The 56,819-nt window shown below is 71.2% G+C and carries 52 protein-coding genes and 1 other RNA gene (2 of these 53 cut by a window edge); 37 read left to right on the top strand and 16 right to left on the bottom strand.

Annotated features, from left to right (window positions below):
- The 13 genes from ACLJT4_RS01290 to ACLJT4_RS01230 all read left to right on the top strand — a co-directional run.
- Positions 1 to 275 carry the final stretch of a DNA cytosine methyltransferase gene (locus ACLJT4_RS01290; protein WP_411120580.1) on the top strand. It extends 1,009 nt beyond the left edge of the window, so only the last 275 of its 1,284 coding nucleotides appear in the window; the start codon falls outside the window, past its left edge; the stop codon is at positions 273 to 275.
- Between the two features lie 26 nt (positions 276 to 301).
- Positions 302 to 871, top strand: coding sequence for a hypothetical protein (locus ACLJT4_RS01285; RefSeq protein WP_411120579.1), 570 nt, complete (start codon positions 302 to 304; stop codon positions 869 to 871).
- Between the two features lie 25 nt (positions 872 to 896).
- Positions 897 to 962, top strand: an RNA gene (locus tag ACLJT4_RS01280) — hammerhead ribozyme type II.
- 14 nt (positions 963 to 976) lie between these two features.
- Positions 977 to 1,864, top strand: coding sequence for a hypothetical protein (locus tag ACLJT4_RS01275; protein ID WP_411120578.1), 888 nt, complete (start codon positions 977 to 979; stop codon positions 1,862 to 1,864).
- A gap of 116 nt (positions 1,865 to 1,980) precedes the next feature.
- A complete protein-coding gene (locus tag ACLJT4_RS01270; RefSeq protein ID WP_411120577.1) occupies positions 1,981 to 2,217 on the top strand; it encodes a hypothetical protein in 237 nt (78 codons plus the stop codon).
- Positions 2,218 to 2,228: 11 nt separating this feature from the next.
- On the top strand, positions 2,229 to 2,792 hold the full coding sequence (locus tag ACLJT4_RS01265; RefSeq protein WP_411120576.1) for a hypothetical protein: 564 nt from the start codon (positions 2,229 to 2,231) through the stop codon (positions 2,790 to 2,792).
- A gap of 57 nt (positions 2,793 to 2,849) precedes the next feature.
- Entirely contained in the window at positions 2,850 to 3,317 is a 468-nt protein-coding gene (locus tag ACLJT4_RS01260) for a hypothetical protein (protein ID WP_411120575.1), read from the top strand.
- Positions 3,314 to 3,742, top strand: a complete 429-nt coding sequence (locus tag ACLJT4_RS01255; RefSeq protein ID WP_411120574.1) for a hypothetical protein — start codon at positions 3,314 to 3,316, stop codon at positions 3,740 to 3,742. Before ACLJT4_RS01260 ends, ACLJT4_RS01255 begins: the two co-directional genes overlap by 4 nt.
- A gap of 14 nt (positions 3,743 to 3,756) precedes the next feature.
- Positions 3,757 to 3,993 carry a hypothetical protein gene (locus tag ACLJT4_RS01250; RefSeq protein WP_411120573.1) on the top strand — a complete coding sequence of 79 codons (237 nt, stop codon included), beginning with the start codon at positions 3,757 to 3,759 and terminating at the stop codon, positions 3,991 to 3,993.
- Positions 3,993 to 4,283 carry a hypothetical protein gene (locus ACLJT4_RS01245; RefSeq protein ID WP_411120572.1) on the top strand — a complete coding sequence of 97 codons (291 nt, stop codon included), beginning with the start codon at positions 3,993 to 3,995 and terminating at the stop codon, positions 4,281 to 4,283. The genes ACLJT4_RS01250 and ACLJT4_RS01245 overlap by 1 nt, the downstream gene beginning before the upstream one ends.
- Entirely contained in the window at positions 4,280 to 4,462 is a 183-nt protein-coding gene (locus tag ACLJT4_RS01240) for a helix-turn-helix domain-containing protein (protein ID WP_411120571.1), read from the top strand. Before ACLJT4_RS01245 ends, ACLJT4_RS01240 begins: the two co-directional genes overlap by 4 nt.
- A 34-nt stretch (positions 4,463 to 4,496) precedes the next feature.
- Positions 4,497 to 5,777, top strand: a complete 1,281-nt coding sequence (locus ACLJT4_RS01235) for a tyrosine-type recombinase/integrase (RefSeq protein ID WP_411120570.1) — start codon at positions 4,497 to 4,499, stop codon at positions 5,775 to 5,777.
- Between the two features lie 472 nt (positions 5,778 to 6,249).
- The gene (locus ACLJT4_RS01230) at positions 6,250 to 7,926 is read left to right on the top strand and encodes an SWIM zinc finger domain-containing protein (RefSeq protein WP_411121056.1); all 1,677 of its coding nucleotides are present in this window, start codon (positions 6,250 to 6,252) and stop codon (positions 7,924 to 7,926) included.
- A gap of 117 nt (positions 7,927 to 8,043) precedes the next feature.
- Here ACLJT4_RS01230 and ACLJT4_RS01225 read toward each other — a convergent pair whose 3' ends face one another.
- Positions 8,044 to 8,937 carry a hypothetical protein gene (locus ACLJT4_RS01225; protein WP_411120569.1) on the bottom strand — a complete coding sequence of 298 codons (894 nt, stop codon included), beginning with the start codon at positions 8,935 to 8,937 and terminating at the stop codon, positions 8,044 to 8,046.
- 272 nt (positions 8,938 to 9,209) lie between these two features.
- A complete protein-coding gene (locus ACLJT4_RS01220; protein WP_411120568.1) occupies positions 9,210 to 9,971 on the bottom strand; it encodes a PIG-L deacetylase family protein in 762 nt (253 codons plus the stop codon).
- Between the two features lie 203 nt (positions 9,972 to 10,174).
- Between ACLJT4_RS01220 and ACLJT4_RS01215 the strand changes: the two genes are divergently transcribed.
- The 6 genes from ACLJT4_RS01215 to ACLJT4_RS01190 all read left to right on the top strand — a co-directional run bounded on the left by ACLJT4_RS01215 (position 10,175) and on the right by ACLJT4_RS01190 (position 17,322).
- Entirely contained in the window at positions 10,175 to 10,924 is a 750-nt protein-coding gene (locus ACLJT4_RS01215) for a GntR family transcriptional regulator (RefSeq protein WP_411120567.1), read from the top strand.
- Between the two features lie 271 nt (positions 10,925 to 11,195).
- The gene (locus ACLJT4_RS01210; protein ID WP_411120566.1) at positions 11,196 to 12,875 is read left to right on the top strand and encodes an APC family permease; all 1,680 of its coding nucleotides are present in this window, start codon (positions 11,196 to 11,198) and stop codon (positions 12,873 to 12,875) included.
- Between the two features lie 243 nt (positions 12,876 to 13,118).
- Positions 13,119 to 13,298 carry an SPOR domain-containing protein gene (locus ACLJT4_RS01205; RefSeq protein ID WP_016572758.1) on the top strand — a complete coding sequence of 60 codons (180 nt, stop codon included), beginning with the start codon at positions 13,119 to 13,121 and terminating at the stop codon, positions 13,296 to 13,298.
- Positions 13,299 to 13,361: 63 nt separating this feature from the next.
- Positions 13,362 to 13,790 carry a (deoxy)nucleoside triphosphate pyrophosphohydrolase gene (locus tag ACLJT4_RS01200; protein ID WP_037810643.1) on the top strand — a complete coding sequence of 143 codons (429 nt, stop codon included), beginning with the start codon at positions 13,362 to 13,364 and terminating at the stop codon, positions 13,788 to 13,790.
- 241 nt (positions 13,791 to 14,031) lie between these two features.
- On the top strand, positions 14,032 to 14,493 hold the full coding sequence (locus tag ACLJT4_RS01195; protein ID WP_016572756.1) for an ATP-binding protein: 462 nt from the start codon (positions 14,032 to 14,034) through the stop codon (positions 14,491 to 14,493).
- A gap of 279 nt (positions 14,494 to 14,772) precedes the next feature.
- Entirely contained in the window at positions 14,773 to 17,322 is a 2,550-nt protein-coding gene (locus tag ACLJT4_RS01190; protein ID WP_016572755.1) for a SpoIIE family protein phosphatase, read from the top strand.
- Positions 17,323 to 17,394: 72 nt separating this feature from the next.
- Here the strand turns inward: ACLJT4_RS01190 and ACLJT4_RS01185 are convergent, their stop codons facing one another.
- The 5 genes from ACLJT4_RS01185 to ACLJT4_RS01165 form a co-directional block, all read right to left on the bottom strand.
- Positions 17,395 to 18,792: an amidohydrolase family protein gene (locus tag ACLJT4_RS01185; protein WP_411120565.1), complete on the bottom strand. Its 1,398-nt coding sequence runs from the start codon at positions 18,790 to 18,792 to the stop codon at positions 17,395 to 17,397.
- A gap of 120 nt (positions 18,793 to 18,912) precedes the next feature.
- Positions 18,913 to 19,710, bottom strand: a complete 798-nt coding sequence (locus ACLJT4_RS01180) for a succinate dehydrogenase/fumarate reductase iron-sulfur subunit (protein ID WP_411120564.1) — start codon at positions 19,708 to 19,710, stop codon at positions 18,913 to 18,915.
- A complete protein-coding gene (locus tag ACLJT4_RS01175; protein ID WP_411120563.1) occupies positions 19,707 to 21,629 on the bottom strand; it encodes a fumarate reductase/succinate dehydrogenase flavoprotein subunit in 1,923 nt (640 codons plus the stop codon). Before ACLJT4_RS01175 ends, ACLJT4_RS01180 begins: the two co-directional genes overlap by 4 nt.
- An 87-nt stretch (positions 21,630 to 21,716) precedes the next feature.
- Positions 21,717 to 22,544: a hypothetical protein gene (locus ACLJT4_RS01170; protein WP_411120562.1), complete on the bottom strand. Its 828-nt coding sequence runs from the start codon at positions 22,542 to 22,544 to the stop codon at positions 21,717 to 21,719.
- A gap of 16 nt (positions 22,545 to 22,560) precedes the next feature.
- Positions 22,561 to 22,860, bottom strand: coding sequence for a hypothetical protein (locus ACLJT4_RS01165; RefSeq protein WP_411120561.1), 300 nt, complete (start codon positions 22,858 to 22,860; stop codon positions 22,561 to 22,563).
- Between the two features lie 388 nt (positions 22,861 to 23,248).
- On the opposite strand from ACLJT4_RS01165, the gene ACLJT4_RS01160 reads away from it, so the two are divergent.
- From ACLJT4_RS01160 to ACLJT4_RS01130, 7 genes are all read left to right on the top strand, one after another.
- Entirely contained in the window at positions 23,249 to 25,603 is a 2,355-nt protein-coding gene (locus tag ACLJT4_RS01160) for an ABC transporter family substrate-binding protein (protein ID WP_411120560.1), read from the top strand.
- A gap of 184 nt (positions 25,604 to 25,787) precedes the next feature.
- Positions 25,788 to 27,698 (top strand): translational GTPase TypA, encoded by a 1,911-nt coding sequence (gene typA, locus ACLJT4_RS01155; RefSeq protein ID WP_411120559.1) that lies wholly within the window; start codon positions 25,788 to 25,790, stop codon positions 27,696 to 27,698.
- Positions 27,699 to 27,933: 235 nt separating this feature from the next.
- Positions 27,934 to 29,556 (top strand): ABC transporter substrate-binding protein, encoded by a 1,623-nt coding sequence (locus ACLJT4_RS01150; protein ID WP_411120558.1) that lies wholly within the window; start codon positions 27,934 to 27,936, stop codon positions 29,554 to 29,556.
- 18 nt (positions 29,557 to 29,574) lie between these two features.
- The gene (locus tag ACLJT4_RS01145; RefSeq protein ID WP_411120557.1) at positions 29,575 to 30,498 is read left to right on the top strand and encodes an ABC transporter permease; all 924 of its coding nucleotides are present in this window, start codon (positions 29,575 to 29,577) and stop codon (positions 30,496 to 30,498) included.
- The gene (locus ACLJT4_RS01140; protein ID WP_411120556.1) at positions 30,491 to 31,474 is read left to right on the top strand and encodes an ABC transporter permease; all 984 of its coding nucleotides are present in this window, start codon (positions 30,491 to 30,493) and stop codon (positions 31,472 to 31,474) included. The genes ACLJT4_RS01145 and ACLJT4_RS01140 overlap by 8 nt, the downstream gene beginning before the upstream one ends.
- A gap of 11 nt (positions 31,475 to 31,485) precedes the next feature.
- Positions 31,486 to 32,496, top strand: coding sequence for an ABC transporter ATP-binding protein (locus tag ACLJT4_RS01135; protein ID WP_016572743.1), 1,011 nt, complete (start codon positions 31,486 to 31,488; stop codon positions 32,494 to 32,496).
- Positions 32,483 to 33,517: an ABC transporter ATP-binding protein gene (locus ACLJT4_RS01130; protein ID WP_411120555.1), complete on the top strand. Its 1,035-nt coding sequence runs from the start codon at positions 32,483 to 32,485 to the stop codon at positions 33,515 to 33,517. The genes ACLJT4_RS01135 and ACLJT4_RS01130 overlap by 14 nt, the downstream gene beginning before the upstream one ends.
- Before the next feature lie 71 nt (positions 33,518 to 33,588).
- Here the strand turns inward: ACLJT4_RS01130 and ACLJT4_RS01125 are convergent, their stop codons facing one another.
- The 6 genes from ACLJT4_RS01125 to ACLJT4_RS01100 form a co-directional block, all read right to left on the bottom strand.
- Positions 33,589 to 34,719, bottom strand: a complete 1,131-nt coding sequence (locus ACLJT4_RS01125; RefSeq protein ID WP_411120554.1) for an ABC transporter ATP-binding protein — start codon at positions 34,717 to 34,719, stop codon at positions 33,589 to 33,591.
- A 12-nt stretch (positions 34,720 to 34,731) separates the two neighbouring features.
- The gene (locus ACLJT4_RS01120) at positions 34,732 to 35,799 is read right to left on the bottom strand and encodes an ABC transporter ATP-binding protein (protein WP_411120553.1); all 1,068 of its coding nucleotides are present in this window, start codon (positions 35,797 to 35,799) and stop codon (positions 34,732 to 34,734) included.
- A gap of 11 nt (positions 35,800 to 35,810) precedes the next feature.
- Positions 35,811 to 36,782 (bottom strand): ABC transporter permease, encoded by a 972-nt coding sequence (locus ACLJT4_RS01115; protein WP_016572739.1) that lies wholly within the window; start codon positions 36,780 to 36,782, stop codon positions 35,811 to 35,813.
- Between the two features lie 110 nt (positions 36,783 to 36,892).
- On the bottom strand, positions 36,893 to 38,692 hold the full coding sequence (locus ACLJT4_RS01110) for an ABC transporter substrate-binding protein (protein WP_411120552.1): 1,800 nt from the start codon (positions 38,690 to 38,692) through the stop codon (positions 36,893 to 36,895).
- A gap of 105 nt (positions 38,693 to 38,797) precedes the next feature.
- Complete coding sequence (locus tag ACLJT4_RS01105; protein WP_411120551.1) at positions 38,798 to 39,832, bottom strand: ABC transporter permease; 1,035 nt, start codon at positions 39,830 to 39,832, stop codon at positions 38,798 to 38,800.
- Positions 39,833 to 40,658: 826 nt separating this feature from the next.
- A complete protein-coding gene (locus ACLJT4_RS01100) occupies positions 40,659 to 42,812 on the bottom strand; it encodes a prolyl oligopeptidase family serine peptidase (RefSeq protein ID WP_411120550.1) in 2,154 nt (717 codons plus the stop codon).
- A gap of 233 nt (positions 42,813 to 43,045) precedes the next feature.
- Between ACLJT4_RS01100 and ACLJT4_RS01095 the strand changes: the two genes are divergently transcribed.
- The 9 genes from ACLJT4_RS01095 (at position 43,046) to ACLJT4_RS01055 (ending at position 52,548) form a co-directional block, all read left to right on the top strand.
- Entirely contained in the window at positions 43,046 to 43,240 is a 195-nt protein-coding gene (locus ACLJT4_RS01095) for a hypothetical protein (protein ID WP_039633087.1), read from the top strand.
- 119 nt (positions 43,241 to 43,359) lie between these two features.
- Positions 43,360 to 44,352 (top strand): N-acetyl-1-D-myo-inositol-2-amino-2-deoxy-alpha-D-glucopyranoside deacetylase, encoded by a 993-nt coding sequence (mshB, locus tag ACLJT4_RS01090; protein WP_411120549.1) that lies wholly within the window; start codon positions 43,360 to 43,362, stop codon positions 44,350 to 44,352.
- The gene (locus tag ACLJT4_RS01085) at positions 44,349 to 44,885 is read left to right on the top strand and encodes a DUF6113 family protein (RefSeq protein WP_016572733.1); all 537 of its coding nucleotides are present in this window, start codon (positions 44,349 to 44,351) and stop codon (positions 44,883 to 44,885) included. Before mshB ends, ACLJT4_RS01085 begins: the two co-directional genes overlap by 4 nt.
- Positions 44,886 to 45,349: 464 nt before the next feature.
- Positions 45,350 to 47,449: a hypothetical protein gene (locus ACLJT4_RS01080; protein WP_411120548.1), complete on the top strand. Its 2,100-nt coding sequence runs from the start codon at positions 45,350 to 45,352 to the stop codon at positions 47,447 to 47,449.
- Positions 47,450 to 47,624: 175 nt separating this feature from the next.
- Complete coding sequence (locus tag ACLJT4_RS01075; RefSeq protein WP_411120547.1) at positions 47,625 to 48,584, top strand: ABC transporter ATP-binding protein; 960 nt, start codon at positions 47,625 to 47,627, stop codon at positions 48,582 to 48,584.
- Positions 48,581 to 49,318, top strand: a complete 738-nt coding sequence (locus ACLJT4_RS01070; protein WP_016572730.1) for an ABC transporter permease — start codon at positions 48,581 to 48,583, stop codon at positions 49,316 to 49,318. Before ACLJT4_RS01075 ends, ACLJT4_RS01070 begins: the two co-directional genes overlap by 4 nt.
- Positions 49,315 to 50,580, top strand: coding sequence for a sensor histidine kinase (locus tag ACLJT4_RS01065; protein ID WP_411120546.1), 1,266 nt, complete (start codon positions 49,315 to 49,317; stop codon positions 50,578 to 50,580). The genes ACLJT4_RS01070 and ACLJT4_RS01065 overlap by 4 nt, the downstream gene beginning before the upstream one ends.
- A 98-nt stretch (positions 50,581 to 50,678) precedes the next feature.
- Complete coding sequence (locus ACLJT4_RS01060; protein WP_233656900.1) at positions 50,679 to 51,284, top strand: response regulator transcription factor; 606 nt, start codon at positions 50,679 to 50,681, stop codon at positions 51,282 to 51,284.
- A gap of 142 nt (positions 51,285 to 51,426) precedes the next feature.
- Positions 51,427 to 52,548 carry a PP2C family protein-serine/threonine phosphatase gene (locus ACLJT4_RS01055; protein ID WP_411120545.1) on the top strand — a complete coding sequence of 374 codons (1,122 nt, stop codon included), beginning with the start codon at positions 51,427 to 51,429 and terminating at the stop codon, positions 52,546 to 52,548.
- Positions 52,549 to 52,570: 22 nt separating this feature from the next.
- Here ACLJT4_RS01055 and ACLJT4_RS01050 read toward each other — a convergent pair whose 3' ends face one another.
- A complete protein-coding gene (locus tag ACLJT4_RS01050) occupies positions 52,571 to 53,467 on the bottom strand; it encodes a transglutaminase family protein (protein WP_411120544.1) in 897 nt (298 codons plus the stop codon).
- Between the two features lie 17 nt (positions 53,468 to 53,484).
- Positions 53,485 to 54,540: a GNAT family N-acetyltransferase gene (locus ACLJT4_RS01045; RefSeq protein WP_411120543.1), complete on the bottom strand. Its 1,056-nt coding sequence runs from the start codon at positions 54,538 to 54,540 to the stop codon at positions 53,485 to 53,487.
- A gap of 142 nt (positions 54,541 to 54,682) precedes the next feature.
- Between ACLJT4_RS01045 and fdxA the strand changes: the two genes are divergently transcribed.
- Positions 54,683 to 55,009: a ferredoxin gene (gene fdxA / locus ACLJT4_RS01040; protein ID WP_233656896.1), complete on the top strand. Its 327-nt coding sequence runs from the start codon at positions 54,683 to 54,685 to the stop codon at positions 55,007 to 55,009.
- A 193-nt stretch (positions 55,010 to 55,202) separates the two neighbouring features.
- Complete coding sequence (gene dapC, locus ACLJT4_RS01035) at positions 55,203 to 56,330, top strand: succinyldiaminopimelate transaminase (RefSeq protein ID WP_411120542.1); 1,128 nt, start codon at positions 55,203 to 55,205, stop codon at positions 56,328 to 56,330.
- A gap of 84 nt (positions 56,331 to 56,414) precedes the next feature.
- Here dapC and ACLJT4_RS01030 read toward each other — a convergent pair whose 3' ends face one another.
- Positions 56,415 to 56,819: the 3' portion of a hypothetical protein gene (locus ACLJT4_RS01030; RefSeq protein WP_016573352.1), read on the bottom strand. It continues 54 nt past the right edge of the window; 405 of the gene's 459 nt are visible here — the last part of the coding sequence; its start codon lies beyond the right edge, outside the window; it ends in the stop codon at positions 56,415 to 56,417.

Raw genomic sequence — 56,819 nt, 5'->3', positions numbered from 1 at the left:
CCTCGAAGATCCGGGGTTGGTACTGGGAGCACGACAAGGACCGCAGGTTCAGCCTCGACGAGGCCGCGCTCCTGGTCGGCTTCCGCCCTGGATACCCGTGGACCGGTTCTCGGTCGAGCTGCACCCAGCAGATCGGCGATGTGGTCGCCCCACCGATGGGCGGGGTCGTGATCGGCAGTCTGCTCGGCCTCGACTGGGAGCCCCGGCTCCGCGCCTACCTCGCTGAGATCTACTCCACCACCGCAGGACGGCCAGCTCACGCGCTGGCCGCCTGACCCCAACTCACCTGCAAGGAGACACCATGCACGACATCATCGACACCACCGAGGACGGCCGTTTCCGGGTGCGCCTGATCCAGGACGAAGACGCGCCCAACCCGCGCGACGACCGCGACACCCTGGCGCACGTGATCACCATCGACACACACCTCGGCTGCTACCTCCCCGTGGACAAAGACGGCGGCCCCCTGACCGAAGCATGGTCGCGGGTGAGCTGGAACCGCTGGAAGGGCGTCGACACCTTCACCCGCTACGCCGCCATCTACCACGGCGCGATCGTCATCGAATCCCGCCCGGAGCGCGGCCCCGTCTCGCTTTGGTACCTCATGCGCGACGAGGCCGAAGACCTCGGCATGCTCCCCGAGGCATACCTCGACGCCGAGCGGACGGAGTACGAGGCGTGGGCCCAGGGCGAGGCGTACGGCTGGGTGATCGAAGAGGCCGTCGACCGCCAGCGCACCGACGACCCCACGGACATCCGAACCGAGTGGGAGGAAGTCGACTCCTGCTTCGGCCACTACGGATACGACTGGGCCGTTTCTGCTGCCCGCGACGCCCTCCGCTTCTACGTCGCGAAGGCGTTGGTCGCTTGAGCACCTACACCCCATTGTAAGAGTGTGGCGAAACCTCCTGGGAGGAGGTCGTCGCGGGGTGGTTCCCGCGGCCTGATGAAGCCAGCCAGCAACGAGGAGAGCACCATGACGACGAACCCGCCGGCCACTCCGGTCGAGACCGAGTACGGCACTATGCACGTCCGCCGCGTCACCGACGCTGAGGTGGACCGCGACAAGAAGGACTGGACTGCCTCCTACGAGATCACCGGTCGCCGCGTCACCGGCCTCGTCCACGTCCGGCCGCAGTTCCGCCGCGAAGTCGAGCTGTTGCCTTCCTTCTTCGAGGTGGTGGTGACGGGCGACGGAGGCGGGAAGACCCCGGCCCATTTCACCGTCAACGGCGTCGAGATCGACAAGGGTACGAGGATGCTCAGCATCGGCGAGCCTGAAGATGCGACTCGGTTCCGGTTCCGTCGAGTCCTGGCGGACTTCAAGACCGAGGTCATCTCCGACGCCGCGAACGACCGGATGCGCGCCGCACTGCGCTCCGTACTCGAAGTCCACATCGCCGACACCCAGCTCGTCTGGGAGCACGCCACCGCGCACGCCCGCTATCGCTTGCCGGGGCGGCGCCACGACACCACCGTGATCATGAAGGCCACGGAGAAGGAGGTCGTCAAGCTGGAGGGCCAGATCGAGGGGTACCGTCAGCAGCTCGCCCTCTTGGCGAACTTCGAGGAGCTGGCCAACGCACTTCGGCCGGCCGCACCCGAGCCCGAGCGGACCCCCATCGCCACTCTCGCGGCCGGGGACCGTGTGACGGCCACGGGCAACGACACCAGGGGGCACACCGTGACCCGCGTCGGCCGGCTGCTCGCGGACCCGGAGGTCGTGACGGTCCAGGACTGGGGCAAGCGCGTCAAGAAGTGGCGCCTGCACATCTCCGACGAGCCCGATGCCACCCCGACCCGCTCCAACTCGGTCACCCTGCACGCGGACGGCGACTTCGCACGCCTCTCCGCCGTCGCGTGAAACACCGCCTGCGGAAGCGGCCCGAGCAGCGTCTACAGTGCCTTCGCTGCCGGGCCGCCTTCACCGACCACGACTCGGCCCGCGCGTCGACCTTCGCGTGTCCCGGCGAGCCCCTGGTGCACGGACTTCTCGGTCGCCGTGAGCACATCCGCTACCCCACCTGGTCCAAGGACCGGAGCTGTGAAAGCTGGGGTTGTCCGGACCCCGACCCGACCCACCAGTGGCACGGGCCCGACCCGTACTGCGACGAACTCGGCTGCTCGATCTGCCTGCACGACTGCGACTGTGACGTGTGCGGAGGCTTCGTGCACGCGCCCGGACTGCATCGGCTCGTCGACAGCCTCGAAGGATAGGAACTCAAGCAATGAAGACCCCACTGCTCGGACTTGCGGGCGCCGCCCGCTCCGGCAAGGACACCGCGGCCTCCTCGCTTGCGGACTGCGGCTGGCAGCGCAAGGCGTTCGCAGACCCTGTTCGAGAGGTGCTGTACCGCGTCAACCCGGTGCTGATCGACCCCCTGAGCGAGGCCGGGACGACCACCGTCGCCTGGGAGGTCGACAGCCACGGCTGGGACTACGTGAAGAGCGAGTTCCCCGAGGTGCGCGGATACCTCCAGCGGCTCGGCACCGAGGCCGGGCGCCAGGTGATCGACGAGCGGATCTGGATCGACACCCTCTTCAAGGACTACGGGGGCTGGGAGAGTCCGACCGTTATCACCGACGTGCGGTTCCGCAACGAGGCCGAGGAGATCAAGGCCCGTGGCGGCCTGGTGGTCAAGATCGTCAGGCCGAGCCAAGTCCTGATCGACGGAGCCGAGCACATCAGCGAGAACGCCCTCGGCGGGTGGGAGTTCGACGCCACGGTGCTCAACGTCGGCACCGTGGACCAGCTCGGCGCCAGCATCCGTTCGATCGCGGCTTCAATGTAAGAGTTGTTCAGTCGGCATCATTGAGATAGTGTGGCATTCAGAAGGAGGGGACACCCCATGAACGCAACCACCACCCTTATCGGAAGCCCCGCTGTGCTCGATGAACTCCCGGCCGGCACGGAGGTCAAGGACGCGGACGGCGACAGCGGAACCAAGACCCGAGACGGCGGCTGGAAGGTCGTCGGCTTCGGCTGGGCCCTGGACCCGGACTGGTTCCGCTTCCCCGTCCACGTCGTCAATCCAACCGCCGCGACCGCCGAACTCGTCGCCGACCTCGCAGGCCCGCAGACGCCCCACGTTCTCAAGTCGGAAATCCGCGGCATCCTCGGCGACATCCACAAGCTGTGGGAAAAGCAGGAGGCCGAACTCGACGAACTCCGCGACGAGGACGGGGACGTACCCAGCGACAACTTCCGCGAATGGGACGGGCTTCGATACGACGCTCACCCCGAGCAAGACTCGGGGATGCTCGGCACCGTCGTGAGCCGATTGGAGAAGCTCCTCGACCCCTCCGGTGGCGCGTGAGGATCACCCCCCGCAAAGAGGAGGTCGAGGCCGTCAAGGCGCTGCTCGAAGACCCGGACTTCGACAGCGCCGACCAGATGGCGAAGGCCCTGATCAAGGAAGTCGGCGAGATCCTCCAGATGCGCGACTGGGTGGCCCTCGTTCACACCTGGAGCGACGGAAGCCGGGGCCTCAACTGGGCACCGTTCGGCAACGAATCCGAGGCCCGCGCCTTTGCATCGAAGCTCTCCATCGGCGGCACCGGCCGCCTGGTCAAGCTCTACGCCCCCGGCGTGATGCTCGCCAACGTGGACGGCAAGAAGGGCTGGAAGGGCTACTGCCAGCACCCCGACTGCGGCCATGCACCCTTCACCCACTCCGCCGCCAGCGCCGCCCGAGGCGCCTGCCAGATACCCACCTGCCCATGCGGCAAATTCGAGAAGTAAGCGAGGAACAGCACATGACCATCACCGCAGTCGGGTTCAAAACCTGCGCGTGCGGAGCGAAGCGCGGCTACGACGACGAGCGGGTGGCGGAGAAGGCGTTGGGCAAGGCCCAGGCCAAGCGTCACCGAGCCGGAGACCGCAAGGGAACGCGTCGGGGACTGCACCGCGAGAACCGCTTCTACGAGTGCTCCTTCGGCCTGTACCACCTGACCTCCCAGTCCCGCGCCGCCTACTACGGAGCCGCCGCTTGATGCCGCACAGCGAGAAGGCGCTCAGGAACGGGTGGGGCTGGGTGCTCGGAGTCTCGGGCCAGGAATGCCGGGTGTACTCGCGCCCCGTCCAGCAGCCTCCGGCGGAAGATCCGGCGGAGCTGCTCGGTCGAGTCGCGAAGCTCCTCGGCGTCGAGGACCCCGCACTCGTGCCGGCCGCCATCCGAACCCTTCAGGCGGACCGGAAGAAGGCGCTCGACTCGGCTGCCCTGGCGTGGAGGGCAGTCCATGACCTCACCGCGGCCGAGCGCAACCAACGGACCACCGGTTGACGCAAGGCGGAAGCAACCGGCTGCTGACGCCGGAAGAAGTCGCCGACTGGCTCAAGGTCAGCGAGATCACCGTGAAGAACAAGTACCGGGCGTGGGGGCTGAAGCCACAGAAGGTCGGCCGCCTCCTGCGATTCCGCGAGCGCGACATCGTCGCCTACCTCGAAGCCCACTACGGGTAGGGCACAGCCCTGACCTGCAAGGAAAGGGGGCCACATGGCAACCGTATTTCAGAAGTGCAAGGAAGACCCGCAGGACCGCTTCTACCTCTGCGAGAAGCTCCGATGCGGCCACAAGTGGACTGTCCGGTATCGAGAGCCCGGCGGCCGGACCGCCCGGCAGAGAGAAAGGACGTTCGCGAAGAAGACGGGCCCGGACGGTGCCGATGCGTTCGCCTCGAAGGTCGAGCACGACAAGGGCATGGGCGTCTACCTCGACCCGCAGCGGGGCGCCATCACCCTCAGAGCATGGGCGAAGGAGTGGCTCGAACGGCAGATCCTCGCCGAGGGGACCGTGCGGAACTACGAGGGGTTCACGAAGAATCACCTCGTCCCGCACCTCGGCCGCAAGACCCTGGCTGGACTCGCGAAGTCCGACTTCGAGAAGTTCATCGCCACCCTCCACCGATCGGGCGAGGGCATGGCCGCCTCGACGATCAACGACCGCATGAAGTTCGTGACGGCGATGATCGAGGCCGCCGTCACCGAGAAGCGCATATCCGAGAATCCGGCGGTCGGTGTCAAGATCGCCCGGACCAGCAGCCTCGCCGTAGACGAGGACGAGATCCCCACCCTCGAAGAGGTCGACCTCCTCGGCAAGCACATCTCCCAGCAGTACCGGCTCACCATCTACTTGCAGTCAGGCGCTGGGCTTCGGATCAGCGAGACCCTGGCCTACGCGAGCGAGTGCCGACGCCCCGAATTCATTCGAGTCCGCTGGCAGGTCAGCTCGAAGGCGAACCGTGGCGACTGCCGCACGGCGTTCGTACCGTTGAAGCATCGGGCCGAGGGGGAGTACCGGGATATCCCCACTGCCCCCTTCCTTGAGGAAGAGATCGACGCGCACGCCGAGCAGTGGGAAGCCGTTCCAGTGCCCTTCAAGGACAAGGCAGGCAAGGACAGGCAGCTCGACGTTTTCTTCGCTCCACGCGAGCGCGGAAAGGGCACAATGCCCACTGCTACGACGTACGCCTACCATTTCCGAAAGGCTTGCAAGGCGGCTGGGCTGGTCGACGTGAACGGCAAGCCGAAGTACACACCGCACAGCCTTCGACACTTCTTCGCCTCAACTGCTCTCGCGAACGGCATCCCGATCCACGAGGTGTCTCGCTGGCTGGGGCACAAGTCGATCAAGACGACGGTCGACATCTACGGCCACCTCGTTCCGGGGGCCTGGCACCGCTGCCGCGAGGTCATGCAGAGCGCCATGCGGCCCGAGCCGGTCGACGTGCCGACCGAGGCGCCCGAGGTGGCGGCCGGCTACGAGGAAGCCGCGTAGGTGCTGAGCTTGTTTTCCCGTGCTGATACTGTGCTGACTTGGCCCCCTCAGAACCACGTTTCCGCAGGTGGGAGCGTTGTAGTCAACATTCCGCTTCAACGTGTGACGGCCGCTGCCGCATCGGCGTAGCGATCCGGCGCATATGCAGGTCAATCGGGGTCGGTCTCTTATGGGGCCGGCCCCGTTGTCGTGCCGGGGCTGGATCGGTGCGGGATGTGCTGACGGTTTGTTCGTCACCTGTCGTCATCCTGGGCGACCGGACTGGCTTCCGGATTCTGGATTGCTTGGGCAGAGGCGGGTGACGTCGTTGCCCGCAGTGCGTGCAGGGCCGTGCCACATCCTTGCCCGGCGCGCAGCGCGCGGTACGGATCGCCGCGAGGGGGGATTCTCTCGGACCGACTGATCGGTCTGTCCGGCGGTCATAAGCTGGTGGCCGTAGTGGAGTCCGGGCAGGGGCAGGGTGAAGAAGACCATGCGCGACCTCACCGAGGCGGACCTCAAGGCGTTGGCCGGTGACCGTTCCTTCGAGCGTGGGCGCGGGTACGTGGATGCGGTGTCCGGGGTCGAGGTCGGTGACGGCTGGATCGGCGCGAGCGTCCACGGCACGGAGCGGTACGAGGTGGAGTTGGTCCTGGACGGGACCGGCGGGCTGTCCGGCGAGTGCGACTGCCCGTACGGCCTTGAAGGCAACTTCTGCAAGCACCTGGTCGCCCTCGGCCTGACGGTGCTCGCCCGGCAGGAGAGCCTGCCGCGGCAGCGGAAGGCGGCGCGGAACCGGGCGCAGGACCTCGACGGGTGGCTGTCGGCCCGTTCCAAAGGCGAGTTGCTCGCTCTGGTGCAGGAACTGCTCGGCGAGGACCGGCAGTTGCGCCGCCGCCTGGAACTGCGGGCCGCGAGCGCCCGCGGGGACCTGTCCGTGGTCCGGGCCCGTATCCGTGACCTGCTCGACATCGGCCCGTTCGCACAGTACGGGTACGTCGAGTACGCCGATGCCCGCGCGTACGCGGATCAGGCCGGGCAGGCGGTGTCGGCCATCGGCGCGCTCACCGGCTCCGGACGGGCGGCGGATGCGATCGTCCTGGCGCGGGAGGCGATGGAACTGCTGGCACAGGCGGTGGAGTGCATCGACGACTCCGACGGATGGCTCGGCCAGGTGGGAGCCGGTCTCGTCGACGCCCACCTCGACGCGTGTCGTGCGGCGCGCCCGGACCCGGGAGAGCTCGCGAGCTGGCTCGTCGGCCATGCGCTCGGCGAGTTGGGCGACGGCCTCACCGACGTCGATCCGCTCGACTACGAGGACGTTCTCGGTGCAGAGGGGACGGCTCTCCTGCGGAAGCTGGCGGTCGAGGCGTGGCAGGGCAACCGCCGTGGCTGGGCGGAGAAGTACCTGATGGAGCGCCTGGCCAAGGCGGGCGGCGACGTCGACGCCGTGATCGCCGTGCATGCGGCCGACCTCGCGCCAGACGGCCACACGCACCTGGTCATCGCCCGCGAGCTGGACACCGCCCGGCGCCCCGACGAGGCTCTGGGCTGGGCGGAACGCGGTATTCGGGAGGCTCGGGACCTCGCTGACGTCGACACCGCTCTGGTCGACTACCTCTGTGACCGCTACGCGCGAGCGGATCGGCTCGTCGACGCCGTCGCCCTGCGCCGCGACCACTTCGGTGCCCACCGCACCCTGCTCACGTACCAACAGTTGCGTGCCGCCGCCCGGGCAGCGGCACGCTGGCCGGCCGAGCGCGAGGGCGCGTTGGCCCTGCTGAGGGCCGACGCGGGACAGCGGAAACGGGGCGGATACGGCAGCCCGGTCCTGGTCGACGTCCTGCTCGACGACAAGGACGTCGACGCCGCCTGGCAGGCCGCCACCGAGACCGGCGCCCATGACCGGCAGTGGCTCTCCCTGGCGGACCGGGCCCGTGCCACCCGCCCCGCCGACGCGCTCGGCGTCTACCTGCGCCTGGCGGAGCCGTTGACCAAGCGGACCGGCAACAACGTCTACGAGGAGCTCGTCAGCCTGTTGCTGAGTATCCGGGACTGCCACCGCCGCCTGGGATCGCCGGAGGAGTTCACCGGGTACGTGACCGCCTTGCGCACCGCCCAGAGGCGCAAGCGGAACCTGCTGCGCTTGATGGACGAGCACGGTCTGTGAGTCGGGCGACGCCGCGCGGGGCTGGCTGTCCCGCGCGCCCTGCCACCGGGCAGCCCTCCGTTACCGGTGTGCGTTTTCGTGCGTGGCCGCAGACGGCGGACGAAGCGCGTCGCCAGCTCAACACCCCAACCGCCCGCCGCCGAGAATCCTGCATTCGTGGACGAAGGGGCCGTAGGAGCGGACCTCGAAGGCTTGTTGGGGGTGGGCGGAGAGGCCGTGGACGGTGAAGTCCTTGCCGTTGTTGGTGATGTCCTGGGTGTGTTCGCCGTTCGCGTCGGCGTCGACGTAGTGGGTCTCGAACGCCTTCCAGGAGCAGTCCTGGGTGCCGGAGGTGACCTGGACGCGGAGTCCTTCGGGGGCCGCGCCGTTGCCGAGGTCGATCTTCTTGTACTTGAAGAACGGCTCTCCGTAGTGCTGTTCCTCGTCCCCGGTGATGAGCGGGGTGGAGGGGGAGCGGGCCAGGTCGAAGAGCATGCCCTCGTAGCTGCCGCCCGCCTGTCCGCGTACCGAGATGACCGTGGTGGCCTTGGCGGGTGTGCAGGTGAGGCCCTTGATGCGCAGGTCCGTGACGACCAGGCTCGCCTTCCGGTCGCTGAGGAGGTCCACGAGCCACTCCTCCGAGTACCCGGGCGAGGCGACTTTCATGGCCGGGTGGTGGACGTCGGTGAACGAGACGCCCCGGGCGTGGTGTGCCGCGTAGAAGGGGGTGAGCGGGTCGCCCTTGGGCTGCATCGCGAGGAGGGTCTTCTTGTCCTGGGGGGAGAACGGCGCGTCGAAGATCCGGGCCTCGGGGTATTGGGCGTTCAGGCGCACGGATGCCGAGAACGCCGGGCCGGCGCGGTCGGCCTTGTCGTCGGCCTCGCTGGTGACCCGTGCGTCGTGCTCCGAGGTCAGCCAGTCGGTGCCCTTCGTCGCGACGAGCGCGACGAGCGCCGCCAGGACCGTCCAGGAAAGCCTGATGAGGACCTTGCGGTTCCGGCGACGGCGGTCGGGGTCCGCGGCTTCCGGCATCACGCCGTCGACCAGGTCGTCGAGGAGCGAGGGGGCGGGCGGACGGTGCTGGTCCCGTCTGGCCGGCGCGGGGTCGTGGCCCGAGGGGCCGGCCTGTCCGCCGTCCCCCGACGGGGGCGTGGGCGGCGGGGACGCAGGGGGTGTCCCGCTTCCTGTAATGGGAACCGCCTTACGGTGATAAGTGACCGTCGGAGACGGGGTGTTGATGGTACGACATGGTTGCCTGGCAGGCTGGGTGAGCTGAGGGGGCGGGATCGGTGCGGGTGGCCCGCCTACTGCGGGAACACCTCGAACAGCGTGGCCGGGCGGCCGCGGTGGCGGGTGGCGCCGGTGCGCAGCGAGCGGTCGATGAAGGCGCGGGCGTAGGCGTGGGGGTCCTGGTCGGGGGTGGTGAGGGCCCGGATGTAGGTGGCGTGGGCGGCGAGTGAGGCGACGGCGCGGGTGATGCCGGGGCCCACCTCGACGGCGTGGGTGGGGCGGGGCGAGCCGGCCACGGCGGTCCAGCGGACGCCGGACCAGGGGGCCAGGCCCTCGGCGTCGGCGAGTTCGGGGAAGATCCAGCGGTTGGCGGCGTCGCCCGCGGCGTCGAGGACGGCGCGGCCGACCACCCGGTGGTCGGGGGTGTTCCACTGGGTGCCGAACCAGGTGTCGCGGTGGTTGAGGGTGATCAGGAGTTCGGGGCGGTGCCGGCGGACCGCCGCGGCCAGGTCGCGGCGGAGCGGCAGGCCGGCCTCGATGACGCCGTCCTGATGGCCTGTCAGGAACTCGACGGTGTGGACGCCGACGTGGGCCGCGGAGGCGCGCTGTTCGGCCTCGCGGACCGCGGCGCACGCGGGCGGCGCGAGGCCGTCGATGCCGGCCTCACCGCGGGTGACCAGCAGGTAGCGGACGTCGCGGCCGGCCTCGGTCCATTCGGCGATGGCCGCCGCGGCGCCGTATTCGAGGTCGTCGGGGTGGGCCACGACGGCCAGCGCCCGCTGCCAGTCGTCGGGCATCGGGCGGAGGGAGCTGACGGCGGCGTTCTCGGTCGGCATCGCGGCCCCTTTCTGCTCGGTGACGATCGTGACACGGACGGACACGGAACGTGGTGGAACGCTTGTTTCAGTACGGCCACTGCGTGGCGCGAGTGGTGGCTGAACTGCGTTCATTACTTTGGGTGAAACTCAGGTCTTGGGTTGCGGTCGGCAACACGCGGTTGTCACGCTGTTGCTGACTGTCAAGCTGTTGGGAGGGGCACGTGCCTTTCGGTGAGCAGCCCGCGTACCTCCGCGTCGCCGGCGACCTGCGCCAGAAGATCGTCGACGGGGTGCTGGCCCCGCACACCCGCCTCCCTTCCCAGGCCCGCATCCGCGAGGAGTACGGCGTCTCGGACACCGTCGCCCTGGAGGCGCGCAAGGTCCTGATGGCCGAGGGCCTGGTGGAGGGCCGGTCCGGGTCGGGGACGTACGTGCGGGAGCAGCCGGTGCCGCGCCGGATCGCCCGCGGCGGCTTCCAGACCCGCGGCTGCACGCCGTTCCGTCAGGAGCAGACGGACGAGCGCGTGCGGGGCACCTGGGAGTCCAACAGCGAGCAGGAGCCGGCCGGTTCGGTGGTGGCGGCGCGGCTGCGCGTCCCGGTGGGCGCCCGCGTGATGCGCACGCGCTACGTCTTCCGCGCCGAGGGTGAGCCGTCGATGCTCTCGACCTCCTGGGAGCCGCTGGAGATCACCGGGCGGACGCCGGTGATGCTGCCGGAGGAGGGTCCGCTGGCCGGGCGCGGGGTGGTCGAGCGGATGGCCGCCATCGACGTGGTGGTGGACAACGTCGTCGAGGAGGTCGGGGCGCGCCCCGGACTGGCGGAAGAGGCGATGGCGCTGGGCGGGGTGCCGGGGCACGCCGTGCTGGTCATCTCGCGGACGTACTTCGCGGGCGGCCGGCCGGTCGAGACGGCGGACGTGATCGCGCTCGCGGCGCGGCACCGCATCGCCTACCACCTTCCGGTGAAGTAGGCGTGTCGCGAACTCCCCGTGCTCGTCAAGTCGACGCCGCGTAGGGGAATCCTGCGGGATTCGTAGGGTCCGGTGGTGCGAAATTCGGCCGAGATGCGCGTCCCGTTTAGGCCGGTTTCGTTACCTATGTCGTCCGAATATCGGTGTTGGAAACCTCACAGAGGCTCAACTGGGCGGGATTTTTTGGCCGGTGTGGGAACCGGATCTTCGGATTCGCTCATACGATGGCGAAGTTTGTGCACGGCACGGGGGAAGACCAGGAGACCAGCACGTGAGCACGACGAAGACAACGAGTGCGGAGCAGGGTTCGCATTCGAATTACCGTCGGTCCCTCGGGACCATCGCCCTGACCGCCACTGGTCTCGGGTCGATCATCGGTTCCGGCTGGCTGTTCGGGGCCGAGCGGGCCGCCGCCATCGCCGGTCCGGCCGCGATCCTCGCCTGGGTCATCGGCGCGGTCGTCGCGCTGACCATCGCGCTGACCTACACCGAGCTCGGCTCGATGTTCCCCAAGGCCGGCGGCATGGTCCGCTACGGCCAGTACTCGCACGGCTCGCTCGCCGGCTACCTGGCGGCCTGGGCCAACTGGATCGCCATCGTCTCGGTGATCCCGGGTGAGGCCACCGCCTCCGTCCAGTACATGAGCAGCTGGGACTTCGGCTGGGCCAAGGCGCTCTTCGACGGCAAGGAGCTCACCGGCTCCGGCGTCGCGATCGCCAGCGTCCTGCTGGTCTTCTACTTCTTCATGAACTGGTTCGCGGTCTCGTTGTTCGCCAAGACCAACACCGCGATCACGGTCTTCAAGGTCGTCGTGCCGATCCTCACCGCGGGCGCGCTGATCCTGTCCCACTTCGACACCGGCAACATCGAGCGCGCGGGCGGCTTCGCCCCGAACGGCTGGAGCGCGGTCCTCAGCTGCGTGGCGCTCTCCGGCATCGTGTGGGCCTACAACGGCTTCCAGTCGCCGCTGAACCTCGCCGGCGAGGCGCGCAACCCGGGCCGTTCGCTGCCCAAGGCCGTCGCCTTCTCGATCGTCATCGCGCTGGTCATCTACCTCGCGCTGCAGGTCGCCTTCCTCTTCGCGGTGCCCGGCGGGGACCTGAGCAAGGGCTGGGGCGGCCTCTCCTACCACTCCCCGCTCGCCGAGCTGGGGCTCGCCTGGGGCCTGAACTGGCTGGCGCTGCTGCTGTACGCGGACGCGTTCGTCTCGCCGTCCGGCACCGGCATGATCTACGCCGCCACCACCTCGCGCATGATCCAGGGCGTCCAGGAGAACGGCCACCTGCCGGGCATCTTCGGCAAGGTGGACGCGAAGACCGGCATCCCGCGTCCGGCGCTGGTGCTCAACCTCGGCGTCGCGTTCCTGTTCCTCGCGGTCTTCCGCGGCTGGGGCTCGCTCGCCGAGGTCGTCTCGGTCGCGACCGTCATCTCGTACATCACCGGTCCGGTCGCCGTGATGGGCCTGCGCCGGCTGTCGCCGCAGATGAAGCGGCCGGTGAAGCTGCGTGCCATGCCGGTGATCGCCCCGATCGCGATGATCTTCGGCTCGCTGGTCCTGTACTGGGGCAAGTGGCCGCTGACCGGCAAGGTCATCTTGATCATGGCCGTCGGGCTGCCGGTCTGGGCGTGGTACGAGATCGGCCGGCCGTGGAAGCAGGGCCGCAGCCCGCTGCGGGAGCTGCTGCCGCACCTGAAGGCCGGTGCCTGGATGGTGATCTACCTGCTCGTCATGGCGACCGTCTCCTACCTCGGCGGCAAGGAGTTCGGCGGCAAGGGCTACCTGCCGCCGGGCCTCGACCTCGTGGTGGTCGCGGTGATCGCCCTGGCCTTCTACTTCTGGGGCGTGCGCAGCGCCTGGCGCAACCCCTCGCTGGTCGCGGTCGAGGCCGAGATGGCGGCGGCCGAGGCCGGCGGCGAGGCGACCGGCGAGAAGGCTCCCACCGGCGCCTGAGCGACCGTTCGCGGCCCCTGCCGCCCCGTACGACCGCCCGAGTTCCTCGGGCCGAACCGGCCACCCGCGGGCCGAACCTGGTCTTCCAGGTCCCCGCGGGTGGCCGGTTCGGTGTCTCTTTGTGTAAATCCATATCCGGTGCGTAAAGGTCGGGCGTAGGCTCGGGCATATGCGGATTGCGATTTCGGCATCAGCACAGGAGGGGCGCGCCGCGGCGCGCTGCACGGCGGACGGAGGGGCGCAATGACGGAGAACGAGACCGCCTTGCCCTGGCTCGTCATCCGCCAGGACGAAGGCGGCAACCGCTATCGCGTCGGTCGCTATGCCACCCGAGCGGAGGCGGAGCGGGTCGCCGACCGCCTCGACACCCGCGGCAATCAGCGGCTCTACGCGGTGGAGCGGGTCGGCCAGGGCGCGGTGTGAGGAAGTCGGTGACGGGAGCGGAGCGGGGAGCGGGAGGCGAGCGGGGGACGTAGGCTGCCGCGCATGACGACGGTGCGCGTAGTGGTGGGCGGTGCGGTGTGCGAGCGGGGCCGGTTGCTGGCCGCCCGGCGGAGCGCGCCGCCCGCGCTGGCCGGCCGCTGGGAACTGCCCGGCGGCAAGGTGGAGGACGGCGAGACGCCGGAGCAGGCGTTGGTCCGGGAGCTGCACGAGGAGCTGGGGGTCGACGCCGCACCCGTGGAGCGGATCCCGGGCGAGTGGGTGCTGCGCCCCGGCTACGTGCTCCAGGTGTGGACCGCCCGGCTGGTCTCCGGCCGGCCGGAGCCGCTCCAGGACCACGACGAGCTGCGGTGGCTGCGCCCGGGCGAGGAGCGCGAGGTCGACTGGCTCGACCAGGACCGCCCGGCGGTCGCCGAGGTGATGCGGCGGTTGGGCTCCAGGCCGGCGGTCGGGATCCCGGGCGCGCGGCTGTGAGGGCGGGGCCCGGCGGTCGGTGTGCGCCCCCGGTGGGCGCGGGTGGCGCTTTCGCGCCCACCGGTCGCTCATGTCCGCCCGCTCGCCGGGTGTGCCCACCCTTCCTGGGTATTGCTCCGAGATGCGCCATTTATTCCACAGTGCACGGTTGAAGGCGGTACTTGCCGCTCGATATCGGGTATGTCCTGATTGGCCCCATTCGACGGGGCCGGGTACGACGGGGGACCCCTCGGCCTGGGAAGTGATCGGCGTGAGCGACAGCGCAGCGGCAGAGGTCCCGGAGCCCGGTCCCCCCGATGTCCGCAGGCGCGGCAAGACGTCCGGTGCACCGAGCGCCGAATGGAGCTTCCCGGCGGACCCCGGCGCGGTGCGCACCGCCCGCACCATGGTCCGTCAGGTGCTCGCCGACTGGGGGTTGAACGGCGCCGCGGACGTCGCCGTGTTGCTGGTCAGCGAGCTCGTCACCAACTCCCTGCGGTACGCCAGCGGTCCCATCGGCGTGCGCATGGTGCTGTTGGGGGCCGGGGCGCTGCTCGTCGAGGTCTCCGATCCGCTGCCCGATCCGCCGCGGACACGCACCGCCACCCCCGATGACGAGGGCGGACGCGGACTCCAACTCGTCGCGCACACCTCGCGGCGCTGGGGGACCCGGCAGGGAAAGAGCGGCAAGACAGTGTGGTTCGAGCTGTCGGTGGCTGGTTAAGAGTCATGAGGGGTCCTGATCGTTGCCATTTCATCGACATTTTGTAGATGGCCTGCGATCGAGACTGTGCTGTGATCGTGAAGACCGTGTTCCGGATAGCCGAGGTGCTGGAATACTCGGCAGGTCCGGTCCGGGCACGATGAGCTGGAGGGGACGGGGCTCGTGAGCGAGAAGTCATCTGGCGGGGTGGTACCTGCGCAGAACGGTGGCCGGGGCGGCACGTACGGTCCGGCGGAGCGGAGCGGCCATCGCCATGCCCGCGAGCCGGAAGGCACGCCCGTGTGGCAGAGCAGTCGGCCCGGATCGATCTACGACTACATCAAGGTCGCCTCCTTCTCGCTCGGCCCCGACGGGCGCATCGACCAGTGGAGCGAGCGCGCCGAGCAGATGCTCGGCATCCCCGCCCGCCACGCCCTCGGCAAGGACCCCGTCGAGGCGTTCGTCCCCCGGGAGTTCCGCGAGACCGGCCGCCGCAAGGTGTCCGAGATCCTCGACGGGCGGGAGTGGACGGGGCTGGTGCCCTACCGCCGGGAGACGGACGGCGCGGTGGACGGGCTCGCCGAGATCTACGTGATGCCGGCCGAGAACGAGGACGGCGAACGCGGCGCGGTCTGCCTGGTCGTCGACGTCCGGGCGCTGCGCGGGATCGAGACCGACCTCGCCGCCGCGCAGGCCGTTTTCGGTCAATCCCCCATGGGCTTCACCCTGTTCGGCACCGACCTGAAGCTGCTGCGGGTCAACGAGCGCTTCGCCACCGTCTTCGGCGGCCCGCCCAGCAAGTACCGGGGCGGCACCCCGCACGACTTCCTGCCCCGCCCCGAGGCCGAGCGGATGACCGCCGCGCTGCGTCGTGTCCTGGAGACCGGCGAACCGGTCAGCGAACTGCAACTCGTCGGCCACGTCCCCGGCGAGGAGGACCGCCGCCGCTGGTCGATCTCGCTCTACCGGCTGCACGGCGCCAGCGGCCGCCCGATCGGCGTCGCCGCGCTCGCCTCCGACGTCACCGGCCGCCGCCGCGCCGAACGCGAGGCCGCCAACGCCCGCCGCAACCTCGCGCTGCTCAACGAGGCCGGTGCCCGGATAGGCAACTCCCTGGACCTGGAGACCACCGCCCGCACCCTGCTCGACGTGGCCGTCCCGCAGTTCTGCGACCTGGCGTCGGTCGACCTCTACCAGGGACTGCTGGCCGGCGACGAGGAGCAGCCGGGGATGAGCGACGGCAGCGCGGAGCTGCGGCGGGTCGCCTTCGCCAGCGCGGTCTCCGACGTGCCGCTGCCCGGCGGCGCTCCCGAGGAGGACCCGGTCACCGTCGGCGCGGTCCACCGCTACCCCTTCAACTCCCCGTGCGCGGCCGCCCTGCGGACCGCCCAGGCGCAGATCGTCCCCGGCCGGGAGGGCGACGAGGGCCCGGAGCTGGGCGCGGTGGTGCACTCCACCCTCGCGGTGCCGATGGTCGCCCGGGACACCGTCGTCGGCCTGGTGCGGTTCTCCCGCACGAAGGGCAGCGAACCGTTCGGCGAGCGGGACACCGCGCTGGCGGTGGAGCTGGCCGCCCGGGCCGCGGTCTGCATCGACAACGCCCGCCTGTACCGCCGGGAGCACGAGCGCGCGCTGATACTGCAGCGCAGCCTGCTGCCGCCCGGCGACCCGGAGGCGGCCGGCCTCGACATCGCCTGTCGCTACCTGCCCGGCACCACCGCGACCGAGGTCGGCGGCGACTGGTTCGACGTGATCGAACTCCCCGGACACCGCACCGCGTTGGTGGTCGGCGACGTCATGGGCCGGGGCCTGCGCGCCGCGGTGGCGATGGGTGAACTGCGCACCGCGGTGCGCACGTTGGCGCTGCTGGACCTGGAGCCGGCCGAGGTCCTGGGCGCACTGGACGAGATCGCCCGGGGGCTGGGCGGCAGCGGCGACCGGGGGGCCATGGCGCGCACCGCCCGCAGCCGCTCGGGTGCCCCGGCCGGCGGGCCCCAGAACCGTTCGGCCCGCACCGCCGACCTCTCCGAGGTCTACCTCGCCACCTGCGTCTACGCCGTCTACGACCCGATCACCCGGGTGTGCACGTTCGCCAACGCGGGCCACCTGCCGCCGGTGCTGGTCGAGGAGGGTGAGGAGGCGCTGCTGCTGGACGTCCCGCCGGGGATGCCGCTGGGCGTCGGCGGCGAGCCGTTCGAGGAGATCGAGGTCGAGGTGCCGGACGGCGCGCTGCTCGCGCTGTACACCGACGGCCTGGTGGAGTCCCGGCACCATCCGCTGGACGAGGGGCTGCAGGCGTTCCGCCGTGCGCTCTCGGACGCCGACCGGCCGCTGGAGGACGTCTGCGACCACGTCCTGTCCGCCCTGGACACCTCGCACGGCGAGGACGACATCGCGCTGCTGATGGCCCGGGTGCACGGGCTGCCCAAGGACGCGGTGGGCGACTGGAGCCTGGCGCCGGAGCCGCGTTCGGTGGCCCGGGCCCGGGAGCTGGCCCGTGACCAGCTGACCGACTGGGGACTGCAGGCCCTGGTCGACACCACCGAGCTGCTGGTCAGCGAGTTGGTGACGAACGCCCTGCGGCACGGGCACGGGGAGATCCGGCTGCGGCTGCTGCTGGACCGGACGCTGGTCTGCGAGGTCTGGGACGCCGATCTGGCCCAGCCGCGGCGGCGGCGGGCCCGGGACACCGACGAGGGCGGCCGCGGTCTGCAACTCGTCGGCCTGCTGAGCGAACGCTGGGGGAGCCGGCGCACCCCGCGCGGCAAGACCGTCTGGTACGAACTCGCGCTGCCGGACGGCGATGCGGCGCCGGTGGACCCGGCGGAGGCTCTGCTGAGCCTGTTCTGAGGGGCGTGGCCCGGGGTGCGCGGCGGGCGGCCCCGGGGACCCGGGTGGACGGACCCGGGTGTGGTGGTGCGGTCAGGCGTCGCGGAGGTGCGCGGCGGCCAGTTCGGCCTCGCGGACGACGCGTTCGGTGTCGACGTGCAGCAGTTCGCCCTGCGACTTGCGCAGGTGGCCGTCGACGAAGACCTCGCTGACGTTCGGCGGCTGGCCGTTGAGGACGATCTGGCTGGTCCAGTCGAAGCGCGGGGCGAAGTTGAGCGTGCCGGGGTCGAGGACGACGACGTCGGCCCGCTTGCCCGGGGTCAGCGAACCGACCCGGTCCGCCATGCCGATGGCCTCCGCGCCGCCCAGCGTCGCCATCCGGAGCACCGCAGGGAGGGTCGGGTGGATGGCGGCGTCCTCGTGGCGGGCCCGTTGGAGACCGACGGCCGCCTTCATCACGTTGAACATGTCCGAGGTGTCGTTGGTCCCGCCGTCGTGGCCGAGGCCGGCCTTGACGCCCTGCTGGTGGAACGCCGGCAGCGGGCAGATCCCGGACGCCAGCCGCATGTTGCTCAGCGGACAGTGGGCGATCCGCACGTCGTGCTCGCCGGTCAGTGCGATCTCCTCGTCGGTGAGGTGGATCGCGTGGTTCATCAGCAGCTTCGGGCCGAACGCGTCGATCTCGCGCAGTGAGCGGATCGGGTCGTCGGCGCGGTCGCCCTTGTTCTCCAGGACGTGCGAGTTGAACATCACGCCCAGGTCGCGGGCGACCTCGTACAGCGCGCGCAGCTCCTTGATCTGGCCCATCCCGGCGTGCGCGGAGACCTGGACGGAGGCCAGCGGCAGCGGGTCCAGGAAGTCCTTCTTGATCTTCGGGATGAGGTGGGCGTCGGCGGCGCTCTGCGTCGAGGCGTAGACGAAGCGCAGCCCGGAGTCGTCCAGCGCCTTGATGTAGCGCGCGCTGGTGTCGTACGGGACCGGGTGCACCCAGTCGACGAGGGTGGTGACGCCCGCCTGGAGGGCGTCGAGCGCGGCCAGGTGGACGAAGCGGTACATGTCCTGCGGGCCGATCTTGGGGAGCGTGACGCGGTTGCAGTCGCTCAGCCAGCCGTAGAGGTCCTCGTTCGAACAGCCGCCGCGGATGCTGGACTGCCACAGGTGGTTGTGCAGGTCGACGAAGCCGGGCAGCACGATCTTGCCGCGGGTGTCGAGCACCCGGGCGCCGGCCGGCGCGGTCAGGCCGCGGCCCACGGCGGCGACGGTCCCGTCCTTCAGCAGCACGTCGACGCCGTTCTCCAGCTGCCCGAGCGTGCCCTTGCCCACGTGGGGGTCCATGGTGAGGACCAGGTCCGCGCCGCGCAGCAGGGTGGTGCGACGGTCGCCGGGGGCCTCGGTCGGTCGGGCGGGGCGGTCCTGGGCCAGCGCGGGGAAGCCGGCCGCGGCGGCCAGCGGGACGGTGCTCAGGCCGGCCAGGACCCGCCGTCGGTTCATTTTCGGAAGATTCATTCCGCTCTTATACCGCGGCTGTTCGAATCCACCGTAAGGAGGTTTTCAGCCATGTGATGCAGCATCAGAAATGCTGTATCTAGGGCTAGTTGGGCGTCAGGTGGGTCATTCCGTCCGCCGTCGGATCTTGTTCCCGAGCCACACCAGAGGGTCGTACTTGCGGTCCGCCGCGCGCTCCTTCAGCGGGATCAGCGCATTGTCGGTGATCTTGATGTTCTCCGGGCAGACCTCCGTGCAGCACTTGGTGATGTTGCAGTAGCCGAGCCCGTGCTCGTCCTGCGCGCTGACCTTGCGGTCCAGTCCGCGGGCCGGCGCGGCGTCCAGCGGGTGCATGTCCAGCTCGGCGATCCGCATCAGGAACCGCGGGCCGGCGAAGGCCGCCTTGTTCTCCTCGTGGTCCCGGACGACGTGGCAGGTGTCCTGGCACAGGAAGCACTCGATGCACTTGCGGAACTCCTGCGACCGGTTCACGTCCTCCTGCCGCATCCGGTACTCGCCCGGTCCCAGTTCGGCGGGCGGGACGAACGACGGCACCTGGCGCGCCTTGGTGTAGTTGAAGGAGACGTCGGTGACCAGGTCGCGCAGGACCGGGAAGGTCCGCATCGGGGTGACGGTGAGGGTCTCGGTGCGGGCGAAGACCGACATCCGGGTCATGCACATCAGCCGCGGTCGACCGTTGATCTCCGCGCTGCACGAACCGCACTTGCCGGCCTTGCAGTTCCAACGGACCGCGAGGTCCGGCGCCTGGGTCGCCTGGAGGCGGTGGATGATGTCGAGCACCACCTCGCCCTCGTTCACCTCCACCCGGAAGTCCTCCAGCGCGCCGCCGTCCGCGTCGCCCCGCCACACCCGGAAGTGCGCCTGGTAGGCGCCGGAACGCTGTTCCGCCTGCCGCTCGCTCACCGGCTCAGCTCCTCGTCCGTCAGGTACTTCACCAGCTCGTCCTTGTCGAAGAGTTCCAACAGGTCGCGGCGGATCGGCGGGGTCTCGCGGCGGGAGAGCCGGATCTGCCCCAGCGCCGGGTCCGGATCGCCCGCCGCGTCCCGGTCGTCGGCGAGCAGGCAGACCAGGTTGACGTTGCGCCAGCGCCGGTCCATCTGCGGATGGTCGTCCCGGGTGTGCCCGCCCCGGCTCTCCGTGCGCTCCAGGGCCGCCCGTGCCACGCACTCGCTGACCAGCAGCATGTTGCGCAGGTCGAGGGAGAGGTGCCAGCCCGGGTTGTACTGCCGGTGGCCCTCCACGCCCGCCCGGCGGGCCCGCGCCCGCAGCTTCGCCAACCGTTCCAGTGCCTCGGCCATCTCGCCCTCCCGGCGGATGATGCCGACCAGGTCGTTCATCGACTGCTGGAGCTCCTGGTGCAGGGTGTACGGGTTCTCGGCCGGGCCGCCGCCCTCCTCGGCGCTGAACGGGCGCAGCGCCTCCGCCTCGGCGGCGTCGATCCCGCGCGGTTCGGGGACCGGCCGGGCGCGCAGCCCGCCGACGTACTCGGCCGCGTACAGCCCCGCGCGGCGCCCGAAGACCAACAGGTCGGACAGGGAGTTGCCGCCCAGCCGGTTCGAACCGTGCATGCCGCCGGCCACCTCGCCGGCGGCGAACAGGCCCGGCACCCCGGTCGCCGCCGCGGTGTCCGGGTCCACCTCCACCCCGCCCATCACGTAGTGGCAGGTCGGGCCGACCTCCATCGGTTCGGCGGTGATGTCCACGTCCGCCAGCTCCTTGAACTGGTGGTGCATGGACGGCAGTCGACGGGTGATGACCTCGGCCGGCATGCGCGTCGAGACGTCCAGGAAGACCCCGCCGTGCGGGGAGCCGCGGCCCGCCTTGACCTCGGCGTTGATGGCCCGCGCCACCTCGTCGCGGGGCAGCAGCTCGGGCGGGCGGCGGTTGCGGTCGGGGTCCTCGTACCAGCGGTCGCCCTCGGCCTCGGACTCGGCGTACTTCTCCTTGAAGACATCCGGGACGTAGTCGAACATGAACCGCTTGCCGTCGCTGTTGCGCAGCACCCCGCCGTCGCCGCGCACCGACTCGGTGACGAGGATGCCCTTGACCGACGGCGGCCAGACCATCCCGGTCGGATGGAACTGGACGAACTCCATGTTGATCAGCGGTGCGCCGGCCAGCAGGGCCAGCGCGTGGCCGTCACCGGTGTACTCCCAGGAGTTCGAGGTGACCTTGAAGGACTTGCCGATGCCGCCGGTGGCCAGCACCACGGCCGGCGCCTCCAGCACGAAGAAGCGGCCCGACTCCCGGTCGTAGCAGAAGACGCCGGCGACCTGCCCGTCGGTAGTCAGGACGCGGGTGACGGTGCACTCCTGGAAGACCTTCAGGCCCTCCTCGTACGAGCCGGAGACCCGCTCGTCCTCCTGCTGGAGCGAGACGATCTTCTGTTGGAGGGTGCGGATCAGCTCCAGGCCGGTGCGGTCGCCGACGTGCGCCAGCCGCGGGTACTCGTGGCCACCGAAGTTGCGCTGGGAGATCCGGCCGTCCGCGGTGCGGTCGAAGAGCGCGCCCCAGGTCTCCAACTCCCAGACCCGGTCCGGGGCCTCGCGGGCGTGCAGCTCGGCCATCCGCCACTGGTTGAGGAACTTCCCGCCGCGCATGGTGTCCCGGAAGTGCACCTGCCAGGTGTCGTGCTCGTTGGCGTTGCCCATACTGGCCGCGATGCCGCCCTCGGCCATCACCGTATGGGCCTTGCCGAACAGGGACTTGCAGATCACCGCCGTCCGCATGCCCGCCTCGCGGGCCTCGATGGCGGCGCGCAGCCCGGCGCCGCCCGCGCCCACCACGACCACGTCCCAGGTCTGCCGGTCCACATGCGCCATCAGTGGCACACCTTCCCTCGGATCTCTTCGGTTTCTTCGGTTCCCTCCGGGCCCTCGGGGACCCCGGAAGCCCGCGGACGTCGTGCGTCAGAAGAAGCGCGGGTCCGCGAACGCCCCGCTGGCCAGGAGGAAGACGTAGAAGTCCGCCACCGCCACGCTGATCAACGAGGACCAGGCGAGCAGCATGTGACGGGCGTTGAGCTTGCTGACCCAGCCCCACATCCGGTACCGCACCGGATGCTTGGAGAAGTGCCGCAGCCGGCCGCCGACGATGTGCCGGCAGGAGTGGCAGGAGAGGGTGTAGGCCCAGATCAGCACGATGTTGGCGAGGAAGACCAGCGACCCCAGGCCCATGTGGCCCCAGCGGTAGTGGTCGTCGCGGAAGGTCAGCACGGTGTCGTAGGTGAGGATGCCGGCGACCAGCACCGCGAAGTAGAAGAAGTAGCGGTGGACGTTCTGCAGGATCAGGGGGAAGCGGGTCTCGCCGGTGTACTTCTTGTGCGGTTCGGCGACCGCGCAGGCCGGCGGGGAGGCCCAGAAGCCACGGTAGTACGCCTTGCGGTAGTAGTAGCAGGTCAGCCGGAAACCCAGCGGGAAGATCAGGATCAGCAGGGCCGGGGACAGGCCCCACCAGCTGCCGAACAGCTCCCAGTTGGGACCCCCGCGCATCGTGTGGCAGTTCTGCGCCAGGCACGGCGAGTAGAACGGCGACACGTACGGCGCGTGGTAGTAGTCGGCGTTCGCGAACGCCCGCCAGGTCGAGTAGACGACGAACGCGAGCAGTCCGGCGGCGGTGCCGGCCGGCGCCAGCCACCAGCGGTCGGTGCGCAGGTGGCGGGCGGGGATGGCGGCGCGCGAGGCATCGTGCACGCCGGTCGGGCCCGATTGCGGTGCGGGTTCGATGCCAGTGGCCAACGTTACGTCTCCGTCCTTACGGCGCGTGCCGGTCCTTGGCGCCCAGGCCCTCGTCCTCGGCGTCCGTCCACAGCGCAGAGTTGTAGGGGGTGTCCGGAATCGGCACCATCTCGTCGTCGGCCGCGGCGGGCCGGCCGGGCGGCGCGCCGGCGAGGCCCTCCTTGAGCAGCGCCAGGCTCTCCCGGAGGTGGTCCGTGTCGCTGCGGACCCGACGGACCTCCAGCCCGCCGCCGATCCGTGCCTGAAGCTTTCCGACCGCCTGGACGAGGGCGTCCAGGCTGCGTTCAACCGCCGTCAAGTCGTCCTGTACGGACATCACATGCCCTCACTTCGTGACGTGTGGTGGGCGATCTCATGCGCCCGAGAGTGTCGCGCGTCACAGTAGGGCTTGGGAAGGGGGCAGGCACCACTACGACTCGAACCGGTGCGTTCCGGACCCGCCGCAGGACACGGAGCGTCGAACTCCGGTGCGACCGGGGACGCCGTTGAGGCGTACGGGGCGGGCGGTGCGCCACCGGGTCCGTCGGCCGGCCGAGCCGGCATTGGGCCGGGCGGGTGGCCTTCGCCGGACCCGTCGACGTGTCGGTCCGTCAGGAAGCGGACGGTCACCTTCAGTAGGGAGCCCATAGATGTGATGAGCCGCAAAGTCGGCCGGACGTGTTACTGCGGCTCGGCGCGGCGCGGGCGAGCCGGAGGGAACAGTCATGACCGACCACGTCAGCCCAGGCGGCGCGGTGTGCCGGAGGCGCCGCTGCGCCGCGCTCGTCGCGGTGGGGGCGCTGCTCCCGTTGCCGGTCCTGGCCGGTTGCAGCCAGGGCGACACCGCGCCCTCCGTCGCCCAGTCCCAGGACATCGCACCGGCCCCGCGGGGGATGGTCAAGGACGGCGGCACGGTCCGGTGGGCGATCGACGCGCTGCCCAGCACCTTCAACGCCTTCCAGAGCGACGCGGACGCGGCCACCACCCGGGTCACCGGCGCCGTCCTGCCCAGCCTGTTCACGCTCGACGCGAGCGGCCACCCCCAGCGCAACGCCGACTACCTCGGCGCGGCCGACGTCAGCGCCCGCGAGCCCCGACAGGTCGTCACCTACCAGCTCAACCCCAAGGCGCGGTGGAGCGACGGCCGGCCGATCGGCGCCGCGGACTTCCTCGCCCAGTGGAACGCGCTGCGCGGCAAGGACAACGCGTACTGGACCGCCCGCAACGCCGGCTATGACCGGATCGCCAAGGTCGAGGCCGGCGCCAAACCGCACCAGGTCAAGGTCACCTTCGCCCGGCCGTACGCCGACTGGCAGTCGCTCTTCACGCCGCTCTACCCCAAGGGCGTGATGGGGAAGGCCGACGCCTTCAACGACGCGGCGCGGGAGAAGCTCCCGGTCGGCGCGGGCCCGTTCCTGGTGCGCAAGCGGGACGCCGACCGCGGCACCGTCACGCTGGTCCGCAACCCCACCTGGTGGGGCGACCGGGCCAAGCTCGACAAGCTGGTGCTGACGGCGCTGCCCCGGGACAAGCGGTCCGGGGCGCTGGCCGCCGGGACGATCGACGTCGCCGCGGTCGACCAGGGCGCCGCCAAGCAGGTCGCCCAGGCCGCCGCGCCGGCCACCGCCAAGGGCGTGGACGCCAAGGCCGAGAACGCCCGGACCGCCGCCCGGAAGTCCGCACTGGGCGGCTACGTCGTCCGCAAGGCCCTGGAGCCCGCGTACACCCAGCTCGCCCTCAACGGCAGCGCCGGGCCGCTCGCCGACCAGCGGGTGCGCCGCGCGGTGGCCCGCGCCATCGACCGGCAGGCACTCGCCGACTCCGTCCTCAAGCCGCTGGACCTGCCCGCCCAGCCGCTCGGCAACCACCTGCTGATGGCCGGGCAGCACGGCTACGAGGACCACAGCGACGCGATCGGCGAGGCGGACGCGGGGGCGGCCAAGAAGCTGCTCGCCGACGCCGGCTGGAAGCTCTCCGGCGGCTCCGCACCGCGGCCCGCGGAGGAGCAGGCCGGCGCCGGCCGCGCGGTCACGCCGGACCGGTCCGACGACGGCGACGACGGGTACGCCGAGGACCCGCGGGCGGACGAGCCCGGGGACGGCACCGCCGCGGACCAGTCCGGCGACGCCGAGTCGGACGGCCGCAACCCGCACCGGCCGGGCGCGGGCGCGGACCGGGACGGCGCCCGTCCGGCCGCCGCCGAGGCGCCGCTGTCCTTCGCCGGGGCGGTCGGCTCCGAGGTCCAGCAGGCCGCCCTGCTGCGGCAGAGCGCGGCCCTGTACAAGGCCGAGGCCGCCGAGGAGCGGGCGGCGGCCGCCGGGGACACCGGCTCCCCGGCGTACGGCAAGTACCGGCGGTACAAGAAGCGGGCCGCGCAGGCGCTGGGCGCCGCCGAGCTGATCGAGACCGGGCAGGCCCCGCACCTGCCCGGGGCGGCCGCCGGCCACGCCGCGCTGCGCACGGCCAACAGCCCGTTCCGCGCCCTGCAGGCCGGCACCGGGCACTCGCCGGAGGCGGCCGCGGGGCGGGCGCCCGGCCGGGCGCCGGTGCTCAAGAAGGACGGCCGCCCGCTGGCGCTGCGCCTCGTCCTCCCCGACGGGCCCGGCTCCGAGCAGCTGCGCACCGTGGGCCGGCGGATCGCCGGGATGCTGAACCGGATCGGGGTGCAGACCGCGATCCAGCGGGTCCCGGACGCCAGCTACTTCAAGGACCACATCGCCTCCGGCGACTTCGACCTGGCGCTGTACTCCTGGCCCGGCACCGCCTTCCCGGCGACCGACGCCCGGCCGATCTTCGCCAAGCCGCAGCCGGCCGCGGACGGTTCGCTGACCGTCGAACAGAACTACAGCCGGGTCGGCACCGACCACATCGACCAGCTCTTCGACCAGGCCGCCTCGGAGCTGGACGGGGACGCCTCGCGCACCCTGGTCGAGCAGGCCGACGCCCGGATCTGGGCCGCCGCCGGGTCGATCCCGCTCTACCAACGGCCGGAGCTGGTGGCCACCCGCAAGACGCTCGCCAACATCGGCGCGTTCGGCTTTGCCACGCCGCGTTTCCAAGACGTCGGTTACAAGAAGTAACGGCTACGCCAGAGCTAAAGTTCGGTAAGAAATCGCAGGTCAGAGGCGCTACGTACGGGCTGGGGCGGCCGATGTCGCCACAGCCCCGTACCATGGGGTGAGGCCGTGGCGTAGTTGTGCCCGGCGGGCGCGCGTACCGGACCGTACGCGCCGCCATCCACGATTCCGGGAGAAGCGCCGCACCGTGTCCGCCACACGTCACGACATCCGCAACGTCGCCATCGTCGCCCACGTCGACCACGGCAAGACGACCATCGTCGACGCCATGCTCAAGCAGGCGGGCGCCTTCGCCGCGCACGCCGCCGAGTCCCTCGACGACCGCATGATGGACTCGAACGATCTGGAGCGTGAGAAGGGCATCACGATCCTCGCCAAGAACACGGCGGTGAAGTATCACCCCAAGGACGGCGGGGAGCCCATCACGATCAACATCATCGACACCCCCGGCCACGCCGACTTCGGTGGTGAGGTCGAGCGCGGTCTGTCGATGGTGGACGCCGTCGTGCTGCTGGTCGACGCCTCCGAGGGTCCGCTCCCGCAGACCCGCTTCGTGCTCCGCAAGGCCCTCCAGGCCCGGATGCCGGTCATCCTGTGCATCAACAAGACCGACCGCCCGGACTCCCGGATCGACGAGGTCGTCAACGAGACCTACGACCTCTTCCTCGACCTGGACGCCGACGAGGACCAGATCGAGTTCCCGATCGTCTACGCCTGCGGCCGTGACGGCATCGCGTCGCTGACCAAGCCGGAGGACGGCACCGTCCCCGCGGACAGCACCAACCTGGAGCCGTTCTTCTCCACCATCCTGGAGCACGTCCCGGCCCCGACGTACGAGGAGGACGCGCCGCTCCAGGCGCACGTCACCAACCTCGACGCCGACAACTTCCTCGGCCGCATCGCGCTGCTCCGCGTCGAGCAGGGCGAGCTGCGCAAGGGCCAGACCGTCGCGTGGATCAAGCGGGACGGCAGCATCGCCAACGTCCGCATCACCGAGCTGATGATGACCGAGGCGCTCACCCGCAAGCCCGCCGAGAAGGCCGGCCCGGGCGACATCTGCGCCGTCGCCGGCATCCCCGACATCATGATCGGCGAGACGCTGGCCGACCCGGAGAACCCGGTCGCGCTGCCGCTGATCACGGTCGACGAGCCGGCGATCTCCATGACCATCGGCACCAACACCTCGCCGCTGGTCGGTCGGGGCGGCACGGGCAAGGGCGCGAGCGCCAAGGCCGCGGTCAAGGACCGCAAGGTCACCGCCCGCCAGGTCAAGGACCGCCTGGACCGCGAGCTGATCGGTAACGTCTCGCTGCGCGTCCTGGACACCGAGCGCCCCGACGCCTGGGAGGTGCAGGGCCGCGGTGAGCTGGCGCTGGCCATCCTGGTCGAGCAGATGCGCCGCGAGGGCTTCGAGATGACGATCGGCAAGCCGCAGGTCGTCACCAAGGACGTCGACGGCAAGACCTACGAGCCCGTCGAGCGCATGACCATCGACGTGCCCGAGGAGCACATGGGTGCCGTCACCCAGCTCATGGGCGTCCGCAAGGGCCGGATGGACAACATGTCCAACCACGGCTCGGGCTGGGTCCGCATGGAGTTCGTCGTCCCCTCCCGCGGTCTGATCGGCTTCCGCACGGAGTTCCTGACCAACACCCGCGGCACCGGCATCGCGCACTCCATCCACGAGGGCCACGAGCCGTGGTTCGGCACCCTGACGACCCGTAACAACGGCTCGCTGGTCGCCGACCGCTCGGGCGCGGTCACCGCCTTCGCGATGACCAACCTCCAGGAGCGCGGCGTGCTGTTCACCGACCCCGGCACCGAGGTGTACGAGGGCATGATCGTCGGCGAGAACTCGCGCTCCGACGACATGGACGTGAACATCACCAAGGAGAAGAAGCTCACGAACATGCGGTCCTCGTCGGCCGACTCGTTCGAGGCGATCGTGCCGCCGCGCAAGCTCTCCCTGGAGCAGTCCCTGGAGTTCTGCCGCGACGACGAGTGCGTCGAGGTCACCCCGGAGGCCGTGCGCATCCGCAAGGTCGTCCTGGACCAGAAGGAGCGCGGCCGCTCCGCCTCGCGCGCCAAGCACGGCTGACGCCACCCAGGCCCTTCACGGCGCCCCGTCGGACACGGTCCGGCGGGGCGCCGCCGTATGGGCGCACGGCGCGGTCGGCGGCGGTCGTCGTCGGTCATCCGAGGGGTTTCCCGGGGGTTCGGAGCAGTGGCGACCGGTGCCGGGGTGCGGTATGGCACGGTTTGGGCTCTGATGTGGGCTACGTGTGGTCCCCGTGACTACGTGTGACCCGGAGTCCGGACCGTAAGGAGGCACCATGCGCCCAGCGGTGTGCGCGAAGTGGGCCGGCTGCGCGGCGGCGGTGGCCCTCGTGACCACCGGGTGCGGGGGCGGGACCGCCGGGCCGGGCGGCTCCGCCGTCGTCAGCGCCTCCTGGGGCGACCCGCAGAATCCGCTGGAGCCGGCCAACACCAACGAGGTGCAGGGCGGCAAGGTGCTGGAGATGCTGCTGCGCGGCCTCAAGCGCTACGACCCCGAGACCGGCGCGGCCAAGAACGTCCTGGCCGAGAAGATCGAGACCACCGACGCCCAGCACTACACCGTGACCCTCAAACGCGGCTGGAGTTTCAGCGACGGCGAGAAGGTCACCGCCAAGTCCTTCGTGGACGCCTGGAATTACGGCGCGCTGCTGGACAACAAGCAGAAGAACGCGCCCTTCTTCCAATACATCGACGGCTTCGACAAGGTGCACCCGGACAACGGGAAGCCCACCGCGAAGACCCTCTCCGGACTGAAGGTGAAGGACGACCAGACCTTCGACGTCACGCTGAACCAGAAATTCTCCAGCTGGCCGGACACCCTGGGCTATTCGGCGTTCATGCCGCTGCCCCAGGCGTTCTTCCGCGACCACGCCGGCTGGCTGAAGAGACCCGTCGGCAACGGCCCGTACCTGGTGGATTCCTACACCAAGGGCAGCGTGCTGAAGATGCGGAAGTGGAAGCGGTACCCCGGTCCCGACCCGGCCCAGAACGGCGGTATCGACCTGCGCGTCTACACCGACAGCGAGACCGCCTACACCGACCTGCAGGCCGGCAACCTCGACCTGGTCGACGACATCCCGGCGTCCCAGCTGAAGAACGTCCGGTCCGACCTCGGCGACCGCTACCTCAACCAGCCGGCCGGCATCCTCCAGACCCTCACCTTCCCGATGTACGACGCGCACTGGGGCAAGCCCGGGATGGAACGGGTGCGGCGCGGCCTGTCGATGGCGATCGACCGGCAGCAGATCACCAAGGCGATCTTCCAGCACACCCGCACCCCGGCCACCGACTGGACCTCGCCGGTCCTGGGGGAGAAGGGCGGCTTCAAGGAGGGGCTCTGCGGCGACGCCTGCGTCTTCGACCCGGCGAAGGCCCGCCAGCTCATCAAGGACGGCGGCGGACTCCCCGGCGGCCGGATGACGATCACGTACAACGCCGACACCGGCTCGCACAAGGACTGGGTCGACGCGGTCTGCAACAGCATCAACAAGACGCTGGGGAACGACAAGGCGTGCGTGGGCAATCCGGTCGGCACCTTCGCGGACTTCCGCAACCAGATCAGCGCCCGGCAGCTGACCGGCCCCTTCCGGGCCGGCTGGCAGATGGACTACCCGCTGATCCAGAACTTCCTCCAGCCGCTGTACTACACCAACGCCTCCTCCAACGACGGGAAGTTCAGCAACCCCGCATTCGACAAACTCGTCAACCAGGCCAACGCCGCCCCGGACACCCGGCAGGCGGTGGCGAAATTCCAGGACGCGGAGCGGATCCTCGCCCGCGAAATGCCGTCCATTCCGCTCTGGTACCAGAACGGCAGCGGCGGCTATTCGGACCGGATCAGCAACGTGCGGCTCAATCCGTTCAGCGTTCCGGTCTACAACGAGATCACCGTCGGCTGACCGCGGAGGCGAGCGCGCATGGGACGTTATGTGATCCGGCGGTTGCTCCAGATGATCCCGGTGTTCATCGGCAGCACCTTCCTGATCTTCCTCATGGTCTACGCACTGGGCGATCCGGTCGCCGCGATGTTCGGCGACCGGGCGCCGGACCCCGCCACCGCGGCGCAGATCCGCCACGACCTCTACCTCGACCAGCCGCTGTGGAAGCAGTACCCGCACTACATGGGCCAGATCTTCCAGGGCAACTTCGGCACCGCCTTCAACGGGCAGCCGGTCACCGAGCTGATGGGCACGGCCTTCCCCGTCACCTTCCGGCTCACCATCGTCGCCATCGTCCTGGAGACGGTGGTGGGTGTCGCGCTGGGCGTGTTCAGCGGGTTGCGGCGCGGCCGGAGCATCGACACCACCGTGCTGGTCCTCACCCTCGTCGTGGTCTCCGTACCGACCTTCGTCAGCGGTTACCTGCTCCAGTTCGTCTTCGGCGTGAAGTGGGAATGGGCCGCGCCGACCGTCGCCATCGAGGCACCCTTGGGCCAACTGTTGCTCCCGGGGCTGGTGTTGGCGTTGGTCTCGCTCGCTTACGTCACCCGGCTGACCCGGACCTCGATCGCCGAGAACGCCCGCGCCGACTACGTCCGCACCGCCGTCGCCAAGGGGCTGCCCCGGCACCGGGTCATCACCCGCCACCTGCTGCGCAACTCCCTGATCCCGGTGGTCACCTTCATCGGCACCGACATCGGCGCGCTGATGGGCGGCGCCATCGTCACCGAGCGGATCTTCAACATCCACGGCGTCGGATACCAGCTCTACCAGGGCATCCTCCGGCAGAACTCGCCGACCGTGGTGGGCTTCGTGACGATCCTGGTGCTGGTGTTCCTGATCGCCAACCTGCTGGTCGACCTGCTGTACGCCGTCCTCGACCCGAGGATCCGCTATGCCTGAGCCGCACGTCCCCCAGGAAGCCATCGGCCACGGCGACGGCGGCACCGCCGCGCTCGCCATCGGCGAGGCCGAGTCCCTGGCCCGCGCCCCCGGCGCCGGGCCCCCACCCCCCGGTGGCGAACCCACCGGAAAGCCCCGCAGCCTGTGGAGCGACGCCTGGCACGACCTGCGCCGCAACCCGGTCTTCGTGGTCTCCGCGCTGGTCATCGTCTTCCTGGCGGTCATCGCCATCTGGCCGCAGCTGATCGCCACCGGCAACCCGTACCGCGCCGACCTCTCCAAGGCCCAGCAGGGCGCCGCGCCCGGCCACCCCTTCGGCTACGACACCCAGGGCCGCGACGTCTACACCCGGGTCGTCTACGGCGCCCGCGCCTCCATCACCGTCGGCACCTGCGCCACCGCCGGCGTCGCCCTCCTGGGCAGCCTGCTCGGCGGCCTGGCCGGCTTCTTCGGCGGCTGGTGGGACACCCTGCTCTCCCGGCTCGCCGACGTCTTCTTCGGCATCCCGGTGCTGCTCGGCGGGCTGGTCTTCCTGTCCGTCGTCACCAGCACCACCGTCTGGCCGGTGGTCGGCTTCATCGTGCTGCTGGGCTGGCCGCAGATCGCCCGGATCGCCCGCGGCTCGGTCGTCACCGCCAAGCAGAACGACTACGTGCAGGCCGCGAGGGCGCTGGGCGCGGGCAACGGGCGGATGCTGCTGCGGCACATCGCGCCCAACGCCGTCGCCCCGGTCATCGTCGTCGCGACCATCGCCCTGGGCACCTACATCGCCCTGGAGGCCACCCTGTCCTACCTCGGCGCGGGCCTCAAACCACCCACCGTCTCCTGGGGCATCGACATCTCCGCCGCCTCCACCCACATCCGCAACGCGCCCCACATGCTGCTCTGGCCCGCGGGCGCACTGAGCATCACGGTGCTCGCGTTCATCATGCTCGGCGACGCGGTGCGCGACGCCCTCGACCCCAAGCTGCGCTGAGGAGGCGTCAGATGACCAACGGCGGCGCACCCGCGACCGAGCCGCTGCTCGACGTCCAGGACCTCCAGGTGGAGTTCCGCACCCGCGACGGGGTGGCCAAGGCCGTCAACGGCGTCAGCTACACCGTGGCGGCCGGCCGGACGCTGGCGGTGCTCGGCGAGTCCGGCTCCGGCAAGTCCGTCACCGCCCAGGCCGTGATGGGCATCCTCGACTCGCCGCCGGGCTTCGTCACCGGCGGCCGGATCCTCTTCCAGGGGCGCGACCTGCTCACCCTCGGCAAGGAGGAGCGCCGCAGGGTCCGCGGCGCGAAAATGGCGATGATCTTCCAGGACGCGCTCTCCGCCCTGAATCCGGTGCTCAGCGTCGGCGCCCAACTCGGCGAGATGTTCCGGGTGCACACCGGGGCGTCCCGCAAGGACGCCCGGGACAAGGCGGTCGCCCTGATGGAGCGGGTCGGCATCCCGGCGGCCCGGGCGCGGGTCGGGGACTACCCGCACCAGTTCTCCGGCGGCATGCGCCAACGCATCATGATCGCCATGGCGCTCGCCCTGGAACCCGACCTGATCATCGCGGACGAGCCGACCACCGCCCTGGACGTCACCGTCCAGGCCCAGGTCATGGACCTGCTCGCGGAGTTGCGCCGCGAGTACCGGATGGGCCTGATCCTCATCACCCACGACCTCGGCGTGGTCGCCGACGTCGCCGACACCATCGCGGTGATGTACGCGGGCCGGGTCGTCGAGACCGCCCCCGTCGACCAGCTCTACAAGGCGCCCGCACACCCGTACACCCGCGGGCTGCTGGAGTCCGTGCCCCGGCTGGGGCACAAGGGGCAGCAACTGCACGCGATCAAGGGCCTGCCGCCCAGCCTCACCGCCATCCCGCCCGGCTGCGCCTTCCACCCCCGCTGCCCGCTGGCCCGCGACGTCTGCCGCACCGACCGGCCGCCGCTGAACGACGTCGGACCGGGCCGGGCCAGCGCCTGCCACTTCTGGAAGGAGACCCTCGATGGCGCCCGGTGAACCGCTCCTCGAAGTCCGCGACCTGGTCAAGCACTTCCCGCTGACCCGCGGCGTGCTCATCAAGAAGCAGGTGGGCGCGGTCAAGGCGGTCGACGGGGTCTCCTTCGCGCTCCGGCAGGGCGAAACCCTCGGCATCGTGGGGGAGTCCGGCTGCGGCAAGTCGACGGTGGCCCGGATGCTGGTCGGACTGGAGTGGCCGACGGCCGGGCACATCCGCTACCGCGGCGAGGACATCACCCGACTGTCCGGGCGCGCCATGAAGGCCGTCCGCCGCAACATCCAGATGGTCTTCCAGGACCCCTACACCTCGCTCAACCCCCGGATGACGGTCGGCGACATCATCGGCGAGCCCTACGAGATCCACCCCGAGGTGGCGCCCAAGGGCGACCGCCGGCGCCGGGTCCAGGAACTCCTCGACGTCGTCGGGCTCAACCCCGAGTTCGTCAACCGCTATCCGCACCAGTTCTCCGGCGGCCAGCGCCAGCGCATCGGGATCGCCCGCGGCCTGGCCCTGCGCCCCGAGATCATCGTCGCGGACGAGCCGGTCTCCGCCCTCGACGTCTCCGTCCAGGCCCAGGTCGTCAACCTCCTGGCCCGGCTCCAGGACGACTTCGGACTCTCCTACGTCTTCATCGCGCACGACCTGTCCGTCGTCCGCCACCTCTCCGACCGGGTCGCGGTGATGTACCTCGGCAAGATCGTCGAGACCGGCACCGACGAGCAGATCTACGACCACCCCACCCACCCGTACACCCAGGCGCTGCTCTCCGCCGTCCCGGTGCCCGACCCCGACGCCCGGGCGCACCGCGAACGCATCCTGCTGAGCGGCGACGTCCCCTCCCCGGCCGATCCGCCGTCCGGCTGCCGCTTCCGCACCCGCTGCTGGAAGGCGCAGGAACTGTGCGCCCGGGTCGAGCCCCCGCTGGCGGTCCCGGCGGCGTTCCACGACGCCGCGGGCCCGGCCCGGCACGCCTCGGCCTGCCACTTCGCGGAGGAGCGGCACGTGGTGCCGAGCGAGTAGGGCACCGGAACGCGGCGGAGCCCGCCTCCCCGGGGGGAAGCGGGCTCCGGCCGTGCGCGGGGCGGGGCGGTTCAGCCCTGCGCCGCACCGTCCTCGTCGGCACTCTCCTCGATCGCGGCCAGCGCCGGGTCCAGGACGATGTCCTCGCCACGGGTCGTCGGGTCCTCCGGGAAGTGGCAGGCGGTCAGGTGACCGTCGCCGTTACCGGAGATCTGGAGCAGCGGCGGCTCGTCCGTCGCGCACTTCTCCTGCGCCTTCCAGCACCGGGTGCGGAAGCGGCAGCCGGACGGCGGGTTGACGGGGGAGGGGACGTCTCCGGCGAGCCGGATCCGCTGGCGCTCCTCGTCGCCCTCCTCGGCCAGCTTCGGCTCGGGCACGGCCGACAGCAGGGCGTGGGTGTACGGGTGGCGCGGCCGGTTGTAGATCTCGTCGCGGGTGCCCACCTCGACGATCTTGCCGAGGTACATCACCGCGACCCGCTCGCTGAAGTGCCGGACGACCGCCAGGTCGTGGGCGATGAAGACGAACGCGATGCCCATCTCGCGCTGGAGGTCCTGGAGCAGGTTGACCACCTGCGCCTGGATGGAGACGTCCAGCGCCGAGACCGGCTCGTCGGCGATGATCAGCTTCGGGTTCAGGGCGAGCGCGCGGGCCACCCCGATGCGCTGCCGCTGGCCGCCGGAGAACTCGTGCGGGAAGCGGTTGTAGTGCTCGGGGTTGAGTCCCACGGTCTCCAGGAGTTCGCGGATCTTCTTCTCCCGGCCGCCAGGCGGGTTGATCCCGTTGATCTCCATCGGGCCGTTGATGATGCTGCCGACCGTCTGCCGCGGGTTCAGCGAGGCGTACGGATCCTGGAAGATCATCTGGATCTCGGAGCGGATCGGCGCCAGCTGCTTGCGGTTGGCGTGCGTGATCTCCTGGCCGGCGTAGGTGATCTTGCCGGAGGTGGGCTCCATCAGCCGGGTCAGCAGCCGGCCGGTGGTCGACTTGCCGCAACCGGACTCGCCGACCAGACCGAAGCTCTCGCCGGCGTGGACGGTCAGGTCCACGCCGTCGACCGCCTGGACGGCCCCGACCTTCCGCTTGAACGGGAAGCCGCCGTAGATCGGGAAGTGCTTGGTCAGTCCCTCGGCGGCGAGCAGGGGCTCGCCCTGAGCGGGCGCGGCGGCTCGGGGCGCGGGCAGGGTGTCGTTCTTGGCCATGGTGGTAGCTCCCTAGCCCAGCCGGGGCTTGATCTGCTCGGTGAAGAGGGTCTGCTTCTGCTCGGCGCTCAGGTGGCAGGCGGCGGCCCGACCCGGTGCCAGCGGCGGGCGCTCGCCGGTGCAGCGGCCGCCGTCGACCTCCGCGGTGAACGCGCAGCGCGGGTGGAAGGCGCAGCCCGACGGCGGGTTGAGCAGGCTCGGCGGGGAACCCGGGATCGGGTGCAGCTCCTCGTTGACGTCCGAGGAGAGCCGCGGCATGGAGCTGAGCAGGCCCCAGGTGTACGGGTGCCGGGGCTCGGTGAGGATCTCCCGGACCGAACCGCGCTCGACGGCCCGGCCGGCGTACATCACCAGCAGGTCGTCGGCGGTGTTGGCGACCACGCCGAGGTCATGGGTGATCAGGATGATCGCGGAGCCGAACTCCTGCTGGAGGTCCTTGAGGAGGTCCAAGATCTGCGCCTGGACGGTGACGTCCAGGGCGGTGGTCGGCTCGTCGGCGATCAGCAGCTGAGGGTTGCAGACCAGCGCCATGGCGATCATCGCGCGCTGCCGCATGCCGCCGGAGAACTGGTGCGGGTAGTCGTCCACCCGCAGGCTGGGCTGGGGGATGCCGACCTTGGTCAGCATCTCGATGGCCCGCTGCCGGCCCTCGCGCTTGTTGGCGCCGGTGTGCTTCATGAACGGTTCGGCGATCTGCCGGCCGACGGTGTAGTACGGCGACAGGGCGGTCAGCGCGTCCTGGAAGATCATCGCCATCTTGTTGCCCCGGAGCTTCTCCAGGGTCTTCTCCTTGGCGCCGGTCAGCTCCTGGCCGTCCAGGTGGATCTCACCGGTGATCTCCGTGGCCTTGGGGTTGTGCAGCCCCAGCACGGCGAGGTTGGTGACGGACTTGCCGGAGCCCGACTCGCCGACGATGCCCAGGGTCTTGCCGCGCTCCAGGTCGAAGGAGAGGCCGTCGACCGCCTTGACGATGCCGTCCTCGGTGGAGAAGCGGACATGCAGGTCGCGGACGGAGAGGAAGGAATCGCCACCGGGTCCGTTCGGGACCGGCTTCTCCGCGGTCTTGGTGGGTGTGGTCACGTCAGGCTCTCCTAGGACAGGCGCACGCGCGGGTCGATGAACGCGTACGCCGCATCCACGATGATGTTGAACACCAGGATCAGGGCCGCGCTGAAGACCAGCACGCCCAGCACCATGGGCAGGTCGAGGGTGGTCACGGAGTCGATCGCCAACCGCCCCAGCCCGGCGAGCTGGAAGGTGAACTCGGTGATCATCGCGCCGCCGAACAGCGACCCCAGGTCCATGCCGAGGATGGTGACGATCGGGATCAGCGAACCGCGCCAGGCGTACCGCAGGAAGACGTAACGCGCCGGCATGCCCTTGGCCTTGGCGGTGCGGACGTGCTCCTCCTGGAGCTGTTCGATCATCGTCGAGCGCGACATACGGGTGTACTGCGCGGTGAAGATCGTCGACATGACCAGCCACGGGATCAGCAGGCCCATGAACCAACCGACCGGGCTGCTGGTGAGGTTGACGTACTTGGGCGCCGCCATGATGCCGCTGTAGACGAAGATGCCCAGCACGACCGGGCCGAGGATGTAGATCTGCACCGAGCTGAGCACCATCGACGCGCCGGTGACCGTCTTGTCCAGCAGCGTGCCGCGCTTCCAGGCGGCCAGCAGGCCGGCGCCCAGGCCGATCACCAGGAACACCACGGCACCGCCGATGGCCAGCGAGGCGGTGGTCGGCAGCCGGTCCATCATCGTCGACCAGACGTCCTGCTTCGTGGCGAAGGAGTAGCCGAAGCAGGGGGCGCTGCAGTGGCCGAGGGTGAAGTCACGCCCGGCGAACACGCCGACCAGGAAGTCCCAGTACTGCGTCGGAAGGGGCTTGTCGAGGCCCAGGTTCTGGTGGATCAGGGCGATGTTGTCCGCGGTGCAGTTCTTGCCGCAGGCCATCATCGCGGGGTCGCCCACGGAGAAGAAGACGAAGAAGGTGACCGCGCTCAGCAGGATGAGGGTGACGACCGCGCCGAACGTCCGGCGAAGTAGGAAGGGAAGCATGGCAATTCGCTGCTCTCAGGACGGCGGCTGCAGTGGGGTGAGGGGTGGCGGGAAGGCATCCGGAGGCGCGCCCCGCCGTGCGCGCGCTCCGGAATGCCTTCACACGGTGCTTACTTCTTGATGAACAGCGTGGTCGGGTCGATGTAGTTGACGTCCGTGTTGTAGCGGGCGCCACCGATCTTCGAGCCGTACAGCTGGAGCATCTTGGTGTAGAACACCGGAGCGGCCGGGTTGACCTTCTCCACGATGTACTCGTGGAGCTTCTCCCACTCGGCGGTCTGCTGCGTGATGTCCGTGATCTTCTTGATGCGGTCGATCTCGCTGCTGATCTTCGGGTCACGGACGTGCGAGTAGTTGGCCGCACCGTCCTGGATCTGCCGGCCGTCGTAGGACGGCGGGATCACGGTGGAGGCGTCCGGCCAGTCCTGGCCCCAGCCCGTCATGTAGATGTCGAAGCCGTTGTCGACCTTGCCCATCTGCTGGTACCAGGAGGCCGCGTCGACCTCCTTCTTCTGCACGTTGAAGCCGGCCTTGCCGAGCGCGTCGGCGATCGCGACGGCTTCCTTCTGCCGGATCTCGGTGTTGGAGTAGGCGTAGACGAGCTTCATGCCCGTCTTGCCGGCCTCCTTCAGGAGCTGCTTGGCCTTCTCCGGGTCGCCGTTGGGCTTGGAGAGCTTGCCGTAGGGGTCGTAGCCCTTCTTGTAGCCCGCGACGGTCGGGGCCAGCAGACCGCCGGCGATCTCACCGCCGTAGCTGCCGCCGTTGATCCGGACGATCTGGCTGTTGGGCATGGCGTAGGTGATCGCATCGCGGATCTTCTTGTCCTTGATGCGGTCCATGTTCATGTTCATCTGCCAGACGTAGGGCTGGTAGCCCTGGACCAGGCGCTTGCTGGCGCTGGCGTCGTCCAGCACCTGCTTGGTCAGCGTCGGCTCCACGGAGTTGGTGAAGCTGACCGCGGTCTGGTCCACGCCCTTGTCGGCCATCAGCCGCTTGGTGGAGTCGGACGCCTGGTGGTTGAAGGTGATGCTGAAGCCGTCGACGTACTGGTGGCGCATCGGGTCGGACTTGGCGTCCCAGTTGGGGTTCTTCACCAACGACATGGACTTGCCGGCCTTGAAGTCCGCGATCTTGTACGGGCCGGAGCAGACCGGTGCGACGTCGTACTTGTCCTTGGTGTCCTTGTCGCTGTCCGGGACGACGCTGTAGCCCGCCATCGTCAGCGCGTAGGGCAGCTGCGTCTGCGGCTTTTGGAAGTGGAAGATGACGGTGTGGTCGTCCGGGGTGTCCAGGACGGACTTGGGCAGGTGGTCACCCTTGTACGGACCGTCCGGCAGCGCCTTGCGGTAGGTCGTGCCGTCGCCCGAGAGCCACTGCTGGACGTAGGTCGGACCCTCGGTGATGAACTTGGCGTACTGGCGCTCGAAGGTGTGCCGGATGTCCTTCGAGGTGATCGGCTTGCCGTCCTCGAACTTGATGCCGTCCTTGAGCGTGTACTTCCAGGTCTTGCCGCCGTCGGACATCTGGCCGGAGTCGGTGGCGAGGTCACCGACGACCGTCTTGTTGCCCTTGTCGTCCTGCTTGAAGGTGGTCAGGCCACGGAAGATCAGCTTCGACAGGTCGCCCATGTCGCTGACGTACATCTGGGCCGGGTCCAGGTGGTTGTAGCTGTCCCGCTGGTAGACGGTGACGGTGCCGCCGGGCGTCGCGCCCGCGACCGGAGCCGCCGGACCGGTGGACTGGGCGACGTTGCCCAGCGGCACCGCCTTGGCCTGGGCCGCGGCATCCTTGTCGGTCTGCGACTTGTCCTTGCCCGTGGCGCCGCCGCTGCTGCACCCGGTGAGGGCGAGCGAACCGGCCGCCATGGCCACGAGCACCGCACGGGCTCTACGCGTAGTGAGTGCGTTCATGAGGATCCAAGCACCTGCCTGTCAGTCGTTGTCCCAGATGTGCTGTCTGACGCATCCGGTGCGCGACCGGTGCGGGGGCGACAGCTGCCCCCGTCAAGTGGACGATCAGCGACCGGACTTGGGGTCGAAGGCGTCCCGGACCGAGTCTCCGAGCAGGTTGAAGCAGAGCACGAAGATCACCATCGCGGCGCCGGGGAAGAGCAAGAAGGTCGGGTCGTTCTCGTACACCATGCCGGCCGTGTGGAACAGCCGTCCCCAGTCCGGGGTCGGCTCCATGATGCCGACGCCCAGGAAGGACAGGCCGGCCTCCGCCGTCACGAACAGCGGGAGCATGTAGGTGCTTTGTACGAGGATCGGAGTCACCACGTTCGGCAGCAGTTCCTTGGTGATGATCCGCCAGGGGGAGGCGCCGGTGATCTTCGCCGCCTCGACGAACTCCCGCTCGCGCAGCGACAGTACCTGGCCGCGCAGAAGGCGGGCCAGACCCATCCAGCCGAGCGCCCACTGCACGAGGATCAGCGCGATCACCCGGATGTAGGTCGGGGTCTCGTCGCCCGGAGGGACGAAAAGGGCCACCACCACGGGCATGAACGCCACGAACGTCAGCTGGCTGGGGAAGGCGAGCAGGAAGTCGATCACCCGGCCGAGCCAGTAGTCGGTGCGGCCGCCGAGGTACCCCGCGGTGACACCGAGGATGGTGCCGGTGATGACCACCAGGATGGTGACGGCCACGGAGATGCCGAGCGAGGTCCGCATGCCGTACAGCAGCTGGGTGAAGAGGTCACGCCCCAGCGACGGCTCGATGCCGAACCAGAAGTCTCCGGAGATGCCGCCGTTGGCGCCCATCGGATAACCGAACTCGTCCAGGAGGTCGGGGTTGTCGCTGCCGTAGAGCGTGTACGGATTCTTGCCGTAGATCGCGGCGATCACCGGGGCCAGGGCCGCGATGACGAAGAAGGCGAGCACGACGATCCCGCAGATCATGCCGGTGCGGTCGCGCTTGAAGCGCGTCCACATCAACTGCCCGGGGGAACGGCCGACGAGCTCACCGCCCTTGCCCTTCTTCTCCTTCTTCAGACCCTTGGACGCAAGCCCCGGGGTATCGGACTTGTCTGTCGCGGTCTGGGATGGACTAGTCATCGCGAAGTGCCCCCGCGCCGAGTTCTCTTGGAACGTGAAGCGGCACCCGTCGCACCGCTGGATGAGCGCGACTTTCGCAAGTGATTTACGGCCGAGTCAAGGGTATGAGGTGTGCTTCTGCACAGGTCGTCCGCTTCTTGAGCGAAGATTGCGCAGATCGTCGCCAAGGCGTGCTTGACACCGGGTTGTCATGTACGGCATGAGGGACAAAAGTGAACCAAACGCTTTAACGTGAAGGCAACTTGCCCGTCGCATCACCGATATACGGACGCGCCATGCTGAACACCGTACGGCCGTGCGGGTGCCGTAGGTCGGCCGGGGATGCCAGCGGCGCCCCGGCCGACCGCCGTTTTGTGGGTGTTTGGCGTTCCACTTCCCCGGTGTCTGTTGTCCGGGGGGCGAGATTGGTGTAGACCTGCGGCAGTGCGTTTACGAATGCGGGGATGCTGTGCGCGTCGTCGGGCCGCGAGGTGGACGGGAGCAGTCCGGGTCTGCCGCCCCGCGTCCACAGTGCGGTCACGCCGTCTCATCCGAGGCGCGCGCGGTACCGCTGACGTGGTCGAGCGCGACGCGCGGCGATGGACGGCACGCGGGGTGCGGGCACGCCCGACGCCGTCCACGGAGGGCCCGCCGGAGCCGGTGGGCGCACCCGTGGACACTGTCCGCGGGAGGCGTCGCTTGAGCCGCCCGGGCGGCTCAAGCGGGTCCGCTGGATGGGACGTTGGCCGTCCTCACCGGACGTCTGCTTCCTGCGCGCCGCGGCCCGCCCGGTGGGCGCCGGACGCCCCCGCCGGTCCGTGGGCCGGCGGACGGCGCCCGGCGGATCTCAGCGAAGTCCCAGGGACCGCTTGAGGAAGTCCACCTGGAGCAGGAGCAGGTTCTCCGCCACCTGCTCCTGCGACGCCATGTGCGTCACCCCCGAGAGCGGCAGCACCTCGTGCGGCCGGCCCGCGGCCAGCAACGCCGAGGACAGCCGCAGGGAGTGCGCCACCACCACGTTGTCGTCGGCCAGTCCGTGCACGATCAGCATCGGGCGGTGCGGTTCCACCGCCTGGGACAGCCCCTCGTCCGTCACCAGGGAGTTGCTGGCGTAGACCGCCGGCTCCTCGTCGGGGTGGCCGAGGTACCGCTCCTGGTAATGGGTGTCGTACAGCCGCAGGTCGGTCACCGGCGCGCCCACCACCGCGGCGTGGAAGACGTCCGGCCGGCGCAGCGCGGCCATCCCCGCCAGGTACCCGCCGAACGACCACCCGCGGATCGCGACCCGCCCCAGGTCCAGGGGGAAGGAGTCGGCCAGCGCCTCCAGGGCGTGCACCTGGTCCTCCAACGCCACCGGCCCGAGCCGCCGGGAGACCGCCTTCTCCCACGCAGGGGAGCGGCCCGGGGTGCCCCGGCCGTCCGCCACCACCACCGCGAAGCCCTGATCGGCGAACCACTGGGACGTCAGGTACGCGTTGTGCGCGGCGACGACGCGTTGGCCGTGCGGACCGCCGTAGGGATCGAGCAGCACCGGCAGCGGACCGTCGCCCTCCGCGTAACCGGTCGGCAGCAGCACCGCGCACGGGATCCGGCGCTCGCCGGCGAGCACCAGCCGCGGTCGAGCGGTGAGACCCGGCGTCTCGGCGTGCGAACCGATGACCGCCAGCACCTTCTCGCCGCCGTCCGGATCCAGCCGCACCACTTCCGACCGGGCGCCCGGCCGCTCCAGCGACGCCTGCGTCAGGACCGTCAACGCCCCGCCGCGCACCGCCGAGGAGACGGTCGGGTGCGGCTGCTCGCCGACCCGCTCCCAGCCGCCCTGGTCGCCGCTGCCGCGGAACCACGCCCGGTACACCCCGATGTCGTGCACGTCCGCACCGCTGGCCGAGAACAACACGTCGTCCTCGCCGATGTCCAACACGGCCCGGACGTGCAGCGGCTGCCCGGTCAGCGGCCGGTCACCGACGAACAGCCGGCGGGCGCCGCCCTCGTCGGCGATCCGCACCAGCCGCCCGTCCGGCGTCCACGCCGGCGCGCCCGGGTACGGCTCGACCCACACCTCGTCCTGGTCCTCGTGCACCAGGGTGGTCGCCCCGGTCTGCGGATCGACCTTCAGATAGCGCTGGGCACGCTGGTCCCGGGTCTGGACCAGCAGGAGCGGCGGGCCGGCCGCCGACCAGTGGACGCGGGCCAGATAGGGGTAGCGCGCGGTGTCCCAGCGGACGTCCGTCCGGGAGCCGTCCAGACCGAAGAACGCCAGGGTGACGTCGGCGTTGGCGCTGCCGGCCACCGGGTACGGCACCTGTGCGGGCGCCCGGTCGGGGTGCGCCGGGTCGGCGATCCACCAGCGGGTCACCGGCGCGTCGTCGACCCGTGCGGCCAGCACCCGGTCGCTCTCCGGCGACCACCAGAAGCCCCGGTGGCGCCCCATCTCCTCGGCCGCGATGAACTCGGCCAGCCCCCAGGTGACGTCGGGCCCGTCCGGCTCCGCCAGCGCCCGGTCCGCGCCCGCGGTGCCGTCGCCGTCCGCCGCGACGACCCGCAGCGCGCCGTCGGCCACGTAGGCCACGTGCCGGCCGTCGGGGGCGGGGCGGGGGTCCACCACCGGACCCGCCACGGGGAGTTCGCGGGTGGTGCCGGCGCGCAGCTCCGAGACGAACAGCCGGCCCGACAGGGCGAAGGCGGCCAACTCCACGGCGGCGTCCACCGCGTAGCCGACGATGCCCGCCGACCCCTCCCGGCTGCGCTCGCGGCGCGCCCGCTCCTGCGGCGAGAGCTGCTCGTCCGCCCCGGCCAACAGCGCCTGCGGGTCGGCGGCGGCGAACTCCCTGCCGTCGTCGAGGTCCAGGACCCAGAGCTGGTGGCTGCGGTCGGTGCCGGTACGGGATCGGAGGAAGACGACGCGGGTGCCGTCGGGGGCGAGGGCGAAGTCGCGCGGGGTGCCGAGCGTGAAGCGCTGGGTGCGCGCGTAGTGCCGCGGGAAGGGCAGCTGTCCGGTCATGCCGCCGAGCCTACGGCGGCAGCGCCCGGCCGGCGCGTGGCTGTGGAAAACGGCGTGCGCCCCCACCGTGCTCCGGTGCACCGACTTATGCGCAAGGACGGAAAGTTATGATCCCTTGCGCGTAGGGGGTACGGGGTAAAGAGCCCTTGGCATACCCGGGTGCGTGGCGTCGATCCGTCGACTCACGTACCGTCAACTCTGTCCGGACCATGAGTACTTGGAGGTGAGCCGCCGTGGCACTCTCGATTTCGGCGGTGGTGCTGCTGGCGATCATCGTCTTCTTGCTGATCAGGAAGTCCGGGCTGAAGGCGGTGCATGCCTTTGTCTGTATGCTGCTGGGCTTCTATCTGGCCAGCTCGTCCATCGCCCCGACGATCAAGACCCTGACGACCAACGTCGCGGGGATGCTCGGCGGCATCAAGTTCTGAGCGTTCCGCCCCACCCCGGTCGGCCCGCGCCGCCCCGCCCCGCGCTCCCGCGGGGCGCCCCGGCCGACGGCCGGCGAGCGGCTGCGGAGGGCACGGTGGGCGGCTCGTAGGCTGTCTGCATGACGTCCCACCCTGTCCCGGCCCCCGCGGGCGGAGGTGCTGCGCGGCGCAGTGACCTCCCCACCCGCCGTCTCCTCCTGGTGCACGCGCACCCGGACGACGAGTCGATCAACAACGGCGCCACCATGGCGAAGTACGCGGCCGAAGGCGCGCTGGTCACCCTGGTGACCTGCACCCGCGGCGAGGAGGGCGAGGTCATCCCGCCCGCGCTCGCCCACCTCACACCGGACCGCGACGACGCCCTGGGCCCGCACCGCGTCCACGAGCTGGCCGCGGCGATGGCCGCCCTCGGGGTCGGTGACCACCGCTTCCTCGGCGGCCCCGGCCGCTACCGGGACTCCGGGATGATGGGCGCGCCGCAGAACGACCGACCGGACTGCTTCTGGCAGGCGCCGGTGGACGAGGCGGCGGCCCACCTGGTGGCCGTCATCCGCGAGGTCCGCCCCCAGGTCCTCGTCACCTATGACCCGAATGGCGGATACGGCCACCCCGACCACATCCAGGCCCACCGGGTCGCCGTACGGGCCGCGGAGCTGGCCGCACGGGCGGACTTCCGCCCGGACCTCGGCAGCGCGTATGCGATCGAAAAGATTTACTGGAACTGCAACCCCCGCTCGGAGGTCGAGGCGGGCCTCGCCGCGGTGCACGCGGCCGGTCACGGCTTCGCCGGGGTCGCCGCGGTGGACGACGTGCCGGGCGTGGTTCCGGACGACGCGGTCACCTCGACGATCGCCGGCCCGGGCGGGTACGCGGACGCGAAGGCCGCGGCGATGCGCGCACACGTGACGCAGGTCGTGGTCGACGGCGCGTTCTTCGCGCTCTCCAACGACCTCGGGCAGCCCCTGTTCGCCGCCGAGCACTACCGGCTGGTGCACGGGACGCCCGGCCCGGCCGGGGCGGGACGCGAGGACGATCTCTTCGCCGGCGTCGGGGAGTCGGCCACGTCGACGGGTGCGCAGCCGCGGACCCGCAGTGAGGAGGCGGCGGAATGACGACGTCCAAGGGTGGCGGGGCCACGGGCAAGGGCGGCGGCCGCAACGGCGGCGCCGATGCGGACGGCGGACGGCGGACGCGGGCGTCCGGCAGTGGCGCGGCCGCCCCGCGCGGCGGCACCCCCGCACCACCGACGCGCCATCCGGCGGCCGGTGCACCGCTGACGCCGGGCCGGGTGGGCCTGTACGTCCTGCTGTTGGTCGTGGCCGTTCTCGTCGCGTTCGCCGGCACGCTCCTCCAAGCGGCCTGGTTCCCGGGCGGGTTGCTGCTGGCCCTGGCCGGTCTCGTCGGCCTCTTCTACGGGGGCGCGCGGGCCACCGGCACGGCGGGCGGGGTGCTGGTGCCCGGCGCCGCTTGGCTGGTGACGGTGTTCCTGTTGCTCAGCGACGTGCGTCCGGAGGGCGATTTCCTGTTCGGGCCGGGGCTCGGCTCGTACGGCTTCCTGCTGGGCGGCATCGTGATCGCTGTGATCTGTGCCACCGGGAACCAACTGCGCGCTGCGGGCGTACCCCGGGGCCGAGTTGGCGGATGACGTGGTCCATACCGGGACGGATGCCGCGGGCTTCCGGGGGCCCGCCCGCGTTTGCGGAGCGGCCGCCGGCGGGGCGGTGTTCCGGCGCACCCAGAGTGTCGGCCGGCGGCGGCCAGTATGGTGGTGCGCGCCGCCGCGCCGCCCTGGGGGCACTTGCCGGCCTGAGGCCGGGGATCATCTCTGACGAGCGGCGGAGCCAACCGGGAGAACCTGCTTTGAGTCGTGAATCTGACAGTTCGTCCTCCGGCCCCCGGGGCCGCGGCGGAGCCGTGTACCCGTCGGGGACACCGCCCTACGGTTCGCCCAGGGGAGAAGCCGGCGAGGCGCCGGGAAGCGGAGCCGCGGACCGGCCGGAGGAACCCAAAACCGAGACCACGCTGACGACGCGGATCAAGATCAACATTCCGGGGTCCCGCCCCATCCCGCCGGTCGTCGTGCGCAAGCCCGTCGGTGAGGAGTCCGGCATGAACGCATCGGCTGCACCCGGCGGTTCCGCCGGCCCGTCCGGTTCCCGGGGGCCGTCCGGTCCCGCCTTCGGCGGTGAGAGGCCCGCCGAACGCACGGCGGAGACGCCGCGGCCGGAGGAGGCGGAGGAGGCACCCGCCGCCCCCAAGGAGAAGACGACCAGCGACTGGTTCTCGCCGCGCAAGCCGCAGGGCCAGACCGGTGGGAAGCCGTCGGCCGCCGACGCCGCCCCGGCACCGGGAACTCCCGGCGCGCCCGGCGGGGCGTCCGCGCCGCGCCTGGACCTCCCCTACTTCTCGGACGCGCCGACGGACTCCGGACCGGCCCCGCAGAGCGGCCGCGCGCCGGGCGTCTCGCCCTACGAGAGCGACCCCCTGGGCAGCGACCCCTTGGGCAGCGACCCGCTGGGCAGTGACCCCCTGAGGAGCGACCCGCTCGGCGGTGACCCCCTGGGCGGCAAGCCCTTCGGCGGCGACCCGCTCGGCGGCGACCCGTTGGGCGGCGGTCCCCTGGGCGGCGACCCGCTCGGTGGCGACCCGTTGGGCAGCGACCCCCTGGGCGGCTCCGCCCTCGGCGGCGACCCGTTGACCGGGCCCTCCCCGTTCGACGGCGGTCCCCGCGCTGCGGCGTCCCCGTTCGACGGCGGCCCGCGCGGCGGCTCGCCGTTCGACGCGCCGCCCCGGCCCGCCGGCGACCGCAACCCGTTCGACGCGCCGGCCGGCGGCACGGCCCCCAACGGCCCGACGTCCGGCCCGGCGCGCGGCGACTCGGCATTCGACCTCCCGCCCGGCTTCAGCGACCCCAGCGCCGGCAAGAGCGCCGCGGGCCGACTCAGCGACGACACCGCCGAGCTCACCCCGCAGCCGCCGGCGCCGTCCGCCGGCTCCGGTGGTGGCCCCGGCGTGACCGGCGGCATCGCGGGCGGCCTGGCCAACGGCGGCCCCAAGGGCCCGGCGGCCGGGACCGGCCCCAAGAGCGGCGGCCCGGGTGGCCGGCTGTCCGGCGACACCCTCGTCAGCGGCATCCCCAAGGTGCCGGGGAAGGACGGCCCGTCGGCCGCCACCCCGTTCGCCGGGGCGTCCGGCAGCGACGAGGACGGTGCCGCCGCCAAGCCGCGACCCAAGATCCCCGAGCCGATCAACCCGCCCAAGAAGGGCCGCAACAAGCTGGTGCTGATCGGCGTCGCGGTCGTCGTCCTGGCCGGTGTCGCCTACGGCGCCGGGCTGCTGCTCGACCACTCCGACGTTCCCAACAACACCACCGCCCTGGGGGTGGACATCGGCGGCAGCTCCAAGGATGACGCGGTCAAGAAGCTGGAGACCGCCCTCAAGGACCGCCGCTCCGCGCCGCTCAAGATCACTGTGGACGGCAAGTCCGAGACCCTGTTGCCGGCCCGGGCGGGCTTGGACGTCGACCTCCAGGCCACGGTCCGCAACGCGTCCGGTCGGGACTACAACCCGATCTCCGTCGTGGGCTCGCTCTTCGGCGTCAAGCGCACCGCCCAGCCCGCGGTGATCACCGACAAGGAGAAGCTGGCGATCGCGCTCCAGGGCGTGACCGGACCGGCCAACGCCGAGATGGACGGCGGGATCACGTTCGAGAACGGCAAGGCGGTGCCCCACTACGGCGCGCCCCACAAGGCGATCGACGTCGCCGCCTCCGAGGACAAGATCGCCGCGGCCTACCTCAACCGCGTCAGCACCGGCGGCGACACCCCCGTGGTCCTCGCCGCCACCACCCAGCAGCCCAAGGTCAGCAAGGCCGCGGTGGACAAGGCGCTCCAGCAGTTCGCCGAGCCGGCGATGTCCGGGCTGATCACGGTCCGGACGGACCCCGGGCACACGGTCTCCTTCAGCCCGCAGAAGTCCATCCCGAAGTTCCTGTCGTTCAAGATCATCAGCGGCGAGCTGGTGCCGTACTACGACCGGCCGGCGCTCAAGGAGCTCTACGGCAACACCTTCGACAACGTCATGGTGACCAAGGGCGACGGGACCAAGCACCCGGTCAGCGTCGAGGAGGTGGCCGGCGCGGTGGGCAAGGCACTGCTCGGCAAGACCCCCGCCGAGCGCGTGCAGACCATCGCGACCAACGGCAGCTGAGCCCCCCGCGGCGGCTGGTCCGGCCGCCGCAGGTTCAGCAGAAGCACAGGTCAGAGGCCCTCTCGGGCGAGTCCTCAGGGATTCCCCTAGGGGGCCTCACCCATGACATCTGTCATACCGCCTTGCGGACACCTGACACTGCCGCCCGGCCCGACGATCCGGCAGGCTGAACGACATGACGACGACAGCTACCACCCCAGCCACCACCGCGGCCGACGCGGGACGGGCACCGGTGGTCAGCTTCCAGGGGGTCAGCAAGAGTTACGGCGCGGTGCGCGCGGTGGCCGATCTGCACCTGGAGCTGCACCCCGGCGAGACCGTCGCTCTCCTCGGCCCCAACGGCGCCGGCAAGTCCTCCACCCTCGACCTGCTCCTCGGCCTGCGCACCCCCGACACCGGATCGGTCTCCCTGTTCGGCACCACCCCGCAGCGCGCCATCCAGCTGGGCAAGGTCGGCGCGATGCTCCAGAGCGGCGGCCTGATGGAGGGCGTCAAGGTCCGGGAGCTGGTCCGGCTCGCCCGCGACCTGCACCCGCACGGCTATCCGGTGGACCAGATCCTGGCCGCCGCCGGCATCACGGACATCGCCGACCGGGTGGTCGGCAAGCTCTCCGGCGGCCAGGAGCAGCGGGTGCGGTTCGCCCTGGCCACCGCTGGCGCCAACGACCTCATCGTGCTGGACGAGCCCACCACCGGCATGGACGTCTCCTCCCGGCAGACGTTCTGGGGCGCGATGCGCCGCCAGGCCGACGAGGGCCGCACGGTCCTCTTCGCCACGCACTATCTGGAAGAGGCCGACGAGATCGCCGACCGGGTGATCGTGCTGCACCGCGGCCGGGTGCTGGCCGACGGCACCTCCGCCGAGATCAAGGCCCGGGCCGGCGCCCGCCGGATCACCTTCGACCTGGAGGGGGCGGCCGACCGCGGCGCGCTGGAGGCGCTGCCGCACCTCACCTCCCTGACGGTGTCCCACGCCGGTTCCGGCAGCACCGTCCGCATCCAGTCCCAGGACGCGGACGCCACCGTGCACGCCCTCTACGGCCTCGGCCTCTACCTGCGCAACCTCGAAGTCTCCGGCCTCGGCCTGGAGCAGGCGTTCATCGCCATCACCACCGCCGAGGAGGCGGCCCGATGACCACCCTGATCAAGCTCGAAATCCTCCGCGCGCTGCGGAACAAGAAGTTCATGTTCTTCTCGGTGATCTACCCGCCGGCGCTGTACCTGATCATCGCCGGTGGCGCGGACAGCAAGCCGCTCCCCGGGACGGGTCTCAACATGGGGCTCTACTACATGGTCTCGATGGCCGCCTTCGGCGCCATGACCGCCGTCCTGCTGGGCAACAGCGAGCGCATCGCCAAGGAGCGCGAACAGGGCTGGGTGCGCCAGCTCCGGCTGACCGCGCTGCCCGGCCGCGGCTACGTCGCCGCCAAGATAGCCGCCGCGGCGACGGTCAGCCTGCCCTCGATCCTGCTGGTCATGATCGTTGCCGCCGCCGTCAAGGGCGTCCGCCTCGAAGCCTGGCAGTGGATCGCCATCGCCGTCGGCACCTGGCTCGGCAGCTTCGTCTTCGCCGCCCTGGGCGTCGCCATCGGCTACCTGGCCAGCGGCGACGCGGTCCGCCCGGTCTCCATGCTCTGCTTCTTCGCGCTGGCCTTCCTCGGCGGCCTGTGGATGCCGATGACGCTGCTGCCGCAGTGGGTGCAGAACGTCTCCGAGTGGCTGCCGACGCACGCCTACGCGGCCCTGGGCACCGCCGTCGAGGCCGGTGGCGCGCCGCACGTCAAGGACATGGCGATCCTGCTGGGCTACCTCGTCGTCTTCGTGGGTGGTGCAGCCTGGCTGTACCGCAAGGACACTCGGAAGGCATGAGACAGGTGCGGACGAAGAGCGCGGCCGACGACCGGAACCCGGTGCTGATCGGGCAGCGCCCGCGCAGCCGCCGCCAGGCCCTCGGCAAGTCGATGTGGGTCGGCGTCTGGCTGCTCTACCTCGCCGGTCCGGTGGCGGAGCTGACCAGCCACGCCTTCACCACCGCGCAGCGGGTCTGGGGCGCCGTCGGCCTCACGCTCTTCGTCCTCGCCTACCTCGTCCTGATCTTCCGCCACATGTGGCAGAAGCCGCCCGTCTCGCTGCGGTACGCCCCGCTGGGCGTGATGCTGGCGCTGTCCGTCGCCCTGACCTGGACGCTGGGCTACTCCTGGCTGGTGCTGTTCATCTTCACCAGCGTGGCCTCCGCGGTGGTGCTGCCCTGGCAGCGCTCCCGCTGGGCCATCCCGTTCATCACCGTGGTGCTGATAGCCATCGGCGCCCACTACCCCGAGATCCGCAACTACTACCTCTTCGCCTACGCGCTCCCCGCCCTCGGCAGCGGCTTCGTCATGATCGGCGTGCAGAACCTCGTCCGCACCAGCCAGGAGCTGCGCGTCGCGCGGGAGGAGGTCGCCCGCCTCGCCGCCAACGAGGAGCGGCTGCGGCTCGCCCGCGACCTGCACGACCTCCTGGGGCACTCGCTCTCCCTGATAACCCTCAAGAGCGAGCTGGCCGGGCGGATGCTGCCCGACCGCCCCGAGGACGCCGCCCGGCAGGTCGCGGACATCGAGCAGGTCAGCCGGCAGGCCCTGGTCGACGTCCGCGAGGCGGTCACGGGCTACCGCCGCCCCCGGCTGGCGGTGGAGCTGGCGGGCGCGCGCGCCGCACTGCGCACCGCCGACATCGCGCTGACCGTCGACCCGTCGCTGGAGGGCGAGTTCCACGGGCTGACCGCCGACACCGAGGGCGCCCTGGCCTGGGCGCTGCGCGAGGCGGTCACCAACGTCGTCCGGCACAGCGGCGCCCGCCGCTGCGACCTGCTGCTCACCGAGGAGCGGGAGGCCGACGACCGGCGCTACGTCTGCCTCGTGGTCACCGACGACGGCGAGGGCCCGCTCCGCGGCCAGCACGACGGCAACGGCCTCACCGGCCTGCGCGAGCGGCTGGCCCTCACCGACGGACACCTTCAGACCGGGCAGGCCACCGGGACCGGCGGATTCGCGCTGCGCGCCTACGTCCCCGCGACCACCCCGGCGGCCTCCCCGGACGACCGGAGCCCGGTGCCGGACACCTCTCCGGAGCCGGTGAACGGGCCGGCCTAGGCCCGGTCGACGCCTCCCGTCCGGTCGGGACCGCCCCCGGTCACCGCTCGCACCGGTTCCGGGCCGCCGCGGCCGTCCCAGGCCGTAAGCTGGCCCGCATGATCAGGTTGCTGCTGGCGGAGGACCAGTCCATGGTCCGGGAGGCGCTGGCGGCATTGCTGTCCCTGGAGGGCGACCTGGAGGTCGTCGCCCAGGCGGCGCGCGGCGACGAGGTCCTCGCGCAGGCGCGGGCCCACGACGTCGACGTCGCACTGCTGGACATCGAGATGCCGGGCCTGAGCGGCCTGGACGCCGCGGCCCGGCTGCGCGACGAACTGCCCGGCGTGAAGGTCGTCATCCTCACCACCTTCGGCCGCCCCGGCTACCTGCGCCGGGCGATGGAGGCCGGCGCGGACGCCTTCCTGGTCAAGGACGCCCCGGCGGCCCGGCTCGCGGACGCGGTGCGCCGGGTGCTGGACGGGGAGCGGGTCATCGACCCCGTGCTGGCGGCGGCCGCCCTGGCCGACGGCGCCAGCCCGCTGACCGACCGCGAGCGCGAGGTGCTGCACGCCGCCGCCGACGGCGCCACCAACGCCGAGATCGCCGCCGCGCTGCACCTCTCGCAGGGCACCGTCCGCAACTACCTCTCGCTCGCCATCCAGAAGACCGGCGCCCGCAACCGCGCCGAGGCGGTCCGCACGGCCCGCGACAAGGGCTGGCTCTGACCCTCCCGCCCCTCGCGTCCCGCCCTCCGTCCGGCCGCTGGCGGGCCCGCACCACCGGCACCGCTCCCGGGACCTTCGCCCGGGGCGGGTGGACCTTCGCCCCTGTGCGCGCCCGCGCAACGTCCCGCAGGCTTGAAGTGTCATGCCAGCCCAGCGCCCCGCAGAGGGCGGCCTCGTCGCCCCCGTGCTGCTGATCCTCGCCATCCTGGTCGTCGCGACCGTCGACGCCACGACCGGCCCTGAGCTGCACATCTCCGCGTTCATGGGGATCGCCCCGCTGGTCGCCGCGCTGCGCTGCTCGTACCCCCGCACGCTGCTGGTGGCCGTCGTCTACGTCGTCTCGCTCACCTACGTCGACCTGCTGACGGTGCCCGACTGGGCCCCGGCCAGTCGGGTCGTCGGCGTCTTCGGCGCGTTCCTGGTGGGCGTCTTCGCGCTGGTGCTGTGCCGTACCCGGCTCCAACGCGAGGCGCTGCACGCCCGCACCACCCTGGTCGCCGACACCGTGCAGCGGGCCATGCTGCGCGAGCTGCCGTTGCGGGCCGGACCGCTGGAGGCGTACGGCTTCTACGTGTCCGCGCAGGAGGGCGCCCGGGTCGGCGGCGACATCTACGAGGCCGTCAACACCCCGCACGGCCTGCGGCTGCTGATCGGCGACGTCCAGGGCAAGGGCATGCCGGCGATCGGCGCGGGCCTGGAGGTGCTCGCGTCGTTCCGCGAGGCGGCGCAGTACCAGGAGTCGCTGGAGGGGGTCGCCGGCCGGATGGAACAGGCCCTGACCCGCTACAACGCCCGCTCCGCCGAGGAGGGCACCGACGAGCGCTTCGTCACCGCACTGCTGGTGGAGGTCCGCGGCGCGGGCCGGGCCCGGCTGCTGTCCTGCGGGCACATCCCGTACTACCTGGTGCGCGACGGCGTCGTCCACGAGCGCTCCGACGGGGAGGGCGGGCTCCCGCTGGGGCTCGGCGGGCTCAGCAACGAGCCCCGCCGCAGCGTCCGCATCCAGCCCGAGCCCCACGACTGGGCGGTGCTGTGCACGGACGGCGTCACCGAGGCCCGCGGCGGCGACGGCCGCTTCTACCCGTTGGCCGAGCGGATCGCCGCCTGGATCGACCTGGAGCCCGCCGAACTGGCCCGCACCCTGCGCGCCGACCTGGAGCACTTCACCGGCGGCGACCTCAAGGACGACGCGACGCTGCTGGTGGTCCGCCGGGCCCCGGTGCACGACGCCGCGCCGGCACCGGCCCGGTCCGCGGCGGCCTGAGGGGGCGGGCCCCGCCGCCCGCTCAGTTCAGCCGGGCCCGGGCCGCCCCGGCCTCCCGGCGCAGCGCGGTCGCGGCGGCCGGCTGGACCGGCTCCAGCACCCGCGCGTACTCCTCCAACTCGGCCGCCCCGGCCAGGAACTCGCCCCGCTCGACCAGGAGCTGCGCCCGCTCGTGGCGCAGCCGCGCCGGATGGCTGGGCAGCAGCAACGACAGCTCCAGCGCCCACAACTGGACCGCACTGTGCTCCGGGCGGGCCTGGGCCCAGGCCCGGATGTTGTTGAGGATGCGCTGGACGACCTCCAACGGGCCGGCCGGCGCCAGCATCCCCGGCGAGAGCGCGGCACCGCTCGCCCCCGCGACGATCATCGCCGCGTCCTGGTCGGTGAGCAGCCGCCCGCCCCCGAAGGGGTCGGCCAGCACGTGCCGCCCGCGCGGATCGCCCAGGCCGATCACGAAGTGCCCCGGCAGCGCCACCCCGTACACCGGCGCCCCGGCCCGCCGGGCGACCTCCATCCAGACCACCGACAGCAGGATCGGCAGCCCGCGCCGCCGCCGCAGCACCTGGTGCAGCAGCGACGACTCCAGCCTGCGGTAGTCGGCGGGCGAGCCGCCGAAGCCCTCCCGGGCGCCGAGCAGCGCGGCGAGGTTGCGGGCCCAGACCTCCGGTCCGCTGCGGCCGGGGTGGCCCGCCGCGGACCCGGCCGGGGCGTAGGGCAGCAGGCCGGCGAGCCGGTCCAGTTCGATCTGTGCCGCGTCGATGCCGGCCTCGTCCAGGGCCGGGTCGGCCTCGGCGCCGATCAGCAGGCACAGCAGCGCGAGGTCCGGCCGTTCCTCGCGGGCCGCCGCCGCGAACTGCCGCCGTCGCTCCTCGCGCGCCGCGTCCCGCTCCGGCTCCCCGCGCTCCGCACGCTCACCCATGTCGAACGGACACCCCCTCAGGCGCCGACCCCGCCGCCCGCCGGGCCGCGTCGGTAGTGATAGCCGTGGTGTTCGACGAACCCCATCCCGTCGTACAGCGCCAGAGCGCCCGCGTTGTCCCTCTCTACCTGGAGGTACGCCGCTGAGGCACCCTCCGTCAGCGCCCGCTCGGCGAGGGCCGCCATCACCCGGGACGCCAGGCCCCGGCGCCGCAGGTCGGGCGCGGTCTCCACCGCGGCGAAGCCCGCCCAGCGCCCGTCGACGACCAGCCGCCCGATCGCCGCGGTGCCGCCGTCCGGCGTCGGCACCCGGGCGAACCACACCGAGGGGCCGCCGGTCAGCACCGCCCGCGCCTCGGGCGTGGGCGTGCCGGCCCGGTTGTAGAGGGTCAGCCAGTCGGCGTCCGGCTGCCGCGACAGCTGCACGTCCGCGGTGTCGGCGCCGGTGTCCGCGAGCGGTGCCAGGGCCGCGATCCGCACGGAGGTGTGCGCCTCGGCGGTCCAGCCGCGGGCGGCCAGCACCTCGTCCAGCCGCTCGTCGGTGTCGGCCCGGCCGGTGGCCACGGTCACCAGGGCGGGCAGCCCCCGGTCGGTGTACCACCGGGCGGTCCGGGCCAGTGCCTCGTCCAGGGGCAGACCGGGGTCGCCGAGCGGCAGCGCGGAGTTGGCCCGCCGGGTGAAGCCCACCCGCTTCCCGGCCGCCGCTCCGCCAGGAAGCTCCTGGACGGCCGCCCGCAGAGTCCACTCTCCGAGACGTTCCGTCTCGATGGCCGGCCAGCTGCGGGCCGCGACCGTCTGGAGCTCACGCACCGTGGCCGCCGGGACCTTCCTCCGGGCCGGTGCCGCCGGTACGACCTTGGCCGCCACCAGCGTGGATTCCTCGATCCGCACGCACTCGCCCTCGCGCCGTGTGATGCTCAACACACCGTCGTTCCATGATGTGAGAACCCCGACCGCGTCGGTGAAGGCCGGCCCCTCGCTCCCGGCCCCGGTCAAGCGCCGGACGGATACCCTTTTGCCCACGTCAGCATGGGTGATCCGGACCTCCGCGCGTCCGCCGGCGAGGAATTCCATCGCTCTGTAACCGCCCCTCTTGTTCGTCTCGTGCCCGGGAACGGAGATACTAGGTGGCGGGCATCGACGACGCCGCGCTCCCGCGCGCCCAGCGGCGGTACCGACGACCGGTCCGCCGGCCCTACTGAGGAGGAACGACAGCGTGACCTACGTCATCGCGCAGCCTTGTGTCGACGTCAAGGACAAGGCTTGCATCGAGGAGTGCCCCGTCGACTGCATCTACGAGGGCTCCCGGTCCTTGTACATCCACCCGGACGAATGCGTCGACTGTGGTGCCTGTGAGCCGGTCTGCCCGGTCGAGGCGATCTTCTACGAGGACGACACCCCGGAGGAGTGGAAGGACTACTACAAGGCCAACGTGGAGTTCTTCGACGAGCTCGGCTCCCCGGGTGGTGCCAGCAAGCTCGGCCTGATCGAGCGCGACCACCCGTTCGTCGCCGCACTGCCGCCGCAGAACCAGGACCACTGATCACCCCCCGGAGGGGCGGAAGGGAGCCGGCCCGCTCCCTCGCACCTCCGAGGCCGCCGGGGGTAGCCCCGGCGTGAGCTGGGGAAGGCCGCACGGCGCCGCCCGGTCCCGTACGGCCCACCCGCCGTACGGGACCGATGCGTTTTCGCACGCCGACGTCCCCCGCGCCACCCCGTACGAGAAAGAGAGCACCGTGGGCGCAGTCTCCTCCCGCCACCCGTCCGGCGCGTCCCTCCGCGACCGGCTGCCCGCCTTCCCCTGGGACCGCCTGGAGCCGTACAAGGCGACCGCCGCCGCGCACGCCGACGGCATCGTCGACCTGTCGGTCGGCACTCCGGTCGACCCGGTCCCCGCCCTGGTCCGGCAGGCGCTCACCGACGCGGCGGACAGCCCGGGCTATCCGACGGTGTGGGGCACCGCGGCACTGCGGGACGCGCTCACCGGCTGGGCCGCCGACCGCCTCGGCGCCCCCGACCTGGCGCACACCAACGTGCTGCCGGTCGTCGGCTCCAAGGAACTGGTCGCCTGGCTGCCGACCCAGCTGGGCCTGGGCGCCGGCGACACGGTGGCCTACCCGCGGCTCGCCTACCCCACCTACGAGGTCGGTGCCCGCCTGGCCGGCGCCGAACCGGTCGTCTACGACGAGCCGACCGAGCTCGACCCGACCGGCCTGAAGCTGCTCTGGCTCAACTCCCCGTCCAACCCCACCGGTCGGGTGCTCACCGTCGACGAGCTGCGCCGCACCGTCGCCTGGGCCCGCGAGCACGCCGTCCTGGTCGTCAGCGACGAGTGCTACCTCGAACTGGGCTGGGAGGCCGAGCCGGTCTCCGTGCTGCACCCGGACGTGTGCGGCGGCTCCTACGACGGCATCGTCGCCGTCCACTCGCTGTCCAAGCGCTCCAACCTCGCCGGCTACCGCTCCGCGTTCCTGCTGGGCGACGCCGCGGTCCTCGGCGAGCTGCTGCAGATCCGCAAGCACGGCGGAATGATGGTCGCCGCGCCGGTCCAGGCCGCCACCGTCGCGGCGCTGGGCGACACCGCGCACGTCGCCGAACAGCGCGACCGCTACGCCCGCCGGCGCGCCGCCCTGCGCACCGCCTTCGAGGCCGCGGGCTTCCGCATCGAGCACAGCGAGGCGTCGCTCTACCTCTGGGCGACCCGCGACGAACCCTGCTGGGACACCGTCCGCGACCTCGCCGAGCGCGGCATCCTGGTCGCCCCCGGCGACTTCTACGGCACCGCGGGGGAGCGGTTCGTGCGGATCGCCTTCACCGCCACCGACGAGCGGGTGGCCGCCGCGGTGCGCCGCCTGGCCGCATGAGTCACTGATCCGACCGACGCGCGCGGGGGCCCGGGGGAGAGCAGTTCCCCGGGCCCCCGCGTCGTCGCGCGGCGTCTCGGCGCGTCAGCGGCCGATCGGCATCCCGCCGATCAGGCCGTGCACCGGCGTCTGCGCCCCCTGGGGCGCACCGACCAGCTTCTTGACGGCGTCGGCGGCCAGCGAGTTGGTGGAGATGCCCTTCCTCGCCACCGGACGGGCCATGCCCTCCGCCTTGCGGGCGGTCTCCTGGGTGAACGGCGCGGCCTCCTCGACGACCGGGGCGAGGGTGCGCACCAGTGCGGGCGCGAGGGTCTCGGCGGCCTCCTTGCCGGTCGCGTTGACCAGGCCGACGCCGGTCCGGGCGGTGCTGTCCAGGGCCTTGCTGGTGTTCGCGGAGTCCAGGGTGGTCAGCCCGCCCAGTTCGCTGCCCGACGGAGGCAGGTTCACGGCGCTCGCGGATCCGGCCGCAGCGACCACGGGAGCGGCGCC

This window comes from Streptomyces sp. x-19, assembly GCF_046549115.1.
GTDB classification, from domain to species: domain Bacteria; phylum Actinomycetota; class Actinomycetes; order Streptomycetales; family Streptomycetaceae; genus Streptomyces; species Streptomyces albulus_C.
Note: the sequence above shows the minus strand (reverse complement) of the source record. Positions and strands in the feature narration are given on the sequence as shown.

Excerpts from the sequence above, each read along its gene's own strand:
- ACLJT4_RS01265 (WP_411120576.1), top strand. The coding sequence starts at position 2,229 with ATGAAGACCCCACTGCTCGGACTTGCGGGCGCCGCCCGCTCCGGCAAG.
- ACLJT4_RS01070 (WP_016572730.1), top strand. The coding sequence starts at position 48,581 with ATGACCACCCTGATCAAGCTCGAAATCCTCCGCGCGCTGCGGAACAAG.
- ACLJT4_RS01045 (WP_411120543.1), bottom strand. The coding sequence starts at position 54,540 with ATGGAATTCCTCGCCGGCGGACGCGCGGAGGTCCGGATCACCCATGCT.
- ACLJT4_RS01175 (WP_411120563.1), bottom strand. The coding sequence starts at position 21,629 with ATGGCGCATGTGGACCGGCAGACCTGGGACGTGGTCGTGGTGGGCGCG.
- ACLJT4_RS01220 (WP_411120568.1), bottom strand. The coding sequence starts at position 9,971 with ATGCCGACCGAGAACGCCGCCGTCAGCTCCCTCCGCCCGATGCCCGAC.
- ACLJT4_RS01165 (WP_411120561.1), bottom strand. The coding sequence starts at position 22,860 with ATGTCCGTACAGGACGACTTGACGGCGGTTGAACGCAGCCTGGACGCC.
- ACLJT4_RS01075 (WP_411120547.1), top strand. The coding sequence starts at position 47,625 with ATGACGACGACAGCTACCACCCCAGCCACCACCGCGGCCGACGCGGGA.
- ACLJT4_RS01250 (WP_411120573.1), top strand. The coding sequence starts at position 3,757 with ATGACCATCACCGCAGTCGGGTTCAAAACCTGCGCGTGCGGAGCGAAG.
- ACLJT4_RS01080 (WP_411120548.1), top strand. The coding sequence starts at position 45,350 with ATGAACGCATCGGCTGCACCCGGCGGTTCCGCCGGCCCGTCCGGTTCC.
- ACLJT4_RS01065 (WP_411120546.1), top strand. The coding sequence starts at position 49,315 with ATGAGACAGGTGCGGACGAAGAGCGCGGCCGACGACCGGAACCCGGTG.
- ACLJT4_RS01235 (WP_411120570.1), top strand. The coding sequence starts at position 4,497 with ATGGCAACCGTATTTCAGAAGTGCAAGGAAGACCCGCAGGACCGCTTC.
- ACLJT4_RS01125 (WP_411120554.1), bottom strand. The coding sequence starts at position 34,719 with ATGGCCAAGAACGACACCCTGCCCGCGCCCCGAGCCGCCGCGCCCGCT.
- ACLJT4_RS01105 (WP_411120551.1), bottom strand. The coding sequence starts at position 39,832 with ATGACTAGTCCATCCCAGACCGCGACAGACAAGTCCGATACCCCGGGG.
- ACLJT4_RS01050 (WP_411120544.1), bottom strand. The coding sequence starts at position 53,467 with ATGGGTGAGCGTGCGGAGCGCGGGGAGCCGGAGCGGGACGCGGCGCGC.
- ACLJT4_RS01135 (WP_016572743.1), top strand. The coding sequence starts at position 31,486 with ATGACCAACGGCGGCGCACCCGCGACCGAGCCGCTGCTCGACGTCCAG.
- ACLJT4_RS01115 (WP_016572739.1), bottom strand. The coding sequence starts at position 36,782 with ATGCTTCCCTTCCTACTTCGCCGGACGTTCGGCGCGGTCGTCACCCTC.
- ACLJT4_RS01205 (WP_016572758.1), top strand. The coding sequence starts at position 13,119 with ATGACGGAGAACGAGACCGCCTTGCCCTGGCTCGTCATCCGCCAGGAC.
- ACLJT4_RS01055 (WP_411120545.1), top strand. The coding sequence starts at position 51,427 with ATGCCAGCCCAGCGCCCCGCAGAGGGCGGCCTCGTCGCCCCCGTGCTG.
- ACLJT4_RS01245 (WP_411120572.1), top strand. The coding sequence starts at position 3,993 with ATGCCGCACAGCGAGAAGGCGCTCAGGAACGGGTGGGGCTGGGTGCTC.
- ACLJT4_RS01130 (WP_411120555.1), top strand. The coding sequence starts at position 32,483 with ATGGCGCCCGGTGAACCGCTCCTCGAAGTCCGCGACCTGGTCAAGCAC.
- ACLJT4_RS01260 (WP_411120575.1), top strand. The coding sequence starts at position 2,850 with ATGAACGCAACCACCACCCTTATCGGAAGCCCCGCTGTGCTCGATGAA.
- ACLJT4_RS01275 (WP_411120578.1), top strand. The coding sequence starts at position 977 with ATGACGACGAACCCGCCGGCCACTCCGGTCGAGACCGAGTACGGCACT.
- ACLJT4_RS01060 (WP_233656900.1), top strand. The coding sequence starts at position 50,679 with ATGATCAGGTTGCTGCTGGCGGAGGACCAGTCCATGGTCCGGGAGGCG.
- ACLJT4_RS01200 (WP_037810643.1), top strand. The coding sequence starts at position 13,362 with ATGACGACGGTGCGCGTAGTGGTGGGCGGTGCGGTGTGCGAGCGGGGC.
- ACLJT4_RS01140 (WP_411120556.1), top strand. The coding sequence starts at position 30,491 with ATGCCTGAGCCGCACGTCCCCCAGGAAGCCATCGGCCACGGCGACGGC.
- ACLJT4_RS01150 (WP_411120558.1), top strand. The coding sequence starts at position 27,934 with ATGCGCCCAGCGGTGTGCGCGAAGTGGGCCGGCTGCGCGGCGGCGGTG.
- ACLJT4_RS01285 (WP_411120579.1), top strand. The coding sequence starts at position 302 with ATGCACGACATCATCGACACCACCGAGGACGGCCGTTTCCGGGTGCGC.
- ACLJT4_RS01085 (WP_016572733.1), top strand. The coding sequence starts at position 44,349 with ATGACGACGTCCAAGGGTGGCGGGGCCACGGGCAAGGGCGGCGGCCGC.
- mshB (WP_411120549.1), top strand. The coding sequence starts at position 43,360 with ATGACGTCCCACCCTGTCCCGGCCCCCGCGGGCGGAGGTGCTGCGCGG.
- ACLJT4_RS01100 (WP_411120550.1), bottom strand. The coding sequence starts at position 42,812 with ATGACCGGACAGCTGCCCTTCCCGCGGCACTACGCGCGCACCCAGCGC.
- ACLJT4_RS01230 (WP_411121056.1), top strand. The coding sequence starts at position 6,250 with ATGCGCGACCTCACCGAGGCGGACCTCAAGGCGTTGGCCGGTGACCGT.
- ACLJT4_RS01225 (WP_411120569.1), bottom strand. The coding sequence starts at position 8,937 with ATGCCGGAAGCCGCGGACCCCGACCGCCGTCGCCGGAACCGCAAGGTC.
- ACLJT4_RS01160 (WP_411120560.1), top strand. The coding sequence starts at position 23,249 with ATGACCGACCACGTCAGCCCAGGCGGCGCGGTGTGCCGGAGGCGCCGC.
- ACLJT4_RS01145 (WP_411120557.1), top strand. The coding sequence starts at position 29,575 with ATGGGACGTTATGTGATCCGGCGGTTGCTCCAGATGATCCCGGTGTTC.
- ACLJT4_RS01185 (WP_411120565.1), bottom strand. The coding sequence starts at position 18,792 with ATGAACCGACGGCGGGTCCTGGCCGGCCTGAGCACCGTCCCGCTGGCC.
- ACLJT4_RS01110 (WP_411120552.1), bottom strand. The coding sequence starts at position 38,692 with ATGAACGCACTCACTACGCGTAGAGCCCGTGCGGTGCTCGTGGCCATG.